This window comes from Flavonifractor sp. HCP28S3_F3 (assembly GCF_052065355.1).
Classification (GTDB): Bacteria; Bacillota; Clostridia; order Oscillospirales; family Oscillospiraceae; genus Flavonifractor.
On sequence record NZ_JBQHUF010000001.1, the window covers coordinates 111,721 to 167,344 of the forward strand.

At 59.7% G+C, this 55,624-nt stretch carries 54 protein-coding genes and 1 tRNA gene (2 of these 55 running past the window's edge); 18 read left to right on the forward strand and 37 right to left on the reverse strand.

What is annotated here, in order from left to right:
* The 3 genes from hisF to hisE form a co-directional block, all read left to right on the forward strand.
* Positions 1-115, forward strand: partial view of an imidazole glycerol phosphate synthase subunit HisF gene (gene hisF, locus ACTNB1_RS00585; RefSeq protein WP_441167347.1) — the 3' end only. The gene continues 641 nt to the left of window position 1, outside the view; only the last 115 of its 756 coding nucleotides appear in the window; its start codon lies off the left edge, out of view; it ends in the stop codon at positions 113-115.
* 87 nt (positions 116-202) lie between these two features.
* Complete coding sequence (locus ACTNB1_RS00590) at positions 203-451, forward strand: phosphoribosyl-AMP cyclohydrolase (RefSeq protein ID WP_441167727.1); 249 nt, start codon at positions 203-205, stop codon at positions 449-451.
* Positions 448-777, forward strand: a complete 330-nt coding sequence (hisE, locus tag ACTNB1_RS00595; RefSeq protein ID WP_441167348.1) for a phosphoribosyl-ATP diphosphatase — start codon at positions 448-450, stop codon at positions 775-777. The genes ACTNB1_RS00590 and hisE overlap by 4 nt, the downstream gene beginning before the upstream one ends.
* A gap of 34 nt (positions 778-811) precedes the next feature.
* Here the strand turns inward: hisE and ACTNB1_RS00600 are convergent, their stop codons facing one another.
* From ACTNB1_RS00600 to ACTNB1_RS00610, 3 genes are read right to left on the reverse strand one after another with little or no spacing between them, the layout of a single operon-like run.
* Complete coding sequence (locus ACTNB1_RS00600) at positions 812-1,345, reverse strand: peptidoglycan-binding domain-containing protein (RefSeq protein WP_441167349.1); 534 nt, start codon at positions 1,343-1,345, stop codon at positions 812-814.
* A gap of 14 nt (positions 1,346-1,359) precedes the next feature.
* On the reverse strand, positions 1,360-2,562 hold the full coding sequence (locus tag ACTNB1_RS00605; RefSeq protein ID WP_441167350.1) for a peptidoglycan-binding protein: 1,203 nt from the start codon (positions 2,560-2,562) through the stop codon (positions 1,360-1,362).
* Positions 2,563-2,574: 12 nt separating this feature from the next.
* Positions 2,575-2,964 carry a spore cortex-lytic protein gene (locus ACTNB1_RS00610; protein WP_441167351.1) on the reverse strand — a complete coding sequence of 130 codons (390 nt, stop codon included), beginning with the start codon at positions 2,962-2,964 and terminating at the stop codon, positions 2,575-2,577.
* A gap of 148 nt (positions 2,965-3,112) precedes the next feature.
* Here ACTNB1_RS00610 and ACTNB1_RS00615 point away from each other — a divergent pair, with 148 nt between their 5' ends.
* The 7 genes from ACTNB1_RS00615 (at position 3,113) to ACTNB1_RS00645 (ending at position 10,283) form a co-directional block, all read left to right on the forward strand.
* Positions 3,113-3,745: a redox-sensing transcriptional repressor Rex gene (locus tag ACTNB1_RS00615; protein ID WP_441167352.1), complete on the forward strand. Its 633-nt coding sequence runs from the start codon at positions 3,113-3,115 to the stop codon at positions 3,743-3,745.
* A complete protein-coding gene (locus ACTNB1_RS00620; protein ID WP_441167353.1) occupies positions 3,742-4,881 on the forward strand; it encodes a hypothetical protein in 1,140 nt (379 codons plus the stop codon). The genes ACTNB1_RS00615 and ACTNB1_RS00620 overlap by 4 nt, the downstream gene beginning before the upstream one ends.
* A gap of 159 nt (positions 4,882-5,040) precedes the next feature.
* The gene (locus tag ACTNB1_RS00625) at positions 5,041-5,478 is read left to right on the forward strand and encodes a MarR family winged helix-turn-helix transcriptional regulator (protein ID WP_441167354.1); all 438 of its coding nucleotides are present in this window, start codon (positions 5,041-5,043) and stop codon (positions 5,476-5,478) included.
* Between the two features lie 33 nt (positions 5,479-5,511).
* Complete coding sequence (locus ACTNB1_RS00630; RefSeq protein ID WP_441167355.1) at positions 5,512-7,251, forward strand: ABC transporter ATP-binding protein; 1,740 nt, start codon at positions 5,512-5,514, stop codon at positions 7,249-7,251.
* The gene (locus tag ACTNB1_RS00635; RefSeq protein WP_441167356.1) at positions 7,244-9,130 is read left to right on the forward strand and encodes an ABC transporter ATP-binding protein; all 1,887 of its coding nucleotides are present in this window, start codon (positions 7,244-7,246) and stop codon (positions 9,128-9,130) included. Before ACTNB1_RS00630 ends, ACTNB1_RS00635 begins: the two co-directional genes overlap by 8 nt.
* A 124-nt stretch (positions 9,131-9,254) precedes the next feature.
* Positions 9,255-9,398 carry a hypothetical protein gene (locus tag ACTNB1_RS00640; protein WP_441167357.1) on the forward strand — a complete coding sequence of 48 codons (144 nt, stop codon included), beginning with the start codon at positions 9,255-9,257 and terminating at the stop codon, positions 9,396-9,398.
* Between the two features lie 114 nt (positions 9,399-9,512).
* Positions 9,513-10,283, forward strand: coding sequence for a 4Fe-4S binding protein (locus ACTNB1_RS00645; RefSeq protein ID WP_441167358.1), 771 nt, complete (start codon positions 9,513-9,515; stop codon positions 10,281-10,283).
* A gap of 4 nt (positions 10,284-10,287) precedes the next feature.
* Here the strand turns inward: ACTNB1_RS00645 and ACTNB1_RS00650 are convergent, their stop codons facing one another.
* From ACTNB1_RS00650 to ACTNB1_RS00665, 4 genes are all read right to left on the reverse strand, one after another.
* The gene (locus ACTNB1_RS00650) at positions 10,288-11,694 is read right to left on the reverse strand and encodes an MATE family efflux transporter (protein WP_441167359.1); all 1,407 of its coding nucleotides are present in this window, start codon (positions 11,692-11,694) and stop codon (positions 10,288-10,290) included.
* A 126-nt stretch (positions 11,695-11,820) separates the two neighbouring features.
* The gene (locus ACTNB1_RS00655; protein ID WP_441167360.1) at positions 11,821-13,884 is read right to left on the reverse strand and encodes a sensor histidine kinase; all 2,064 of its coding nucleotides are present in this window, start codon (positions 13,882-13,884) and stop codon (positions 11,821-11,823) included.
* Positions 13,859-14,557, reverse strand: coding sequence for a response regulator transcription factor (locus ACTNB1_RS00660; RefSeq protein WP_441167361.1), 699 nt, complete (start codon positions 14,555-14,557; stop codon positions 13,859-13,861). Before ACTNB1_RS00660 ends, ACTNB1_RS00655 begins: the two co-directional genes overlap by 26 nt.
* Before the next feature lie 126 nt (positions 14,558-14,683).
* Positions 14,684-14,757: transfer RNA gene (locus ACTNB1_RS00665), tRNA-Gly, on the reverse strand.
* A gap of 167 nt (positions 14,758-14,924) precedes the next feature.
* On the opposite strand from ACTNB1_RS00665, the gene ACTNB1_RS00670 reads away from it, so the two are divergent.
* A complete protein-coding gene (locus ACTNB1_RS00670; protein ID WP_441167362.1) occupies positions 14,925-15,560 on the forward strand; it encodes a TetR/AcrR family transcriptional regulator in 636 nt (211 codons plus the stop codon).
* Positions 15,561-15,610: 50 nt separating this feature from the next.
* Here ACTNB1_RS00670 and ACTNB1_RS00675 read toward each other — a convergent pair whose 3' ends face one another.
* From ACTNB1_RS00675 to ACTNB1_RS00710, 8 genes are all read right to left on the reverse strand, one after another.
* Positions 15,611-18,151: an AAA family ATPase gene (locus ACTNB1_RS00675; protein ID WP_441167363.1), complete on the reverse strand. Its 2,541-nt coding sequence runs from the start codon at positions 18,149-18,151 to the stop codon at positions 15,611-15,613.
* 96 nt (positions 18,152-18,247) lie between these two features.
* Positions 18,248-18,970 carry a CvpA family protein gene (locus tag ACTNB1_RS00680; RefSeq protein WP_441167364.1) on the reverse strand — a complete coding sequence of 241 codons (723 nt, stop codon included), beginning with the start codon at positions 18,968-18,970 and terminating at the stop codon, positions 18,248-18,250.
* A gap of 18 nt (positions 18,971-18,988) precedes the next feature.
* Complete coding sequence (locus tag ACTNB1_RS00685; RefSeq protein ID WP_441167365.1) at positions 18,989-20,179, reverse strand: DUF5711 family protein; 1,191 nt, start codon at positions 20,177-20,179, stop codon at positions 18,989-18,991.
* A gap of 33 nt (positions 20,180-20,212) precedes the next feature.
* A complete protein-coding gene (truA, locus tag ACTNB1_RS00690) occupies positions 20,213-20,962 on the reverse strand; it encodes a tRNA pseudouridine(38-40) synthase TruA (protein WP_441167366.1) in 750 nt (249 codons plus the stop codon).
* A 28-nt stretch (positions 20,963-20,990) separates the two neighbouring features.
* Complete coding sequence (locus ACTNB1_RS00695; RefSeq protein ID WP_441167367.1) at positions 20,991-21,803, reverse strand: energy-coupling factor transporter transmembrane component T family protein; 813 nt, start codon at positions 21,801-21,803, stop codon at positions 20,991-20,993.
* On the reverse strand, positions 21,803-22,666 hold the full coding sequence (locus tag ACTNB1_RS00700; RefSeq protein WP_441167368.1) for an energy-coupling factor transporter ATPase: 864 nt from the start codon (positions 22,664-22,666) through the stop codon (positions 21,803-21,805). Before ACTNB1_RS00700 ends, ACTNB1_RS00695 begins: the two co-directional genes overlap by 1 nt.
* A 35-nt stretch (positions 22,667-22,701) precedes the next feature.
* Positions 22,702-23,565 carry an energy-coupling factor transporter ATPase gene (locus tag ACTNB1_RS00705; RefSeq protein ID WP_441167369.1) on the reverse strand — a complete coding sequence of 288 codons (864 nt, stop codon included), beginning with the start codon at positions 23,563-23,565 and terminating at the stop codon, positions 22,702-22,704.
* A 14-nt stretch (positions 23,566-23,579) separates the two neighbouring features.
* Positions 23,580-24,443 carry a class I SAM-dependent methyltransferase gene (locus tag ACTNB1_RS00710; RefSeq protein ID WP_441167370.1) on the reverse strand — a complete coding sequence of 288 codons (864 nt, stop codon included), beginning with the start codon at positions 24,441-24,443 and terminating at the stop codon, positions 23,580-23,582.
* A gap of 172 nt (positions 24,444-24,615) precedes the next feature.
* Here ACTNB1_RS00710 and ACTNB1_RS00715 point away from each other — a divergent pair, with 172 nt between their 5' ends.
* Entirely contained in the window at positions 24,616-25,314 is a 699-nt protein-coding gene (locus tag ACTNB1_RS00715) for a hypothetical protein (protein ID WP_441167371.1), read from the forward strand.
* A 112-nt stretch (positions 25,315-25,426) separates the two neighbouring features.
* Entirely contained in the window at positions 25,427-25,807 is a 381-nt protein-coding gene (locus ACTNB1_RS00720) for a hypothetical protein (protein WP_441167372.1), read from the forward strand.
* A gap of 134 nt (positions 25,808-25,941) precedes the next feature.
* On the opposite strand, the gene purD is transcribed toward ACTNB1_RS00720, so the two are convergent.
* From purD to ACTNB1_RS00780, 12 genes are all read right to left on the reverse strand, one after another.
* Positions 25,942-27,198 carry a phosphoribosylamine--glycine ligase gene (gene purD / locus ACTNB1_RS00725; protein ID WP_441167373.1) on the reverse strand — a complete coding sequence of 419 codons (1,257 nt, stop codon included), beginning with the start codon at positions 27,196-27,198 and terminating at the stop codon, positions 25,942-25,944.
* A gap of 10 nt (positions 27,199-27,208) precedes the next feature.
* Complete coding sequence (locus tag ACTNB1_RS00730; RefSeq protein WP_441167374.1) at positions 27,209-27,982, reverse strand: TraX family protein; 774 nt, start codon at positions 27,980-27,982, stop codon at positions 27,209-27,211.
* 1 nt (position 27,983) lies between these two features.
* A complete protein-coding gene (locus ACTNB1_RS00735; RefSeq protein ID WP_441167375.1) occupies positions 27,984-29,156 on the reverse strand; it encodes a phosphoribosylaminoimidazolecarboxamide formyltransferase in 1,173 nt (390 codons plus the stop codon).
* A 17-nt stretch (positions 29,157-29,173) separates the two neighbouring features.
* A complete protein-coding gene (locus ACTNB1_RS00740) occupies positions 29,174-29,881 on the reverse strand; it encodes an IMP cyclohydrolase (protein WP_441167376.1) in 708 nt (235 codons plus the stop codon).
* A 13-nt stretch (positions 29,882-29,894) separates the two neighbouring features.
* The gene (locus ACTNB1_RS00745; protein ID WP_441167377.1) at positions 29,895-30,095 is read right to left on the reverse strand and encodes a hypothetical protein; all 201 of its coding nucleotides are present in this window, start codon (positions 30,093-30,095) and stop codon (positions 29,895-29,897) included.
* The gene (gene purN, locus ACTNB1_RS00750; protein WP_441167378.1) at positions 30,095-30,727 is read right to left on the reverse strand and encodes a phosphoribosylglycinamide formyltransferase; all 633 of its coding nucleotides are present in this window, start codon (positions 30,725-30,727) and stop codon (positions 30,095-30,097) included. Before purN ends, ACTNB1_RS00745 begins: the two co-directional genes overlap by 1 nt.
* A complete protein-coding gene (gene purM, locus ACTNB1_RS00755; RefSeq protein ID WP_441167379.1) occupies positions 30,724-31,767 on the reverse strand; it encodes a phosphoribosylformylglycinamidine cyclo-ligase in 1,044 nt (347 codons plus the stop codon). Before purM ends, purN begins: the two co-directional genes overlap by 4 nt.
* A gap of 5 nt (positions 31,768-31,772) precedes the next feature.
* The gene (locus ACTNB1_RS00760; RefSeq protein ID WP_441167380.1) at positions 31,773-33,194 is read right to left on the reverse strand and encodes an amidophosphoribosyltransferase; all 1,422 of its coding nucleotides are present in this window, start codon (positions 33,192-33,194) and stop codon (positions 31,773-31,775) included.
* 3 nt (positions 33,195-33,197) lie between these two features.
* Positions 33,198-33,917 (reverse strand): phosphoribosylaminoimidazolesuccinocarboxamide synthase, encoded by a 720-nt coding sequence (gene purC, locus ACTNB1_RS00765; protein ID WP_441167381.1) that lies wholly within the window; start codon positions 33,915-33,917, stop codon positions 33,198-33,200.
* Position 33,918: 1 nt separating this feature from the next.
* Positions 33,919-34,413: a 5-(carboxyamino)imidazole ribonucleotide mutase gene (gene purE / locus ACTNB1_RS00770; RefSeq protein ID WP_441167382.1), complete on the reverse strand. Its 495-nt coding sequence runs from the start codon at positions 34,411-34,413 to the stop codon at positions 33,919-33,921.
* A gap of 293 nt (positions 34,414-34,706) precedes the next feature.
* Positions 34,707-35,405: an ATP-binding protein gene (locus ACTNB1_RS00775; protein WP_441167383.1), complete on the reverse strand. Its 699-nt coding sequence runs from the start codon at positions 35,403-35,405 to the stop codon at positions 34,707-34,709.
* Between the two features lie 122 nt (positions 35,406-35,527).
* Positions 35,528-35,776 (reverse strand): IreB family regulatory phosphoprotein, encoded by a 249-nt coding sequence (locus tag ACTNB1_RS00780; RefSeq protein ID WP_087341123.1) that lies wholly within the window; start codon positions 35,774-35,776, stop codon positions 35,528-35,530.
* A gap of 223 nt (positions 35,777-35,999) precedes the next feature.
* Here ACTNB1_RS00780 and ACTNB1_RS00785 point away from each other — a divergent pair, with 223 nt between their 5' ends.
* Positions 36,000-36,473 carry an RNA polymerase sigma factor gene (locus ACTNB1_RS00785; protein WP_441167384.1) on the forward strand — a complete coding sequence of 158 codons (474 nt, stop codon included), beginning with the start codon at positions 36,000-36,002 and terminating at the stop codon, positions 36,471-36,473.
* The gene (locus ACTNB1_RS00790; protein WP_441167385.1) at positions 36,470-37,939 is read left to right on the forward strand and encodes a serpin family protein; all 1,470 of its coding nucleotides are present in this window, start codon (positions 36,470-36,472) and stop codon (positions 37,937-37,939) included. Before ACTNB1_RS00785 ends, ACTNB1_RS00790 begins: the two co-directional genes overlap by 4 nt.
* A gap of 49 nt (positions 37,940-37,988) precedes the next feature.
* On the opposite strand, the gene pheT is transcribed toward ACTNB1_RS00790, so the two are convergent.
* Both pheT and pheS read right to left on the reverse strand, forming a co-directional pair.
* Complete coding sequence (gene pheT / locus ACTNB1_RS00795) at positions 37,989-40,679, reverse strand: phenylalanine--tRNA ligase subunit beta (protein ID WP_441167386.1); 2,691 nt, start codon at positions 40,677-40,679, stop codon at positions 37,989-37,991.
* A gap of 18 nt (positions 40,680-40,697) precedes the next feature.
* A complete protein-coding gene (gene pheS / locus ACTNB1_RS00800; protein ID WP_441167387.1) occupies positions 40,698-41,723 on the reverse strand; it encodes a phenylalanine--tRNA ligase subunit alpha in 1,026 nt (341 codons plus the stop codon).
* A gap of 371 nt (positions 41,724-42,094) precedes the next feature.
* On the opposite strand from pheS, the gene ACTNB1_RS00805 reads away from it, so the two are divergent.
* Both ACTNB1_RS00805 and ACTNB1_RS00810 read left to right on the forward strand, forming a co-directional pair.
* Positions 42,095-43,624 carry an NAD(P)H-hydrate dehydratase gene (locus ACTNB1_RS00805; RefSeq protein WP_441167388.1) on the forward strand — a complete coding sequence of 510 codons (1,530 nt, stop codon included), beginning with the start codon at positions 42,095-42,097 and terminating at the stop codon, positions 43,622-43,624.
* A 14-nt stretch (positions 43,625-43,638) separates the two neighbouring features.
* A complete protein-coding gene (locus ACTNB1_RS00810; protein ID WP_441167389.1) occupies positions 43,639-44,253 on the forward strand; it encodes a hypothetical protein in 615 nt (204 codons plus the stop codon).
* Here ACTNB1_RS00810 and ACTNB1_RS00815 read toward each other — a convergent pair.
* The 8 genes from ACTNB1_RS00815 to ACTNB1_RS00850 form a co-directional block, all read right to left on the reverse strand.
* Positions 44,250-45,593, reverse strand: coding sequence for an MATE family efflux transporter (locus ACTNB1_RS00815; RefSeq protein ID WP_441167390.1), 1,344 nt, complete (start codon positions 45,591-45,593; stop codon positions 44,250-44,252). The two genes, ACTNB1_RS00810 and ACTNB1_RS00815, sit on opposite strands and share 4 nt — an antisense overlap.
* A gap of 96 nt (positions 45,594-45,689) precedes the next feature.
* A complete protein-coding gene (locus ACTNB1_RS00820; RefSeq protein WP_441167391.1) occupies positions 45,690-46,250 on the reverse strand; it encodes an N-acetyltransferase family protein in 561 nt (186 codons plus the stop codon).
* On the reverse strand, positions 46,243-47,559 hold the full coding sequence (locus tag ACTNB1_RS00825; protein ID WP_441167392.1) for a 2-hydroxyglutaryl-CoA dehydratase: 1,317 nt from the start codon (positions 47,557-47,559) through the stop codon (positions 46,243-46,245). Before ACTNB1_RS00825 ends, ACTNB1_RS00820 begins: the two co-directional genes overlap by 8 nt.
* 42 nt (positions 47,560-47,601) lie before the next feature.
* Positions 47,602-50,568: an acyl-CoA dehydratase activase gene (locus ACTNB1_RS00830; RefSeq protein ID WP_441167393.1), complete on the reverse strand. Its 2,967-nt coding sequence runs from the start codon at positions 50,566-50,568 to the stop codon at positions 47,602-47,604.
* A gap of 166 nt (positions 50,569-50,734) precedes the next feature.
* The gene (gene malQ, locus ACTNB1_RS00835) at positions 50,735-52,213 is read right to left on the reverse strand and encodes a 4-alpha-glucanotransferase (RefSeq protein WP_441167394.1); all 1,479 of its coding nucleotides are present in this window, start codon (positions 52,211-52,213) and stop codon (positions 50,735-50,737) included.
* 85 nt (positions 52,214-52,298) lie between these two features.
* On the reverse strand, positions 52,299-52,814 hold the full coding sequence (locus ACTNB1_RS00840; RefSeq protein ID WP_441167395.1) for a DUF4358 domain-containing protein: 516 nt from the start codon (positions 52,812-52,814) through the stop codon (positions 52,299-52,301).
* Positions 52,811-55,297, reverse strand: a complete 2,487-nt coding sequence (locus ACTNB1_RS00845; RefSeq protein ID WP_441167396.1) for an ATP-dependent Clp protease ATP-binding subunit — start codon at positions 55,295-55,297, stop codon at positions 52,811-52,813. Before ACTNB1_RS00845 ends, ACTNB1_RS00840 begins: the two co-directional genes overlap by 4 nt.
* Positions 55,290-55,481: a hypothetical protein gene (locus tag ACTNB1_RS00850; RefSeq protein ID WP_441167397.1), complete on the reverse strand. Its 192-nt coding sequence runs from the start codon at positions 55,479-55,481 to the stop codon at positions 55,290-55,292. The genes ACTNB1_RS00845 and ACTNB1_RS00850 overlap by 8 nt, the downstream gene beginning before the upstream one ends.
* Before the next feature lie 141 nt (positions 55,482-55,622).
* On the opposite strand from ACTNB1_RS00850, the gene ACTNB1_RS00855 reads away from it, so the two are divergent.
* Positions 55,623-55,624, forward strand: a 2-nt sliver of a protein-coding gene (locus ACTNB1_RS00855) for a DUF362 domain-containing protein (protein ID WP_441167398.1). Its footprint extends 169 nt past the window's final position; just 2 of its 171 coding nucleotides fall inside the window; only part of the start codon is in view: it crosses the right edge, with 2 bases visible at positions 55,623-55,624; its stop codon lies beyond the right edge, outside the window.

Consider the following 55,624-nt stretch of genomic DNA (forward strand, 5'->3'; position numbering starts at 1 on the left):
GTTTGAGCAGACCAATTGCGACGCCGCCCTGGCGGCCTCCCTGTTCCACTTCGGGGAGCTGACAGTACCCCAGGTGAAGGACTATCTCCGCGGCCAGAATATCCCCGTGAGGTGAACCATGGACTTTGATTTGAATTTGTTGTTCCAGAAATCCGACCTGATCCCCGTCATCATCTAGGACGCGGAGACCAGGGACATTTTGATGCTGGGCTTCACCAATCAGGAGGCGGTGGAGCTGACCCTGAAGACCAAGACCGCCTGGTTCTGGTCCCGCAGCCGTCAGAAGCTGTGGAACAAGGGGGAGAGCTCGGGCCACTTCCTCCACGTGAAGAAGGTGGTCACTGATTGCGACACCGATACCCTGCTGTATCTCTGTGTGCCGGAGGGCCCCACCTGCCACACCGGGGCCAAAAGCTGCTTTTTTAATGATATTTGGGAGGAAACCACATGAACGATACCGTATTGCAGGACCTGTACCAGGTCGTGCTGAACCGTAAAAGTGATCCCCAGGAGGGTTCCTATACCTGCTACCTGTTCGATAAGGGACTGGACAAGATTTTGAAGAAGGTGGGGGAGGAGTGCTCCGAGACCATCATCGCCGCCAAGAACGGCAAGCAGGAGGAGACCGTGGGGGAAATTTCCGATCTGATTTACCACCTGATGGTGATGATGGCCGACCAGAATATCCCCCTGGACGCGGTGCTGGCTGAGCTGGAGCGCCGCAGCCACAAAATTGGCAACCTGAAGAAAATGAAGACTGTAGACCACGAGACCTAAAAAAGAGGCGCTGCTATAACAGCGCCTCTTTTCTTTATGCCTGGCCGTAAGTAACAAACATAGTGTACAGCCGGCTGATGGTGTTCCAGCTGTCCTGATCCAGAATACCGGTCTCGGGACGGCCGTCCAGCCGCTGGATCCAGCGGATATTGTGTTGGGTGGCGGCATCATTGTAGCCGGAAACGGGGCTGGACTCCACTCCGTCCAGCAGCCGGGCAAGCCCCCGGAACATGGACTGCACCAGGTAGAGATGAATGCTGTCCTGACCGGGCTGGACGGAGAAATCACAGTTGGGATAGCCCCGGCAGGGGATAGGTCCATTCAGCCGGGCCTTTGCCTGGAGGTAGAGCGCAGCGATGGCATCCCAGGTGGCCTGATTTACCTGTCCTGTTACAGGAGGGAAAAGCTCCCGCTGGAACAGCATGACAGCCTCCAGAGTACGCTCTCCGAAAATTCCATCTGGAGTAAGCCGGGGGAGAAAATCATATACGAAGGACAGCTCCCGCAGCATCGTCTGTAGACTGCGGACGCTCTGCCCGATGAGACGGATCTCTTGGGATGGGATCATGTGGATGCTCCTCTCTAATCAGCCGACCCCAACGTCAGGGGCTGGCCGGGGTACTGAGTCAGGCCGGTGGCCTGGCTCTCAGGCAGATCGGGCCGGAACTGCTCTGGGATCACATTGGTGTAGGTGCTGACGGTGTCTACGATACCGGCATACAGCCGGTAGAGAGCGGCCCAGGTCTGAGGTCCCATGATGCCGTCCTGGGTCAGACCGCTCATCCGCTGCACGGCGATGACGGCGTTTTTAGTAGCCGGACCGTAAATACCGTCTATGGCCACGGTCGGAATGTTGTTGTAGAACTCTGCTACCACGGAGAGCACATATTGAATGACTTTTACCGATTCGCCCCGGTCTCCCTCCCGCAGCACGTTGGGGAAGGGCTGGCTTCCGCTGCCAGGGTAATAGGTCTGCCCCTGGCTGATGAGCTCCGCCAAATCCAGCACACCCACATAGAGGAAGACCATTTTATACCAGGTGGAGTTACCTACGATGCCATCGGGGGTCAGGTCAAAGATTTCCTGGAATTTCTTGACCGCCGCCTCAGTGGAGGGACCAAAGATGCCATCCACCGGGTAGACTTTGGGAATAGCGGGGTAATCCCGGGAGATGCGGTTGAGCATGACCTGGATACGCTGTACTGCTTCTCCGCTGTCGTACCGGCGGATGGGATAGCCTGGATAGGAGTAGCGGATACCCTGTACCGGAGCATTGGTCACCAGCTCAATATTGTCACCGTAATAGTAGCGCAGGATGGACATATAGTCTGCCCCCTCCTCCGCCATGGCCTGACTGCCCCACTGAGATAAGCCGTCACAGGTGACGGTAGTACCGTTGCAGAATTTAGCGGCCAGCGGCTCTACAAAACCGATGCGCCGTATGTAGGAGTTGAACATTTCGTCCACCAACTGGCTGATGTTCTCAAAAATATTGCGGCCTTTAATAAACTTTTGATCATAGGCGGTGGAGGATGTGATATTGAAGGGGTAGCCCCGGCTGGGGTAGAATTCGGTATATACCCGGTTTAGGGCAAAAGAAATGATGGCCAGGATATTGGCCTGAAGAGCGGCGGTTTCCCAGGTGGGATAGATCTCACTGGAGGCCACGTTCTTTACATACTCAGGGAAGGAAACGGTGACATTTTCCGCACTGGAGCCGGGCGGTCCCAGATGAACGGTGATATATTGTGGCACGTAAGGCGTGACAGGAAGTGATTCGGGCATATGCTCCCCTCCTTACAGGTTTTGGGGCGGGATGTTCACCGGCGATTCCGGCAGCAGTGTTGCGGTGTTCTCCGGCAGTGGGATCAGCTCAAGCTCCTGGAGGGTCTGGGTACCGGGGAAAATCTGTACGTTTTCCACTACCAGAAGCTCGTATCCAGGAGACTCCGCCCAAATATCGCATACGGAGAAGGGATCCGTCGTCCCGGGAGATTCGCTGGCTGAGGCGTTGGGAGTGGATACCTGTACCGGCGCGGTGCGGCCGTTGGCGTCGGTTACCCGCACCGCCAGCAGAATGTGCCGCCCCTCATGTCCCCGCTGGGTAAAGGCTACAGTGGCACCGCCTACGGGGATTTGAGCCCGGGAGGTGTAGACACGGGTCAGAATGGTTCCGTAAGATTCCAAATGACATTCCTCCTTTTACGGTATCCTATGCGAGGCTGGGGTCGTCCGTTCCTGTGGAATTGTCCGGAGACGTTGACATTACGGTTTGTTTCGAGTAAACTGAATAGGAACGACTGGCAGTTATACTCTGGAAAGAGTGTGATTTGATATGAAAAAGCAAAAGGTATCCAGTGCGGTGATCCGCCGTCTGCCCAGATATTACCGGCACCTGAATGATCTGTATCTGGCGGGCGTGGAGCGCATTTCCTCCAACGCTCTGGGCAATTCCCTGGGGCTCACCGCCTCCCAGATCCGGCAGGATCTCTCCTGCTTCGGCGAGTTTGGGCAGCAGGGCTACGGCTATAATGTGGGAACCCTGCGGGACGAGGTGGCCGATATTCTGGGCATGAACCGCGGGCATACTGCGGTGATCCTGGGCGTAGGTAACCTGGGCCGGGCACTGATGGAGAATTTCCACTTTGACCGTTCCGGTGTGATGCTGGCCGCAGCCTTTGATGTGGCGCCGGATGTGGTGGGACGGGAGGTATCCAAGGTCCCGGTCTATCATGTGGACCAGTTGGAGGACTATCTGTCCCGTCAGCCCGCCAGCATCGGCGTGCTTACCGTTCCCGGCCGGGTGGCCCCCGGTATCGCCAATCGGCTGGTGCGTTCCGGTGTCAAGGGAATCTGGAATTTTACCAACATTGAGCTCTCTCTGGACGCTCCGGATGTGGTGGTGGAAGACGTCCACTTTGCAGACAGCCTGCTGGCACTGAGTTATATGATTTCGGAGGCGCCATGAAGAAACCCGCAGTTATCCTGCTTACAGCAGCCATTCTGGTGAGCGGCGCGGCAGTTTATGCAGCCAATACCTTGGATGGGGATTCCCTGATATCGAAAAGCTACATTACCAATACCTTTCTGCCGGATGTGGAAAAGCAGGTGTCTCAGCGGATCGAGGAAAAGACGGAGGACACCTATCAGTCTGCCCTTACTGATCTGAACCAGAAGCACAGCACCTATTTGGCCCTGGCTGGCGGTGAGCAGAGCTATGCATCTTCCTTTACTGATTTGCGCTTTAAAAAGGGCGATGTCGTGACCCTCACTGCGGGCTCCGGCGGGATGCTGCTGGCAGGCAGTGCCAGCCTGTCCTATACGGGCGGTGCGGTGGTGGATGTGACGGCAGGGCAGACGGTTGCCTCTGGCGGCAGTCTGAGTCAGCGGCACCGCTACCTGGCGGGGGAGAATACCACAGCCAGTATCACTATCACTTCCGACACAGCGGTTCTGGATGTAGAGGGGTACTATTCCACAATGCTCAGCACCAGTGTGGACTATAACGCGCTGGCTGATGCTCTGTTTGAAATGGGGCTGTTCCAGGGCAGTGGTACCGCTTATGGCAGCGGCTATGACCTGGAGGTGCCCTCCACTCGGATCATGGGTGTGGTGATGTTCCTCCGCCTGATTGGCGAGGAGCAGGCAGCCCTGTCCAGCACAGCTGTAAACCCCTTTGCGGATACGCCTGCCTGGTGTGACCGCTATGTGGCGTACGCCTTTGAAAAAGGCTATACCAACGGTGTGGGGGAGAATGCCGCCGGGCAGCTTTTGTTTGCACCTGATCGGCAGATCTCTGCAAATGAGTACATGACCCTGATCCTTCGGGCTCTGGGCTATACGGACAGCGGAACCGCTCCCGATTTCACCTGGGATACCGCTGTGAGCAAGAGCGTATCCTACGGGGTACTTACCAGTGGAGAGCAGGCAATGCTGTCTCAGAGCAGTTTTCTGCGAGCCCAAGTAGTATATCTGTCCTATTTCTCTCTGAATGCCTCTATGAAAAATGGGGGTGTCCTGTTGGATCGAACGGTAGCCAGCAGCGGCTTGGGACGGAGTGAATTTGAACGAATCATGTCTGGGGTGAAGGTACCCCGCCTGTAAAAATCAAAGACCGCCGCCATGGGAGCTCCCATGGCGGCGGTCTTTTTCTCTGTCAGAATGTACAGGCAGGAAAAGACCGAGTTTTGTGGATGTTGTGCATTGACAACAGTTAGCAATGCAACTAAAATAATCAGTATTGCAAGGAAAGGAGGTGGTCGGATGCATCAGGAGCAGCACGTGGGATATGAGATTAAGGCTCTGGCCAACCTTCTGCGGCGCAAGGTATTGGAGACCACCACAGGAACGCCGGAGGGCGACGAATTCACTGAGATGCAGGCGAAAATATTAGGCTTTCTGTGCCACAACCGTGACCAGGAAGTATGCCAGAAAGACATTGAGGAAGCGTTTTATATTCGCAGGTCTACCGCATCCCGTCTGCTGAAACGCCTGGAGGCGGAGGGATTTATCGTGCGCCAGTCCGTATCCCGGGATGCCAGACTCAAGCAGGTGAGCACTACGCCCAAAGCGGATGCGTTGTTTCAGGAGATCAACAAACGGATCTCCCACGTGGAGGAGACTTTGACGCGGGGACTATCTCAACAGGAAGTAGAGCAGTTTCTGGTCACAGTAGAGAAACTGAAACAGAATCTGATGTAAGTGCAGACCAACAGCGATCCAAGGAGGAAACCTATGAAGAAGAAACGAGGATTGACAAGCTGTATCCAGGAATTCTGGAAGGACACCATCCTGACACCTATTTTCGTCATCGGCGAAGTGGCGTTTGATGTGCTGATCCCCATGATGACCGGCAAACTGCTGGACGAAGGCGTAAAAGCGGGCAGCATGGAGCATATCATCCGCTATGGTGTATTGGTGGTGGTCATGGCCTTGATGGCTCTGTTGCTGGGCGCATTGTCCGGCCGGTTTGCCGCCAGGGCATCCACCGGCTTCTCCCGCAATCTGCGCCGGGAGATGTACCGGAATGTACAGAAGTTTTCGTTTTCCAACATTGATAAATTCTCTACCGGCGGCATTATCACCCGCCTGACCACCGACGTAACCAATGTTCAGATGGCATTTATGATGGTCATCCGCATTGCGGTGCGCTGCCCCATTATGCTGATCTGCGCCTGGGGCCTCACGTTTACCATCAATCCCAAACTGGCGCTGATTTTCCTGGTGGTCATCCCCATTTTGGCTGTGGGAATCCTGATCATTATGAAGTCGGCCCATCCCCTCTTCGAGCGGGTGTTTAAGAAGTACGACTGGCTGAACAATGTGGTACAGGAAAACCTGCTGGGCATTCGTGTGGTGAAGTCCTTTGTGCGGGAGGACCACGAGAAGGAGAAGTTCGGCAAGGTATCCAACGAGATCTACATGGACTTTTCCAAAGCTGAAAAGATCGTGGCCTTCAACATGCCTTTGATGCAGATCTGTGTCTATGCCTGTATGCTCACCGTTTCCTGGCTGGGCGCAAACCTGGTGGTGGGCGGCGAACTGACCACCGGCCAGCTCACCAGTATGTTCAGCTATATCATGATGATCCTCATGAGCCTGATGATGCTGTCCATGGTGCTGGTGATGATCATCATTTCCCGGGCTTCCGCCGAGCGTATCATCGAATTGCTCAACGAAGAGAGCGACCTGAAGAACGGCCCCAAACCTATCTTTGAGGTGAAAGACGGCTCTGTGGTGTTCGAGAACGTCAGCTTCAGCTATGCCAAGGATCCTACAAAGGAATGTCTGAAGGATGTGAATCTCACCATCAACTCCGGCGAGACGGTAGGCATCCTGGGTGGTACCGGTACCTCCAAAACCACTCTGGTCCAGCTCATCCCCCGCCTGTATGATGCCACCGAAGGCCGTGTGCTGGTTGGCGGCGTGGATGTGAAGGATTATGATATGGAGGCCCTCCGTGAGCAGGTGGCCATGGTGCTCCAGAAGAACGTGCTGTTCTCCGGTACTATTAAGGAGAACCTGCGCTGGGGCAATAAGGAGGCTACTGATGAAGAGATGGTCCGGGTGTGTAAGCTGGCCCAGGCCGACCCCTTCATTCAGGAGTTCCCCGACAAGTATGATACCCACATCGAGCAGGGCGGCTCCAACGTGTCCGGCGGCCAGAAGCAGCGCCTGTGTATTGCCCGCGCTCTGCTGAAGAAGCCCAAGATCCTAATCCTGGACGACTCCACCTCCGCAGTGGATACCAAGACCGACGCCTTGATCCGCAAGGCCTTCCGTGAGGAGATCCCGGAGACCACCAAGTTCATCATTGCTCAGCGTATCTCCTCGATTGAGGACGCCGACAAGATCCTGGTGATGGACGGCGGAAAGATCGCCGCCATGGGCACCCATGAGGAGCTGCTCCAGAACTGTGACATTTACCGCGAAATCTATGAGTCTCAGACGAAGGGAGGCAGCGACGATGAATAAGAAAGGGAATATGCCTCCTGTCAAAAAATCTCACACGGTGCGCCGTCTGATGAGCTATGTGGGCCGGGGCTATGGCATAAAGTTTGTTCTGGTCCTGCTGTGCATTTTGGTCAGCGCGATCGCATCCGTGTCCGGATCTCTGTTCCTGGGCTCTCTGATCGACGACTATATTACACCTCTGCTGGCTATGGACAATCCGGTGTTTGATGGTTTGGTCCGCGCTCTGATTATGATGGGCTGTCTGTATCTCACCGGCGCACTGTGCGCCCTGGCGTATAACCGCCTGATGGTTACCATTTCCCAGGGTGTGCAGAAAAAGATCCGTGATGATCTGTTCGGCCACATGCAGTCCCTGCCCATCAAGTATTTTGACACCCATGCCCACGGCGACGTGATGAGTGTCTACACCAACGACGTGGACACCCTGCGTCAGATGTTCTCCCAGAGCATTCCCCAGGTCATTAACTCCACCATGATGATCGTGGTGGCCTTCATTGGTATGCTGTCCACCAATCTGCTGCTGACCGGTGTAGTCATCCTGTGCATCATCGTCATGCTGACGGTGACCCGCTTCCTGGCCGGGCGCAGTGGCCGCTACTTTGTCCGCCAGCAGGTGAAGCTGGGCGATCTGAACGGCTATATTGAAGAGATGATCAACGGCCAGAAGGTAGTTAAGGTTTTCTGCCACGAGCAGGAGGCCCAGGAGGGTTTTGATCGCGTAAATGACGCTCTGTGTGCCAGCGCCGACAAAGCCAACAAGTACGCCAACATCCTCATGCCCATCCTCATCAATATCGGCAATATTCAGTACGTGATCATCGCTATGGCCGGCGGTGCTCTGGCTCTCAGCGGTGTGGGTTCCGGCATCACTCTGGGTGTCATCGCCACCTTCCTTCAGCTGTCCAAGAGCCTGACCAACCCCATCAGCCAGATCTCTCAGCAGCTCAACTCGGTAGTTATGGCCCTGGCCGGCGCTCAGCGGATCTTTGATCTGATGGATGAGCCCGCCGAGGAGGACCACGGCAAGGTGACCCTGGTGAACGTCTCCTTTGATAAGGAAGGCAACATCCATGAGACTGAACAGCGCACCAATATCTGGGCCTGGAAGGTGCCCCAGGATGACGGCAGCTATGACTATGTGCGCCTCACCGGCGACGTGCGCTTTGACGACGTGGACTTCGCCTACGAGGAGGGCAAGACCATCCTCCACGACATTACCCTGTTCGCCAAACCTGGCCAGAAGCTGGCCTTCGTGGGTGCCACCGGTGCGGGTAAGACCACCATCACCAACCTGATCAACCGGTTCTATGATATCGCAGACGGCAAGATCCGGTATGATGGCATCTCCATCAATGACATTCACAAGCCCGACCTCCGGCGCTCTCTGGGTATTGTGCTTCAGGATACCAACCTGTTCACCGGTACTGTCCGGGAGAACATCCGCTACGGCAACCTGAACGCCACCGATGAGGAGGTAGAGGCCGCTGCCGCCCTGGCCAATGCAGACGACTTCATCCGCCGCCTGCCCCAGGGGTATGACACTATGCTGACTGGCAACGGTGCAAACCTGTCTCAGGGCCAGCGGCAGCTCATCGCCATTGCCCGAGCTGCTGTGGCCGATCCCCCGGTGATGATCCTGGACGAGGCAACCTCTTCCATTGATACCCGCACCGAGGCCATTGTCCAGCGAGGCATGGACGCTCTGATGAGCGGCCGTACTGTGTTCGTCATCGCCCACCGGCTGTCTACTGTCCGCAACTCCGACGCCATCATGGTACTGGACCACGGCCGTATCGTGGAGCGGGGCAGCCACGAGGATCTGATTGCCCAGCACGGCCTGTACTATCAGCTGTACACCGGCGCATTTGAATTGGAATAAAAATTTGCCCATAATCTACACCCCTCTGCCTGCCTGGCATAGTATGGAATGAGACCGGGCCGGACGGCGGGAAGCCCCCGCTGCCAGCCCCAGGTTTCCATCTTTTAACCAGGAGGTACTTCTTATGGGGTGCAATAACGGCTGTGGCTTTGGTGGCGGTAGCTGCCTGTGGATCATCCTGATCATCATCCTGCTGTGCTGCTGCTGCGGCGGCGGTGCCAGCGAGAACAACGGCGGTGGCTGTGGCTGCGGCAATAGCTGCTGCTGATTCCACTGTACCATAGCCGCAAGGCGGCATAGTAAGGAGCGCCCCAGGGGCAGGCCCCGGCGGCGCTCTTTTTAAAAGTGATATAACAAAAGATTAAAATAAGGAGATGGAGACATGAACGGAAACGTAAAGGTAACAGCGGCTTTCTTCAGCCCCACCGGCGGTACCAGTTCTTATGTGCGGGAGACAGCGCAGGCCATGGCACCTGCTCCGGAGGAGTGGGATCTGACCCGCCCGGAGGTGCGACGGCAGGAGCGCCGTTTTGGGCCCGACGAGGTGCTGGTGCTGGGTGTGCCGGTCTATTACGGCCGGGTCCCCGAGGTGGCAGACCTGGTGAGCGGCCTGACCGGGTCGGATACCCCGGTGGTGCTGCTGGCGGTGTATGGCAACCGGGCCATAGATGATGCTCTGGTGGAACTGGCCGACCTGTGTGCCGCCCGGGGATTCCGACCGGTGGCAGCGGGGGAGTTTATCGCGCCCCACACTTTCTCGGCTAAGATCGGGACAGGCCGCCCCAACGAGTCTGACCGGGAAACCGCCCGGGAGCTGGGCCGCCGGGCTATGGAAAAACTGGAACAGCCGGATTGGCAGCCGGCTGAACTCCCCGGAAATCGCCCCTACCGGGAGTTCCAGCGGGCGCCCTTCTATCCGGAGGGGGAGGAATCCTGCGTGAACTGCGGGGCCTGCGTTCGCGCCTGCCCGGTGGAAGCCATTTCCATTTCCAATCCCAAACAGACCGATGCGGAGCGGTGCCTGCGCTGCCTGGCCTGCGTCAAGGCCTGTCCCACCGGCAGCCGGGCGGTACGTGGCATGGCTTTTGACGCTACCAGACAGAAGCTGGAGCAGCTTCTCCAGCAGCCCCGCCAGCCTAAGCTGTACCTCTGAGCGGTCAGAGTGGCTCGCTCTGGACAGGCTGGAGCAGCTTATCCTGAGCGGGCATCCGCTTCATTTCCCAGCGGGTGAGCAGGAAAGCTACGACCAGAGCCGCACTGTCGGCGATGGGTCCGGCGTACATAACACCGTCAATCCCCCAGAACAGGGGGAAGAGCAGGATCAGGGGGATCAGAAAGATCACCTGCCGGGTCAGGGAAATGAGGATACCCTTTTTGGCTTTGCCGATAGAGGTAAAGAAGTTGGAGGTAATGGGCTGGACTGCGTTGACGAAGGTCATGAGCATAAAAATGCGGAAATAGCGTTCTGAGAACTGGAAATACAGCTCGGTGCCCGAGGAGTCGAAGATACCGGCGATCTGCCGGGGGAAAAGCTGGAAGCAGAGAAAAGCCACACAGCAGATGAGGGTGGCTACGATAATGGCCTTCCGGTAGGCCTCCCGCACCCGGCTGTATTTTCCTGCGCCGTAATTATAGCTGAAAATAGGCTGACAGCCCTGAGAGATACCGATGGTGAAGCCTAACACCAGAATATTGACCTTGGAAATGACGCCTACGCAGGCCAGGGGGATATCGGACCCATACTGGGACTGGGCGCCGTAATAGGTCAGGGTGTTGTTGAGCACCACCTGTACCAGCAGCATGGCGATCTGGTTAAAGAACGGTGCCATACCCAGGGCGAAAATGGACTTCAGCAGCCGAGGCTGGGGCTTCAGATCCGTCCTGGTGAGGGGAACGGTACGCAGTCTGGTACGGATCAGATAGCCCAGTACCAGCACCAAAGACAGCGCCTGCCCAATCACGGTGGCCAGGGCGCCGCCTGCTACCCCCATGTCCAGAGGGAAAATGAAAATGGGGTCCAGAATCGTATTGAGGATGGCGCCGGACAGGGTGCAGAGCATGGAGTAGGCCGGACTGCCGTTGGCACGGATCATGGTGCTGGCTCCGGTGGTGAAGGTGACCATGGGCAGGCCGAAGGCGATGATGCCGGTATAAGTCATGGCGTAAGGAAATACGTCAGGAGTGGCGGCAAAAAAGGTAAGCAGGGGCGCCCGGAGGAAGTAGGCAGCCAGTCCCAGGCAAAGTCCCATCAATGCCAGCACCACCAATCCGGTGCCCGCTACCTGCCGGGCTGCATCCCGCCGTCCGGCGCCCAGGTTCAAATTGAAGTTGGCCGCTGTACCGATGCCCATGAGCAGGGCGATGGCAGTGGAGGCCGTAACGAACGGAAAGGCAACGGTGGTGGCCGCGTTGCCCAGGTATCCCACACCTTGGCCGATGAAGATCTGGTCTACGATGTTGTACAGGGAGGTCACCAGAAATGCGATGACCGAGGGAATGGCAAATTTGGGCAGCAGCTTGCCGATAGGGGCGGTGCCCAGAGGATTGGTGCGTGTGGCTTCCATTTTCTTCTCCTCGCTTCTGTAAACTTGCAGTTTCATTTTAATATAGGAATGTTGATATGTCAACAAAGCTGTAAAAAGCAAAAAGCGGGACCGTCCATTTTTGGACGGTCCCGCTTTTACTGTTGCTTATTCTGCTGGCAATTCGGCCTGCCGGCGCTTATCGGTCAGGGGGAAGGAGACCTGTACGGTAAACAGATCGGCCTCGGTACGCAGAAGGAAGCTGCCACCGCAGGCCTCGGTGAAGGTGCGGGCGATGGACAGTCCCAGTCCGCTGCCGCCGTCGGTACGACTGGCGTCTCCGCGGACAAACCGCTCCGTCAGATCCACATCCTGAGGCAGTTCGTCCCGGGAAATGTTCCGCAGAGCCGCAATGGCCCGGCCATCTTCCACGGTCAGATCCAGATAAATCCGGGAGCCGTCCAGGGCATATTTCAGGGCGTTGCCGATGAGGTTCTGGAACACACGGTACAGCCGGTCCCCGTCGGCTTCGATCCACACCGGTTCCTCGGGCAGCCGGGACCGCAGAGAGGCGGAGGCGGCCTCGATCTCTTCGTTCATATCTGCCATAGTCTGCCGCAGCAGCTTGGCGTAGTCCAGAGGCTCCACCGCAACTGACAAATTCCCGGCGGCGGCCTTGCTGACCTCAAATACGTCCCGAACCATGGTCTGCAGCCGCTGGGACTTCTCCGCCAGGATGCGGATATAGTCCTGCACATGCTCGGGAAGTCCTTCCTCCTGCTGGAGCAGCTCCACATAGCTGACAATAGAGGTAAGGGGGGTCTTCAGGTCGTGGGATACGTTGGCGATCAGTTCGATCTTTGTCCGCTCACTCTTCATTTGCTCGCTTAGGGCGGTGCGCAGTCCGTCCTCCATATGGGCCAGGCTGATGGCAGCTTCCCGCAGGTCGGAATCTACCGGCAGAGCCAGCGCCCCGGTAGGCTGGCCCGCTCCGGCGGTCTGGATGTGGGTAAGCAGCTTGTCCATGTCCGCCGTGGTCCGGCGGTTGCGCCCCATCAGTCGGATCTGACCGGCTACCAGCGCAATCCCAATCAGGCAGAGCAGTGCCAGTACCAAAGGCCATATGCTGTAGAAGAAATAGCGATCGTAAAGATAGGGGATCCGAAGTGCGACGATGAGCACGAAGGGGAGGGACAGGGCGAACTGGAGCACGGTCCGCCGGTCCATCCGCTGTTGGACAGGCCAGCTCAGCTCCTTGCGGCGGAACAGCCGCATGCAGGCGGCACAGAAACTGTGAGTACGTAGTTGGCCAAAGTTGTACCGCAGATCATTGAGGTAAAAATAGGTCCACCACAGGGCAGGCAGCAAGGCCAGGCACCAGAACAGCCCGTTGTAATTGCTTTGTATAAACAAATTGAGGCAGGCCACCACGGAGCAGATCCACAGCCAGGCCAGGGGCAGCAGCAGAACCAGTTTGATCTCCAGCCAGATGTGGCCGGTGAACCAGGCGATGGCCTGGTCGGCTCGCCGTTTATATCTACGCCAGAGAATATACCAGATCAGCAGGGCAGCTCCTGCCACAGGAGGCACCAGCAGCAGCCAGATCAGGAAGGTGCGCACCGTGGCCATGTCCCGAACCACACCATAAGGACCATAGCCTACGCTGTAGTCCACCGGATGTTCCACCGCCGCCAGATATACTGCTATTCCAGTATAGAGCGATTTGGCGGAAGTCCGGCCTACTTCATAGCCCGGCACATCCCAGCCCCACTCCGTCCCTCGATACACGCCGTCGCCGTAGACGTCCAGCTCCTCCCCGTCTTTCCAGATGGAGGCGGTCCCCCTGTTAAAGGTGAGCAGAAAGTTGTAGCCCTCAGGCAAGCCATCCGGGGAAGATAGGTCGGCGTTGCTGTTGGAAGCCAGCAGCACACCGTTTTTTTCTACCCGGTACAGCAGATTCAGATCACTTTCCGCCATGGGAACGCTGTAAAACGCCTGTTCATCGGCGGCGTAGCTGAGCAGGGAGTAGAGGTCTCCACTGATCATGCTGCGGAAGGTGGCTGTCTCCTGGTAATCTGTGCGGAAGGCGTCGACCAGGTTGACCCTCACGCTGGAACTGGTATTGGTAGCCAGGAACAGCCAGGCCGCTGCGCTGTACAGCAGCAGGCTGATGCTTAGCACGAAAGCCAGAAAGGTCAGGACTGGCTTAATGCTTCTCGATTTTGTATCCAATTCCCCACACCACCTTTAAATATTCCGGTTCCTTTGGATTGAGTTCGATCTTTTCCCGAATGCGTCGGATGTGGACCATCACGGTATTTTCCGTGGCATAGGGCTCCTCGCCCCATACCCGGCGGTAGATTTCCTCAGCAGGGAAGATTCGCCCTACATTGCGCATCAGCAGGTCTACGATCTTCAGTTCGGTGGCGGTGAGCCGCACCGGCTCTCCGTCCACAAACAGTGTCCGATCCTCCACTTGATAGCGCAGCCGCCCGTTGACGACCTCCTGGGCCTGACTGACGGCGTTTACATCCCCAAGCTGTGTGTACCGCCGCAAATGGCTGCGTACCCGGGCCACCAGTTCCTGGGGATTGAAGGGCTTGGCGATGTAGTCGTCCGCCCCCATGGAGAGCCCCAGCACCTTGTCGGTATCCTCGCTCTTGGCGCTGAGGATCAGAATGGGCAGGTTGCGCTTTTCACGGATCTTCAGAACCGCTGACAGACCGTCCAGCCTGGGCATCATCACGTCCATAAGGATGAGGCGCAGGCTGGGCTCCAGAGCCAGATCCAGCGCCTCCATGCCGTTGTAGGCCTTTAGGACCCGGTAGCCCTCTTTCTCCAGCAGAATCGCAATGGCTTTGACGATCTCGGCGTCGTCATCCACCACCAGAATGCACTCGTTCATTGGAACTCCCTCCAGTTGCCTCTAAGATACCCGAATACTCTTTCAAAGAATGTGGGGAATATCTTTCAAAATTCTTAAAATAGAAAGGATAAAAAAAGACGACTTGCAAAAACAAGTCGTCTTTTTTGGAGCAGGTAAGGAGAATCGAACTCCCATATTCAGCTTGGGAAGCTGACGTTCTACCACTGAACTATACCTGCATCGGGTTAACTGACTAAAATAGTATAGCATGGATCAGTTGGGTTTGCAAGTGTTTTTTAGGTAGGGGAAAAGGGCAGGAGGATTCCCTTGCAAATTTGCTGAAAACATGATAATATGATAACTAAACCGATGGTTTGATTTTTGAATTGGAAAGGCTGGAATTACGATGAGCAAGAAGCAGGCGCTGACGGAATTTCATCGCGGCTCCATCCTGGCGGCCGCCGAGCGGCTGTTTGCGGAGAAGGGTACGGAGCGTACCACGATGGACGACATTGCCCGGGAGGCGGAGTACAGCAAGGCTACGCTGTATGTGTACTTCCAGAGCAAGGAGGAGATCATCAACGCCATTTTGCTCAGTGGTATCGTCCTGCTGAAGCGGAAGCTTCATGAGGCCATTGAGAGCCATCAGGATTGGTTCCAGGCTTATGATGCGGTGTGCCGGGTGATCGTGCGCTTTTATGACGACAACCCCACCGCCTATGATGCAGCCACGGGTGTGATGCCGCTGTCCCAGGCATCGGAGGAGATCCAGAAGGGCCAGGCGGATATTATTCGGGTTACCGGTGAGATCGACGAAGAGATGGCCGCCTTCCTGATGCGGGGCGTGGAAGAGGGCGTTGTGCGTACTAAGCTTCCTCCCATGGAGACGGTGCTGCTCTTCTGGTCCGCTTTGTCTGGCATTATCCATACGGCAGAGTACCGTGCGGACTTCCTCCAGCGTACCCTGGGCCTGAGCCGTGAGGACTATCTGGTTCACGGTGCCCGGCTGCTGTTGGATGCGCTGGTAAAGACCGGCCAGTAACAGAACATAAATAAATCGGGGCCGACCTGAAAGGTCGGCCCCGATTTTTATCATTCCGCTGTGATGATAGCTTTTTCACCGTCGGAGGTGGCGTGTATGGCGGAGATGGGGTGGAGGTAGCTGTCGATGAGCTTGGTGGCGATGTCGTCCTCCAGATCCTTCTGGATCTGACGGCGCAGGTTGCGGGCGCCGTAGGTCTGGGAATAGGACTTGCGCACCAGATGGTCAAGCAGCGCCTCGTCCCAGGTGAAGGTGATGCCCTTTTCCTTCAGGGTATCCCGCAGCTCACCCAGCATAATGGCGGCGATAGCCTTGAAATTGTCTTCGGTGAGTTTGTTGAAGTAGACGATCTCGTCCACCCGGTTGATAAACTCGGGCCGGAGGAAGCCCTCCAGGGCTTTCATAGCACGCTCCTTGCCCTGCTGATCAGCGGTGCGGCCGAAGCCTACGCTGCCGGCGGAGGTACGAGCGTCGCTGCCTGCGTTGGAGGTCATGACAATGACGGTGTTCTCAAAGTTGACGTTGCGGCCCTGGGCGTCGGTGATATGGCCGTCGTCCAGAATCTGCAGCAGGATGTTCAGCACGTCGGGATGGGCTTTCTCGATCTCGTCGAAGAGAATGACGCAGTAGGGTTTACGCCGCACCTTCTCGGTGAGCTGACCGGCTTCGTCATAGCCCACATAGCCCGGCGGGGAGCCGATGATGCGGCTGACGGCGAACTTCTCCATAAACTCCGACATATCCAGCCGGATGAGAGACTCGGGGGAGTGGAACATATCCATAGCCAGCCGCTTGACCAGCTCGGTCTTGCCCACACCGGTGGAGCCCACAAAGATGAAGGATACCGGCTTGCGCTTGGAGGCGATGCCCACCCGACCGCGGCGCACGGCGGCAGCCACGGCGTGGACTGCCTCGTCCTGGCCGATGAGGTGCTCCTTCAGCCGGTCTTCCAGCTTGGCCAGACGCTCATACTCCGCCTCCTGAATCTGAGTAGCGGGGATTTTGGTCCACAGTTCAATGACCCGGGCCAGATGAGCCACCGTCAGAGGCGGTGCGCTCTGGGCGTCCAGCTTGTTCAGCTCGTCCTGAAGCTGCATCTCCCGGCTCTTGATGGCGGCCAGCCGCTCATAATCCCGGTTACCGCCCTGATCAGCCAGCAGCCGCTCCCGCTCCTGGGACAGGTTGTCCAGTTCCCGGCGGAAGTTAGCCTGCCGCCGCTCGTTGGCGCTCAGTGCCTCGGTGGTGGCGGGGTTGCCCATGAGGGAGTCGTGCTCGGCGGTGAGCTTATTGAGCTCCCGCCGGATCTCGCTCTGGCGGCCCTCGTTGTTCTTCAGGGCGGTCTGACGCTTGTAATCCCGGTCGTTGGCCTCCACCATCAGGTTCTCCCGCTCCTGACCCAGGGACTCCAGCTCCTTCTTGACCTCAACCTCACGGGCCAGGGTCTTGTTGTGGAGGTTCACATCGGAGCAGGCCTCGTCGATCAGGTCGATGGCCTTGTCGGGGAGGTAGCGGTCGGTAATGTACCGCTCGCTCATGGTCACTGCCAACCGGCAGATTTCAGGGGAGATGGAGACGAAGTGGTACTTCTCATAGTAGGGGGCAATGCCCTGGATGATCTTTACACTGTCTTCGATGGAGGGCTCCTCCACGATCACCGGCTGGAACCGGCGCTCCAGGGCGGAGTCCTTCTCGATGTATTTGCGGTACTCGGTGAGGGTGGTGGCGCCGATAACCTGGATCTCGCCCCGGCTGAGGGCGGGCTTGAGGATGTTGGCGGCGTTCATAGAGCCCTCCGCATCCCCGGCGCCTACGATGTTATGGACCTCGTCGATGACCAGGATGATATTGCCCAGCTTCTTGATCTCCTCGATAAGGCCCTTCATCCGGCTCTCAAACTGACCCCGGAACTGGGTACCAGCCACCAGGGCGGTGAGGTCCAGCAGGTAGACCTCCTTGTCCAGAAGCTTGTAGGGCACATCCCGCTGGTAGATCTTCTGGGCCAGACCCTCGGCGATGGCGGTCTTGCCTACGCCGGGCTCGCCGATGAGGCAGGGGTTGTTCTTCTGGCGGCGGTTGAGGATCTGGATGGTACGCTGGATCTCCTCATCCCGGCCGATGATGTTGTCCAGCTTGCCGTCGGCGGCTTTCTGGGTCAGGGAGATGCAGTAGTTCTCCAAAAACTTCCGCTTAATGGGTTTGTCGCCCTTTTTCTCCTTGTCGTTCCGCTCCTGGCGGCCGGGATCACGCTCCGGCTGGGCCTGGGGATTCTGGGCGGACCCAAACAGCTTGTTCAGGAAGGGGAAGGTAGCGGTCTTGCCCTCGTCCTCCTCATCCTGATCGGCGTCGTCACTGGGGATCAGGCCCTCCATGCCTTCAGCTCCGCCGAAGGCGGACATCATCTCATTGGTCAGACCCTCCAGATCCTCGTCGCTGATGCCCATTTTCTGCATCATATCCTCCACGGGCTTAATGCCCAGTTCTTTGGCGCATTTCAGGCAGAGACCCTCACTCTTGGTGGTGCCTCCCTCTAGCTTCTGGATAAAGATCACCGCTACATTTTTATGGCAGCGGGAACAAAGTGTAGGTTGCATTTGTGTTCAGCTCCTTTTGGGGGACAGGCTCCCCCGGAGGATTGATTCTAACCCGAAATTATGAACTGGGTATGAATCTTTCCGATTTCGTTGCCCTTACAGGATACTGTTCAGCAGGGCAAAGGGGTTGGCAGACATAAAAAACTTCAGCAGATAGGTCTTTTCCACTGCGTCCTGAGGCAGAATGCCGCCGAAAAACTGGAGCAGCCAGGCGGCAACGAACAGGATGATGATACCCTGGATCACCCCAAACAGAGCGCCCAGGCTCTTGTTGAGAAAGTGCAGGCCGGGCAGCCGGGCCACCAGGTCCAGCGCGTGGCTGATGAGCTTCCAGGCCAGCAAAATGAGGACAAAAGCCAGCAGAAAAATGATCAGGTAGGCCGCTGATTCCGCAATGGCCGCCGCCACCTGAGCAGCGGCGCTGGCTGCCACTTCGGTCATGCCGTCCTCTACCGCCTGATTTACACTGTTGACCAGGGTCTCATAAAAGCCCATGTCCCGCAGCGCGTTGAGCACGTCCTGGAGGGGAAGTGTGTCGGGGGTGACCTCTCCGGAACTGGGGTCAGTCAGGTCGGTCTGGACCTGGCTGTTCTGGATCTGTTCATTGAGCTGTTCCTCGATGGCAGCGGCAAACCGGGGTTCCAGTGCGTCGGCCACCATAGGGGAGAGGGTGCGGGCCAGGAAACCGGCTCCTACAAAGGCCACCAGTACGGCCAGCAGGCCGCACAGGGAGAGTATAAGCCCTCTGTGGGCTCCGAGAGCGGCGAATATGATCAAAATGGCAATGATGATAAGGTCAAGAATCAGAAAAGCTGTCATGGGGTTCCTCCGAGATCACTAGGGCACGTAGATTCTGGCGGTGGTACTGTCAATGAGCATGGTGCTGCCGTCGGATTGCTGGAGCACCTTCTGGGCGCCTTGGGTGCCCTCTAGTGTGTTGTAGATCTCCAGGTCCTGGTTGTAAATATCCAGCCGGTCGGCAGTCAGCAGGGAGACATAGCGGCCTGCGGCGGAGAGGGAGAGTACCTGCTCCTCTGTGGGCAGGGAGGCGCGGGTACTTCCGTCAGCGGAGACCACCCGCAGCTCGGCGGAGGTACCAGCCCGGTATTTGCCCAGCAGCAGTACCGCGGTGCCGTCTCCCTCCAGAGAGAAGTTTTTCAGATAAAGTCCACTGTAATCGCAGCTGCCGGCCAGGGTGCCGTCAGGGGCCACGATGGAGAGTGTGGTTTCGCCCAACGCCCAGATCCCGCTGCTGTTCCACCGCAGGGAGAGGATCACGTCACTGCCCACGGAGCAGGTCCAGTCGGGATCTGCCTCTTCCTCTGTCCGGTCCAGGCTGTACAGATCCACCCGGCTCTGGAAGGTGTCGCCGTCCAGACCCATGGTGAGCAGAGCTACCGACTTGCTGTCCGGGGCAAGAGCGGCATCCATCACGAAACGGCTGGACAGGTTGAACCGGATCTGGGGAGAGAAGGAACTGTCATACACCGTGACGATTCCCTTATAGCCGCTCTCCTGAGTGACCGTTACCAGCCAGCCCTGACTGTTGAGATCGGCGGAGATAAACTCCTGACCTTCCTCCAGCGTCAGGGAAAAGGCCTGCGTCCGGTTTTGATAAACGAACAGGTCCTTGCCGCCGATATCATAGACCAGAGCACTATTGCCAGCTACCCGAACCGTCGGGTCCTTCATGGAGACGGTCTGATTCACATAGAGCTGAGCGTTGCCTGAGTAGAGGCGGATGTTGGTGGCCGAGCACACCAGCAGGTCACCGTCCAGTACGGCAAAGCAGCTGGCGTCCTTGCCCTCAAAGGAAAAGGACTCACTCTGACCGCTCTCGTTGCGGGACAGGTTCCGATAGGTGAACCAGCGCTTGATGGAGTCGAAATTCAATTTGTCATAATTGGCCACCAGCACCACCGCGCCCAGCACCAGTGCCAAGGTGACCAGAAAGGTCAGAAAGCGGACAAACAGATTGGGCCGCTTTTTGGGGGGCGGGGATGTCCGTCCCCGGTTCATCTCGTCCATTGTATGCTCCTCACCGGGAATTATGCGGACGGCTTACAGCACGTCCTCGTTGTACCACAATTTGGTCATGTACAGCCCGCCGGCGGGGACCGTGGGACCCGCCGCAGTCCGGTTGCGGCCCTCCAGAATGGCGGGAACGTCGTCGGGAGAGAACTTCCCATCGGCGGCGTAGACGCAGGTACCTACCATGGCCCGCACCATGTTGTACAGGAAGCCGTCGGCACACACCTTGCATTCGATGATGTCGCCGCTGCGGCTGATGTTAAAGTAGTGTACCGTCCGCACGGTAGTGCGGGTCTCGGTACCTACCGACCGGACGGCGGCAAAGTCGTGGGTACCCACAAAGTGGGAAGCCGCCCGCTGCATGACCGCCTCATCCAGCCGCTTAGGGTAGAACCAAGCGCGGTTGACATAAAACGCATTGCGGATGTGGGAATTATAGATACGGTAGGTGTACTCCTTTTTCAGGCAGGAGCCAATGGCGTTGAACTCCTCCGGCACCTCGGTGGCCTTCACCACCACGATATCGTCGGGCAGCCGGGTGTTCACTGCCAGGGGCAGCCGGTCGCAGGGGATGCGGGAGGTGGTGCGGAAGTTAGCCACATAAGTCTCCGCGTGGACCCCTGCGTCGGTGCGGCCCGCCCCGGTGCACTTGACCGGGTGGCCCACCACAGTGGCCAGGGCCTTCTCCAGAGTCTCCGCCACGGAAACGGCGTTCTTCTGCACCTGCCAGCCGTGGTAGGCGGTGCCCACATACATCAATTTTAACGCAATATTTCTCATAAAGCCTTAAAGTCCAGTTATGTTTTTCTTAAAAACCGTAGTGACCCAGTACGCCGATGACCACGCACAGGAGCACGGACAGGAACAGAGCGGTGATATCGGTCCCCTTCAGCTTCAGCTGGCGCATGCGGGTACGGCCCTCGCCGCCGTGGTAGCAGCGGCACTCCATTGCCACCGCCAGCTCGTCTGCCCGGCGGAAGGCGGAGATGAACAGAGGCACCAGCAGGGGTACCAGAGCCTTGGCTTTCTGGATCAGGTTGCCCGAGTCAAAGTCAGCGCCCCGGGCCTTCTGGGCGGACATGATCTTGTCGGTCTCCTCAATCAGGGTGGGGATGAACCGCAGGGCGATGGACATCATCATGGACAGCTCATGGACGGGCACCTTGATGACCTTCAGCGGATTCATCAGCCGCTCCAGCGCGTCGGTGAGCTGGATGGGGGAGGTGGTGTAGGTCAGCAGGAAGGTGCAGGTGATGAGCATGGCGATGCGCAGCACCATGGCGCAGGCGGCCCACACGCCCTCAGGATAGATGGTGAACACCCAGAAGGAGACCAGAGGCTCTCCCTGGCCGGGGGTATAGAACAGGTTGAGCATGCCGGTGATGATGACGATGATGAGAATGGGCTTCATGCCCCGCAGGATGCTTTTCAGACCAATTTTGGAAATGGCGATCAGGGCCGCCAACACCACCAGCATGATGGCGTAGGTCACCAGCCACTTGGCCAGAAACAGGGCCACGATATAGGCGATAGTTCCGATGATCTTGGCCCGGGGATCCAGCCGGTGGATGATGGTGGTGCCGGGGAAGTACTGGCCCAGCGTAATGTCTTTCAGCGCCATTACACATTCCCCCTTCCCAGCTTGGCCAAAATGGCATCTCTGGCCTGCTGAATGGTGTACACTGAGGGATCGATGTCCACACCCATACCCTTCAGCCGGTGGAACACACGGGTCATGGCGGGAACGCCCAGGCCCATCTTTTCCAGCTCGTCCCCGTGGGCAAAGACCTCCCGGGGGGTGCCGGAGAAGGGAATTTTTGCGTCATTGACCACCACAATGCGATCCACCGTCCGTGCCATCTCCTCCATGGAGTGGGAGACGATGATGATGGTAGCGTTTTTGGCCTGGTGATAGTCGTGAATATTGCCCAGAATGGACTCCACGCCCACCGGGTCCAGTCCGGCGGTGGGCTCGTCCAAAATGAGCACCGAGGGCTCCATGGCGATGACGCCGGCGATGGCCACCCGGCGCTTCTGGCCGCCGGAGAGTTCAAAGGGGGACTTCTCCAAGACCTCGTCCTTCAAGCCCACGAACTGGGCAGCCTGCCGCACCCGACGGTCGATCTCCCCCTCGTCCAGCCCCATGTTCCGGGGACCGAAGGAGATATCCTTGTATACTGTCTCCTCAAAGAGCTGGTACTCCGGGTACTGGAACACCAGACCCACCTGGAAGCGGGTCTGACGGGTGCGCTCCTTGCTCTCCCAGATGTCCTTGCCCTCGAACAGGACCTGTCCCGAGGTGGGCTTGAGCAGGCCGTTGAGATGCTGGATCAGGGTAGATTTACCAGAGCCGGTGTGGCCGATGATGCCCAGGTACTCTCCGCGGTAGGCGGTAAAGTCCACGTCCACCAGGGCGCCGTGCTCAAAGGGGGTACCGGCGGAGTAGATGTGGCTCAGCCGCCGGGTCTCAATAATCGGTTCCAAATGGCTTCATTCCTTTATCATAGGGTACATGCCCCTTAAGCCGGGGTCACGTCCTTGGTCAGCAGCTTGGCCAGAACAGCGGCGCACTCTTCATCGCTGAGGGCGTCCAGCGGCACGTCAAGCCCTGCTTTGCGCAGCTCCCATAAAAGCTCGGTGGTCTCGGGCACCGTCAGACCCACTGCCTTCAGCTCCTCCACCCGCTGGAATACCTCCTTGGGTGCGCCGTCGGCGATGACCTTGCCTTTGGCCATGACCACCAAACGGTCGGCCTGGGCGGCCTCGTCCATATGGTGGGTGATGAGCACCACCGTCACGCCGGAGGTGCGGTTGAGCTCCTTGATGGTCTTCAATACCTCCGCCCGGCCGATGGGGTCCAGCATGGCGGTGGGCTCGTCCAGCACGATGCACCGGGGCCGCATGGCGATGACGCCGGCGATAGCCACCCGCTGCTTCTGGCCGCCGGAGAGCAGATGAGGGGCGTGCTCCCGATACTCGTACATCCCGACGGCTTTCAGGGCGTCGTCCACCCGGCGGCGGATCTCCTCCGGAGGTACCCCCAGATTCTCTGGGGCAAAGGCTACGTCTTCTTCCACCACATTGGCTACGATCTGGTTGTCCGGGTTCTGGAACACCATACCCACCGCGCGGCGGATGTCCAGCAGCTTCTCCTCGTCCATGGTGTCGATCCCGTCCACGTATACCTTTCCGCCGGTGGGCAGGAGGATGGCGTTGAGATGCTTGGCCAGCGTGGACTTACCTGAGCCATTGTGGCCCAGAACCGCCACAAAGGACCCGGCTTCGATCTCCAGATCCACTCCATCCAGCACCACGGGGGCGGGGATGGTCTCCTCCTGATAGGAGAAACGCAGATCCTGGGTTTTCAGAATGGTATCACTCATATGATAAATACTCCTTATTCGGCGACCCAACGACCGGTGGCGCCGCAGGGCAGCGCCAGTCCGGTGGCGGTCACCGGCAGACCAAGCTCCTGGCTATCGGTATGTCCGCCGTGATGCCGGGCCACCAGGGTCTCCAGCAGGTAGGTGAGCACCGAGGGGGCCAGGCCGGTGGTGTAGGAATTGATAAGGAAGAACAGGGGCTGATCACTGAGCACCTGGGTCACCAGCTCCACGAAGGGGAACAGGTTCTCCTCCAGCTTCCAGATCTCCCCGGAAGGTCCCCGGCCGTAGGACGGAGGATCCATGATGACCGCATCATACCGGCGTCCCCGGCGGATCTCCCGCTCCACAAACTTGCCGCAGTCGTCCACGATCCAGCGGATAGGGGCATCCTCCAGGCCGGAGCTCTTGGCGTTCTCCCTGGCCCAGCTCACCATGCCCCGGGCTGCGTCCACATGGCAGACGCTGGCTCCCGCCGCGGCGCAGGCCACGGTGGCGCCGCCGGTGTAGGCGAACAGATTCAGCACGTTAATGGGACGCCCGGCGGAGCGGATGCGCTCCATGGCAAAATCCCAGTTGGCGGCCTGCTCGGGGAACAGGCCGGTGTGTTTGAAATTCATGGGCTTGATGTTGAAGGTGAGCCCCCTGTAGCCCAGGGTCCACCGCTCGGGCAGGTCCTTTTTTACCCACTGGCCGCCGCCGGTGGAGGAGCGCTGGTACCGGGCGTCATGCTTCCGCCAGCCGGGATGCCGCCCCTCAGGCCGCCAAATGGCCTGGGGATCGGGCCGCACCAGGGTATATTTTCCCCAGCGCTCCAGCCTCTCTCCGCCGCCGCAGTCCAGCAGTTCATAGTCTTTCCATCCGTCTGAGATCCACATGTTTTTCAACCCCACCGTACTTCTTGTCATAATCATCCCATTATATCATTTGCCATTGATGCAGTCAATGTGAAGAAAGAATTGTGTTATGACGAAAACTGTGATAAAATAAACCCCAAAGAACGCCCTCCCGGCATTTGGGGAGAAAAACGAGAGAAATGGGGTTCCCACTATGAGCGACACAGAGCTTCAGTTCCGCACAGCGACTTTCGGCGGCTTTCAGAAGCAGGATGTGCTGAATTATATTGAATCTGCCAACCAGGAGCACCGGGAGAAGCTGGACGGACTGACCCGGGAGCTGGAGGAGGCCCAAAAGGCCCGGACCGCCCTGGAGGAGGAAAACGCCCAGGCCAAGGAGCAGGTCCAGGCCGGCGAAGAGACGGTCCGGCAGCTGGAGAGCCAGCTGGAGGAGGCTCGGAACGAGGCGGAGGATTTGAAGAGCCGCCTTGGCGATGCAGAGGCTGAGCTGGCGCAGCTGCGGGCGGCCCTGGCGGAGGCGGAGGGCAAGTTGGCCCAGGCGGAGCCTGCGGCCAAGGCCTATGAGAAGGTGAAGGACCGCACCGCCGGCATCGAGCTGGAGGCCCACTGCCGGGCCCAGGCGGTGCAGGCCGAGGCGGAGGAACGGGTGGAGAAGACCCGTCAGGATCTGGAGCAGTGGCTGGACAAGGTGCGCAAGAGCTATGAGGAACTGCGCACCGATATGGACGCCACCATCTCCCACACCAGCGGAGAGCTGGAGCGGGTGCGCACCACTCTGGAGGAGATCACCAACCGCTTCTGCGCTCAGGACGAGCGGCTGGAGAAGATGGTGCAGTCCTGCATCGGGGAGCATAAGGCTCCCGATCCCCTGCCTCTGGAGGACAAGAAGTAAAAGGCCTGGAGGTAAACATAAGAAAAGCACAGTAATGTGGATGGTTCGTCATAGTGTGTAAACGCGTTCTCTGTTTGACCGAGGGATTACAACTCGGAGGGAGATGACTGCGATGAAAAAGAAACAGTTGATGATCGGTGCAGTCAGTGTGGTTGCAATACTCTTTGCTGCGGTTTTGCTTATGTTGAGAAATAATATCAATCTAAGCATAGGAACTTGCATTGCAGCTGAGAATGGAAGCTATCTAATTGTGCTGGATCATTCGCCTGTTGTTATGCACCAGCGACCAGGAAAAGAAAGTGTTTTCGCTGACCTCAATACCGGTGATAAGATTTTTATAGTACATGATGGTGTAGAGCAAAGCTATCCCGGGCAAACCGGACTGCATTTCTTATTGAAATTGTCTGACGGCAGTGAGCGCGATGTGCCGAGCGAAATTATGACAGAGTTGCAGGAACTGGGCTGGCTGAAGCAATCGGGTGAACAGGCATAAGCGCTAATAACGGAAGCGGGATGCAAGTTTTTGTATAAGTAAGCAAAACGGAATTTAGAAGTTATATTTCTAAATAAAAAGTTATCCCGGATTGTCAAAACGGCAATCCGGGATAACTTTTTATTTATTACGTTTTATACCCGCCCGATGTCGGTGCGGAAATGCATATCTGTAAAGGAAATATATTTGGCGGAGGCGTATGCTTCCTGGATGGCAGCCTCCAGGTCGGGCCCGGTGGCGGTGACGCCCAACACCCGGCCGCCGTTGGTCAGGACGCTTCCGTCCGCTCCCAGCTTGGTACCGGCGTGGAACACAGTGGCGGTCCGCCCTGCCTCCTCCAGGCCTGTAATGGGGTATCCCTTCGCATAGCTGCCGGGGTAGCCGCCGCTGGCCAGTACCAGACAGCAGGAGGCCCCCTCCTTCCAGCGGACATCCACCTGGTCCAGGGTGCCATTCCGGCAGGCCAGGAACAGGTCCATCAGGTCGCTGTCCAGCAGGGAGAGCACCGCCTGGCACTCCGGATCACCGAAGCGGGCGTTGTACTCTACCACCTTGGGACCGTCAGGGGTGAGCATCAGGCCGAAATAGATCACTCCGTGGAAGGGGCGGCCCTCCGCCTTGAGGGCGGCAACGGTGGGCAGGAAGATCTCTTCCATACAGCGCTGGGCGATCTCGGGGGTGTAGTTGGGAGAGGGGGAGATGGCGCCCATGCCGCCGGTGTTGGGGCCCTGGTTGCCGTCATAGGCCCGCTTGTGATCCTGGGAAGAGGGCATGGGAAGGATGTGTTCCCCGTCGCAGAAGGCCAGTACCGTCACCTCCGGACCGGTCATGCACTCCTCAATGACCACCTTGGCTCCGGCCTCGCCGAACTTGTGGTCGCCCATCATGGCCCGGACGGCCTCCTTGGCTTCCTCCACAGTCTGGGCCACCACTACGCCCTTGCCCAGTGCCAGGCCGTCAGCCTTCACCACGATGGGAGCGCCCTGTTCCTCTACATAGGCCAAAGCCTGGTCCATGTCGGTGAAGGTCTTGTGTTTGGCAGTGGGGATGTGATACTTCTCCATCAGGGTCTTGGAGAAGCTCTTGCTGGCCTCGATGATGGCGGCGGCGGCGTTGGGCCCGAAAGCGGGGATGCCCGCCTTGTCCAGCTCGTCCACCATGCCCAGGGCCAGAGGATCGTCAGGGGCCACCACCACAAAGTCCATGTGGTTGTTCACCGCCCAGTCCACCATGGCCTTCACATCGGTGGCGGCAATGGGCACGCACTGGGCCAGGGCGGCGATGCCGCCGTTGCCCGGGGCGCAGTAGAGGTGGTCCACCTTATTGCTCTTGGACAGAGCCCAGGCGATGGCGTGCTCCCGCCCGCCGCCGCCCACGATCAGTACATTCATGCAAAGCACCTCATTTCAGCGCCAAGCTCAGGGCCCACAGCCCCAGCAGGTGCGCCGGATAGAATACATAGAAGAACCACTTGCTCTGGATGCCCAGCTGGCCCCGGTATCCAGCCAGAAACAGGAGAGATGCGGAAGCGCATAGCCAGCAGAGTGCCTGGGCGGGCATGCTGGAGGCCAGATAGCTCAGAATCAGGGAGGACGACAGCCAGGGCAGGGAGAGCAATCCCACAAAAGGTTGATAGACCAGGTAGATCAGGGCAATGCCGATTCCCAGACAGGCCAGTAAGCGCTTTCTATCTTCACCCTGAAGATAGAGGGAAAAGACCAGCAGCACGGCGGGGAAGCCGTAGTCGCAGTTGAGAACCAAAGCCAGTACGCAGGCTGCCAGCAGAGGCAGCGAAGCCGCAGCTGCGCCGCGTCCGCCGCGGATTGCCCGCTCAAAGCCCCAAATCGCTCCGGCAGCCAGGAAGAAAGTGAGGATCACGTTGCCGCCCCAGGTACCGGTGGCTAGGGTGAAAGGGATCTGGGAGATCAGAGCAAACAGACCCAGCCGGAACAAGTACCGGGAGAAAAAACGGGTCCGGCGACAGCCCTCCGCCACGAAGTAGGCGAAAATGGGGAAGGCCAGCCGTCCGATCAGCCTGGGCAGCAGATCCGCCCAGTCAGGCAGGCCCATGTCGGACAGAATGGTGGGAAAGACCACGCCTATGTGGTCTACCAGCATAAACAGCGCAGCCAGGTATTTGAGGGCGGCGGCGCTGAGACCGTAGCGCCCTGCCATCTTAATGGTGGAACAGCCGCATGCCGGTAAAGGCCATGACCATGCCGTACTTGTTGCAGGTGGCGATCACATGGTCGTCCCGGATGGAGCCGCCGGGCTGAACGATATACTGCACACCGGACTTATGAGCCCGCTCCACATTGTCACCGAAGGGGAAAAAGGCGTCGGAGCCCACGGTGAGGCCGGACTGGGTGGCGATCCAGGCCTTCTTTTCCTCCGCGGTAAGCACCTCGGGCTTGACCTTGAAGGTGTTCTGCCACACGCCCTCAGCCAGCACGTCCTCGTACTCGTCGGAGAGGTAGACGTCGATGGCGTTGTCCCGGTCAGGGCGGCGGATGCCGTCCACGAACTGGAGGCCCAGCACCTTGGGATGCTGGCGCAGCAGCCAGTTGTCCGCCTTGTTGCCCGCCAGACGGGTGCAGTGGATGCGGCTCTGCTGGCCGGCGCCCACGCCGATGGCCTGGCCGTCCTTCACGTAGCAGACGGAGTTGGACTGGGTGTACTTCAGAGTGATGAGGGCCAGGATCATGTCCCGCTTGGCGTTCTCGGGCAGATCCTTGTTGTCGGTGACAATGTTGTTCAGCAGGTCGGCGTTGATGGCGTAGTTGTTGCGGCCCTGCTCGAAGGTGATGCCAAACACGTCCTTGTGCTCGATGGCCTTGGGGACGTAGTTGGGGTCGATCTGCACCACGTTGTAGCCGCCCTTGCGCTTGGTTTTCAGCACCTCCAGGGCCTCGTCGGTGTAGCCGGGGGCGATGACGCCGTCGGACACCTCCAGAGCCAGGTAGCGGGCGGTCTGGACGTCGCAGACATCGGACAGAGCGGCCCAGTCGCCGTAAGAGCACAGCCGGTCGGCACCACGGGCCCGGATGTAGGCGCAGGCGATGGGGGAGAGCTCCATATTTTCGGCAAAGTAGATCTTCTTCTCCACCTCGGTGAGGGGAGTACCCACGGCGGCGCCGGCGGGGGAGACGTGCTTGAAGGAGGCGGCAGCGGGCAGGCCGGTGGCTTCCTTCAGCTCCTTCACCAGCTGCCAGGAGTTAAGGGCGTCCAGAAAGTTGATATATCCCGGCTTGCCGTTGAGCACCTGGATGGGCAGCTCACCGGACTCCATGAAGATGCGAGCGGGCTTCTGGTTGGGGTTGCAGCCGTATTTCAGTTCCAGTTCGGTCATGGTTTCTTCATTCCCCCTTATGCGTGCTTATTGATGATGACGCTCTCCCAGCTGCCGGTCATCAGGTCGACGTACCGCACGAACAGGGAGACCTTGTTTTCCTCATTCAGGCTGGCCCACATCAGATCCGCCAGCTCCTGAGGTGTTTTGGCGGTGATGGCCACCTGCTCCGGCTCACCCTCAAAGGAGGGCAGGGGATTGCCGTCCCCCATGTAGGTGTGGATGAAGTGACCCTGGCCAGCCAGAGGCTTTTCATAGGCGAAGAAGTACCGGCGGCAGGAGTTGGGGTCTCCGTCAGCGCTCTTCAGAATGGACAGGGTGTAGTCCCCGTCCTTTTTCAGCAGACCGGAAATGCGGGGCGTGTAGTTGGGGCCGTCCGGCTCAAAGGTACGGGTGTGGAGAGACTGGGCAAAGGTCTTGCCTGCTGCCAGCCCCTCCCGGATGGTGTCGGTCTGGTCGCCGTTGGTGACGATGGTGGAGGCGCCGAACACCCGGACAGGATTGTAGATAATGAGGGAGGGATCGGTCATCTTGGAGGGGTCGTGAGCCTGGGTACGGATGCCGTCGGGGGTCTCTACAAAGACCCGGTTCCGGGAATTCTCGCTGCGACCCATGATGAAGTAGGCGATGACCGCCTTGGTGTCGTCGGCAGATCGGCCTAGCACGATGCCCCGGCCGGGGTAGGGATTGGCGCGCAGCAGCGCGGAGAGATCCAGGTTTTTCATGATAAGACTCCTTTTATTTGGGTTCCTCGTGGGAGCTGTGATCGGGAGTTACCAGCCAGCGGATGAATTGAATCAGATAAGTGACAGCGGGGATGAGCAGAATACACCCACCCACAAAGCACAGGAACGCCCCCAGTACTGAGCCCATCAGGAGACCGCCCAGAAACAGGAAGCCGCCGCTGAGAATCAGGGAGAGGAAGCGCAGATCATTCATCAGTTTTCCTCCTTAATTTGGACGATCCGCCCCTCCACTGAGAGGCGGCCCTGACAGAACAGGGAGACGGCCTTAGGCAGGATGATCCACTCGGCCTGCTCCATCACCCGGCGCTGGAGAATCTCCGGCGTGTCGCCGGGGAGGATATCCACCGCCTTTTGGAGGATGATGGGCCCGCCGTCCGGCTCCTCATTGACAAAGTGGACGGTTGCGCCGGTGACCTTCACGCCGTAGGCCAGGGCCTTTTCATGGACGTGGAGCCCATAATAGCCCGCCCCGCAGAAGGAAGGAATGAGGGCGGGGTGGACATTGAGGATGGCGTTGGGGTAGGCCTGCACCATCTCTTCAGTGAGAATGTGCATAAAGCCTGCCAATACCACCAGGCCGATGTCAAGCTCTTTCAGCTTGGCCACCAGAGCCTGGGTCATCTCTCGATTGGAGGCGAAATCTTTTCGGGCAACCACGTAGCCGGGAATACCGGCTTTTTCGGCCCGCTCCAGGGCGTAAGCGTCGGCTTTGGAGGAGATGACGGCGGCCAGCTGTCCGCCGCCCAACTCACCCCGGTCCCGGGCGCCGATGAGGGCCTGGAGATTGGTCCCGCCGCCGGAGACCAGTACAGCGATCCGCGTCATACCAGCTCCACCCCGGCGTCGCCGCTGACCACGGAGCCGATGACATAGGCCCGCTCTTCGGCGCGGCACAGGAGTTCCTTGGCCTGACCCACTTCCTCTTTGGGAATGGCCAGGATCATGCCCACGCCCATATTGAAGGTATTGTACATATCCCGCATGGGGATATTGCCCTGCTTGGCGATGAGGTGGAAGATGGGGGGGACAGGGAAGGAGGCGGTTTCGATCTGAGCGGTGAGGCCCTCCTTCATCATCCGGGGCACATTCTCATAGAGACCGCCGCCGGTAATGTGGCTGATGGCCTTGATGTGCACGCCGTTGTTCAGCAGGCACTGAATGGTTTTGACATAGATGCGGGTGGGAGTGAGCAGGGTCTCGCCCAGGCTCTTGCCACCCAGCTCCTCCATGGGGAAGGTCAGATCGGCGTGCTCCACGTCAAAGACCTTGCGCACCAGGGAAAAGCCGTTGGAGTGGACGCCGCTGGAGCCCAGGCCGATGAGCACGTCGCCTACAGCCAGGTCCTTGCCGTCGATGATCTTCTCCTCGTCTACAATACCCACGGAGAAGCCGGCCACATCATAGTCATCCTCGGGCATCATGCCGGGATGCTCGGCAGTCTCGCCGCCAACCAGGGCACAGCCGGCCTGGCGGCAGCCCTCTGTGATACCGGAGACGATATCGGCGATACGGGCAGGGTTATTCTTGCCGCAGGCAATGTAGTCCAGGAAAAACAGGGGAGAGGCGCCCCCGCAGATGATATCGTTGACGCACATGGCCACGCAGTCGATGCCGATGGTGTCGTGCTTGTTCATCAGCTGAGCCAGGCGCAGCTTGGTGCCCACGCCGTCGGTGCCGGATACCAGCACCGGCTTCTTCATACCGGACACGTTAGGGGCGAACAGGCCGCCGAAGCCGCCAAGGGTGCCCATGACGCCGGGAATATAGGTGGACTCCACCATGGGCTTGATGCGCTCCACAGATTCATAGCCGGCAGTGACGTCCACACCGGCGGCGGCGTAGGATTCGGAGTGAGAGTTTTTCATGTCGGTCATTCCTTTCCGGTCCAGCAATAGGTGCAGATCTTGTCGCGGTCGATGCCGATGGCCTCCAGCAGGCCGTCCAGAGACTGATAGCCCAAGGAATCAAAGCCCAGCTTTTCACAGATGGCCTTGAGCATGCACTGGCCCCGCTGGGTGGAGGAATCGGCATATTCATCCAGATGCTGCTGTCCCTCGTCTCCCTCCAGCTCCTGGATGGTGCGCCGGGCCAGCAGCTCCATGTCGGAGTTGCTGCGGGAGAAGTTGAGGTACTTGCAGCCGTACATGATGGGGGGGCAGGCCGAACGCATATGGACCTCTTCCGCCCCGGATTCATAGAGAAATTCCACCGTCTCCCGCAGTTGAGTGCCCCGGACGATGGAGTCGTCCACAAACAGGAGCTTCTTGCCCTCAATGAGCTCGGGAACGGGGATCTGCTTCATTTTAGCTACCTGGTTCCGGGCCTCCTGATTGGCGGGCATGAAAGAGCGGGGCCAGGTGGGGGTGTACTTGACGAAAGGCCGGGCAAAGGGTTTGCCGCTGCGGTTGGCAAAGCCGATGGCGTGGGGAAGACCGGAATCAGGCACCCCGGCCACATAGTCCACCTTGGGCAGCTGTCCCTTCTGGATCTCGTCCCGGGCCATGATCTCTCCGTTGCGGTAGCGCATGACCTCTACATTGACACCCTCGTAATTGGAGTTGGGGTAGCCGTAGTAGGTCCACAAGAAGGCACAGATGCGCATTTTGTCTCCGGCAGGGGCCAAAGTATTCCAGCCCTCGGCATCGACCTGCACGACTTCGCCGGGACCCAGCTCATAGGCGTCGGTGTAGCCCAGCTTGTGGTAGGCGAAGGACTCAAAGGAGACGCAGCAGCCCTCCTCATTCTGGCCAATGAGCACGGGAAGGCGGCCCAGCTTGTCCCGGGCGGCGATGATCGCGTCGGGGGTGAGGATAAGCATGGTGCAGGAGCCGTCGATCTCCTCCTGGGCGTGGCGGATACCGCTGACCAGGTCCTCCTTTTGATTGATGAGAGCGGCGGTCAGTTCAGTGGAGTTGACCTTGCCGGAGCTCATAGCCATAAACTGGTGGCCCCGCTCAGAGAAGTACCGCTCCACCAGCTGATCGGAGTTGGTGATGATGCCGACGGTAATGATGGCGTACAGCCCTAAGTGGGAACGTACCAGCAGCGGCTGAGGGTCGGTGTCGCTGATGCAGCCGATGCCGGCGCAGCCGTGGAAATCCCGCAGATCCTTGTCAAACTTGGTACGGAAAGGAGTATTTTCAATGTTGTGGATCTGCCGCTGAAAGCCTGCCTCAGCGTCATAGACGGCCATGCCGCCCCGCTTGGTGCCCAGATGGGAGTGGTAGTCGGTGCCGAAAAACAGATCCATCACACAGTCGCGTTTTGAGATAGTGCCGAAGAAACCGCCCATAGATTATTTGTCCCCCATAAGACGGCGCATGACCTCTTCATAGGCCTCCTCAGCACCGCCCAGATCCCGGCGGAAGCGGTCCTTGTCCAGCTTCTCATGGGTCTTCTCATCCCACAGACGGCAGGTGTCGGGGGAGATCTCGTCAGCCAGCACGATGGTGCCGTCGGAGGTCTTGCCGAACTCCAGCTTGAAGTCCACCAGGTCAATGCCGATCTCCTTCATAAAGCCCTTCAGAAGGTCGTTGACAGCGAAGGCGTACTTCTTGATCAGCTCGATCTCGTCCTTGGTAGCCAGCTTCAGAGCCAGGGCATGGTAGTCGTTGATGAGGGGATCGCCCAGATCGTCGTTCTTGTAGGAGAACTCAATCGTGGGCTCGTCAAACACGATGCCCTCCTCCACGCCGTAGCGCTTGGCGAAGGAGCCGGCGGAGATGTTGCGGATGATGACCTCCAGGGGGACGATAGACACCTTCTTCACCGCGGTCTCACGGTCGCTGAGCTCCTCCACATAGTGGGTGGGGACGCCCTTCTCCTCCAGGCGGCGCATCAGGTTGTTGGTCATGCGGTTGTTGATGGCGCCCTTGCCGGTGATGGTGCCCTTCTTCAGACCATTGAAGGCGGTGGCGTCATCCTTATAGGAGACGATGACCACTTCGGGGTCGTTGCTGGCGAATACCTTCTTGGCCTTGCCCTCGTACAGCTGTTCCTTCTTCTCGTAAGACATCTTAAAACTCCTCCATTCGGATTTTTTCATCTTTTTTCGCAACTTCTACTGCCATATCAGCTTTGAATTGGGCCAGCTTGTCTACCAGATCCGGATCAGACAGGGCCAGCATCTGGGCGGCCAGAATGGCGGCGTTGTCAGCGCCGTCCACCGCCACACAGGCCACGGGGATACCCTTGGGCATCTGCACCATGGACAGCAGAGAGTCCAGGCCTCCCATCATAGAGGTCTTGATGGGCACGCCGATGACGGGCAGGGTGGTGTAGGCAGCCAGTACGCCTGCCAGATGTGCGGCCTTGCCGGCGGCGGCGATGATGACCCCGAACCCATTTTCCGCGGCGTGGGCGGCCAGCTCCTCGGCGGCGGCGGGAGTGCGGTGGGCGGAGATGATCCGCACCTCGGTGGGGATGCCGAAGGACTTGAGACGGCTGATGCAGGGACGCATGGTGTCCAGATCGGAATCAGAACCCATGACCACAGCGACCTTTTTACTCATAGGACCCTCCTGTATAACAAAAAATTTTTCAGGGAAAGAAAAAATAAATCAGGGCATCCGGTGCACGGATGCCCTGATTTTGGTTACTCCCTGATGGAGGACAGGTTGGTGCCGTGGATGAGCCAGATTCCTGCACGTCGAACCAGCACCGGTGCCATCCCCGTACCTCCTCGTGTTAAATATAGTAAAACTATATCGGATTTTCACCTTGTTTGCAAGGGTCGGAGAGAATTTTGTCTGCTTGTACAACTTTTTACAAAAAATACGCCTGTGCCCTTGTGAAAGAAGGTAACTTAGGCCAGACTGCCGTCGGGGGCGATCACCGCAACCTGGAGGGGGATATCCTTGCCGCTGGCAGACAAAGCGTTCTGCACAGCCCGCAGGATGCCGCCGCAGCAGGGTACGGTCATCCGGGCCACGGTTACACTCTTTACATCGTTTTGGGCCAGAATGGCGGTCAGCTTTTCGCTGTAATCTCCGTCGTCCAGCTTGGGGCAGCCGATGAGGGTCACCTTCCCACGGATGAAGTGCTGATGGAAATTGCCGTAGGCGTAGGCGGTGCAGTCGGCGGCGATGAGCAGATGGCAGCCGTCGAAGTAGGGGGCGTTCACCGGAGCTAGCTTGATCTGCACCGGCCACTGGCGCAGCTGGCTGGGGACAGCACTGTCGGAGACGGGGGCCTCCTCCCGACAGATGGAACGGCTCATGCTGCCCGGGCAGCCGCAGGGGAGGGGAGCGGCGGAAGCCTTCTCTTTGGCGGCCTTGGCGGCCAGCACCGCCGCGTGGTCATAGGCGGGAGCCTCCCGCTCCTCAAAGCTGATAGCTCCGGTGGGGCAGGCGGGCAGGCAGTCACCCAACCCGTCGCAGTAGTCCTCCCGGGTGAGGACAGCCTTGCCCTCCACCATCTCGATGGCTCCCTCGTGGCAGGCGGCAGCACACAGGCCGCAGCCGTTGCACAGGCTCTGATCTATTTTAATGATTTTGCGCTTCATCAGGAAAACTCCTTTTTTCTGTTTGATGGAAACAGCATAGCAGAAAAGAAGGCTTCTGTATGTTGCTGCTGCAACATATGGGATAAAAAACGGACCGCCTGAATAGGCGGTCCGTGTGGCACTCAGTCGCGGAGATACTGCTTCACCAGCTCTTGGAGCAGCTCGTCCCGATCCAGCTTACGGATCAGGGCACGGGCGTTGTTGTAATTGGTGATATAGGTGGGGTCCTCTGAGAGGATGTATCCCACGATCTGGTTGATGGGGTTGTAACCCTTCTCCTGCAGAGACTGATAGACCGAGGACAGGATCTGCTTGATCTCCGGGTCCTTGTCGTTTTGCAGGCTGAATTTACGGGTGTAATCCATCTCCATGCCTGATACACCTCCCTGTATCAATCTGTTTCCCATTGTAGCCGAAAATTTTCACGATGTAAAGAGAAAGACCAAAATTTTATGATTCTTTAAGAAGTAGCTGCAACCCTTTGCCGCCTGCCATGGTATGATAGATGACAGAGGTCCCTGCCGTCTCTGCCCCGGGGCATGGGCGGATACGAGGCGGGGGACCCGCTGGATGCCCAAAAGAGAGGTGAGGCACATGACAGAAGAGAGGACCGCCCGCGCCCAGATTGCGCGCTGGGGGGATATGGTGTGGCGGCTGGCTCTGGCCCGAACCCGGCATATCCAGGACAGTGAGGATGTGTTCCAGGAGGTGTTTGCCCGCTTCTTCCGCCATGAGGGATTGCTGGAGAACGATGAACACCGGAAGGCCTGGCTCATCCGCTGTACGCTGAACTGTACGAACACCCTATTATCTGCCCGCTGGCGGAGCTGGCTGCCTCTGGAGGAGGCAGTGACCCAAACTATGGAGCCGGAGGACCGGGCGGTGTACCGGGCAGTGCTGGAGCTGCCGAAGAAATACCGCACCGCCATCCACCTCCACTACTATGAGGGCTATTCTGTCTCTGAGATCGCCTCCCTTACCGGTGCGAAGGAGGGGACAGTGAAAAGCTGGCTGTCCCGCGGCCGGGAGAAGCTGGCCCAGGCCCTGAAAGGAGAAGATCTTCCATGATGGATCATTATAAACGAGCAAACGATGCTCTCCACCCCACGCCCGAGGCGGTGGAGCGGGCAGTGGGCAGTGGGACTTTGCGGAAAAAGCGCAAGCCTATGAAGGCCCTGGTGCCCGCGGTGGCGGCGGCGGTGGCGGTTGCCCTGCTCATTACTGGAATCCCCGGCACAGGCGGCAATAATAGCGGTCCTCTGGCTGGCAGAGCCTACGCCATCGCTCTGCCCACGTACCCCGACCTGCCCCAATATCCTGCCGAGCCTGCCTTTGCCACCGAGGCGGCCTGGGAACGGTATCAGGAAGAGTACGACGCCTATTGGAACGCCTGGCGGGACTACCGGGACGAGGTGCCGGCGCTGTACAAGACACCGGAGCTGGAGGAGGCTTTGGCGGCTTTCACCGGGGAGAGCACAGCTCTGGCCCTGGCGGGTGAGGACAACCGGATCTATTCCCCTGTGTCCCTGTGGTTTGCTCTGGCCATGCTGGCTGAGACCACCGGAGGAGAGACCCGGCAGCAGGTGCTGGACGCCCTTGGAGCCTCCGACCTGGAACAGCTCCGGGATTGGGCGGACATTTTGTGGCATACCCTTTACCAGGATGACGGCACTGCAACCACCCTGCTGGGCAACTCTATCTGGCTCAATGAGAACGTGACCTTCCACCAGGATGTGCTGGAAAACCTGGCGGAGCACTACTACGCCAGTTCCTACCAGGTGCCCATGGGCACCGACGAGGCAGACCAGGCCCTGGCCGACTGGGTGGCGGAGCAGACGAAGGGTTTGATCGGCTCTGACGGCAAGGTGCTGGAAACCACGACGGATACCCTGAACGTGCTGGCCTCCACCCTTTATTATCAGGCGGGATGGAGCGACGAGTTCAACGACAGGCTGACGGAGGAGGACATCTTCACCGCAGCCGACGGCACCGAGACTCAGGTGGACTTCATGCATACTACCCGGGATGCCACCTTCCTGCGGCAGGACGGTTACCAGGCCGCATCCCTGGGTACCAAAGGGGGCACCATGACCTTCGTTCTGCCGGACGAGGGGGTCAGTCCCGCCGACCTGCTGGCGGACCCGGATTTTCTCACCCAGCTCACCCAGTCCGAAAATGAAATTTACGGGGAGGTCCAGTGGTCGGTGCCCAAGTTCGATGTGGATTCCACCCTTAATCTGAAACCCACCCTGGAGGGGTTGGGAATCACTAACGTCTTTGATGCCGATGCATCCGACTTTACCCCCCTCACCGACATTGAGCCGGTGTGGCTGGACCAGGCCAAGCAGATCGCCCGGGTGAAGGTGGACGAGAAGGGGGTGGAGGCCGCCGCTGTCACACTGATGGCGGATAACGCCGGTGCTGCTCCGCCGGAGGATTCCAAAATCTGTGTCATGGACCTGGATCGTCCCTTCCTCTTTATCATCCGGGACGGAAGCGCCATCCTCTTTGTAGGCGTGGTGGAACAGGTATAATGGAACAAAAAAGCCCCGTCGGCCGACGGGGCTTTTTTCTATGGTTTTGTTACCGCAGGATGGCGCCCAGCTGGCTGGCCAGAGCCTCCAGCACCTTCTTCACGTCGGCGTCAGCCTCCTCACCGGTGAGGGAGCGGTCGTCGGCACGGAGTACCAGGTTGAAGGCCACGGACTTCTTGCCCTCATCCACGCCCTTGCCGCGGTAGATGTCAAACAGGGACACCTGCTTGATCAGCTTGCCGCCGGCAGAGCGGATGCAGTCCTCCAGCTGGCCCACGGTGACCTTCTCCTCGCACACCACGGCGATATCCCGGGTGACAGAGGGGAACTTGGGCAGGGGGACATACTCAGGATCGGCGCCCTTGGCGCAGCGCAGCTGCTCCAGCTCCAGCTCGGCGCAGTAGAACTCGGTGTCCACACCGTAATTCTGTGCTACCAGGGGATGGATCTGACCCAGCACGCCGATGCGGCGGTCACCGACGTATACATCGGCTACCCGGCCGGGGTGATAGGAGGGGTTGGGTACGCAGGGGACCTCAAAGCGGACATCCTCTGCCCGGAGGTCCTTCAGAATGGCCTCCACTGCGCCCTTCAGGGTGTAGAAGTCCATATCGCTGCCGTAGGCGCCCATGGACAGCACCTTGTTCTCCACAGCCAGGCCATCGTCGCCGCCGGGCAGGTAGGTGCGGCCTACCTCGTACAGACGCACGTTCTGATTGCGGTAGTTGTAGTTGCGGGTCAGGATCTCCAGCATGGAGGGCAGTACAGTGGTGCGCATGATGGAGGTGTCCTCACCCAGGGGGTTGAGGATCTTGAAGGACTGGCGGCGGGGGTCGTCGGCAGCCCAGCGGATCTTGTCGTAGCAGGTGGGGGAGATGAAGGAGTAGGTGATGATCTCGTCATAACCCATGGCCCGGCACATGCTGCCCAGCTGCCGCTCCAGCAGCTCCTCTTCGCCGTAACCGCCAAGGGTGGTCTGACCGCGCATGAGGGTGGTGGGGATGTTGTTGTAGCCGTGGAACCGGGCCACTTCCTCCGCCAGGTCGGCCATGCCGATGACGTCGCCGCGCCAGGAGGGCACGGTGACCTGATCGCCCTCCACCTGGAAGTCCAGCTTCTTCAGGATGGCCACCATCTCATCCTCGGCCACATCGGTGCCCAGCAGGCCGTTGATGCGCTCAGGCTCCAGCTTGAGGACACGGGGCTGGGGCACGTAGTTGAGGATATCGATGGTGCCGTCCACCACATCACCGGCGCCCAACAGCTCCACCAGTTCGCAGGCACGTTCCACGGCGGGCAGGGTGTTCATGGGGTCCAGGCCCTTCTCAAACTTGGCGGAAGCCTCAGTGCGCATGCCCAGGGCCAGAGCGCCCTTGCGGATGCAGGTGCCGTCGAAGCAGGCAGACTCGAACACCACGTCGGTGGTGTCGGCCACGATCTCGCTGTTCTCGCCGCCCATGATGCCAGCCAAGCCAACGGCACGGTGTTCGTCGGCGATGACCAGGTGGTTGGCGTTGAGGGTGTGCTCCTTGCCGTCCAGGGTGGTGAGCTTCTCACCCTCCTCGGCACGGCGGACGATGATCTTGCCGCCCTTTACATAGCGGTAGTCAAAGGCGTGCATGGGCTGGCCGTACTCCAGCATGACGTAGTTGGTGATATCCACAATGTTGTTGATGGGACGCACACCCATGGCGCGCAGCCGCTCCCGCATCCACTTGGGGGAGGGGGCGATCTTCACGTTGCGCACCATCCGGGCGGTGTAACGGGGGCACAGGTCGGCTGCGGGAGTCTCTACGTCCAGCAGCTCCACCAGGCTGCCGTCCGCGCCGCCCTTTACCACCGGCTGGTGGAGGGAGAGGGGAGCGTCAAAGGTAGCGGCGGCTTCCCGGGCCAGGCCGATGACGGACAGGCAGTCGGGCCGGTTGGGGGTGATCTCAAACTCCACCACGTGGTCGTCCATGCCGATGACGGGTTTGATGTCGTCGCCGGGATTGCAGTCCTCGTGAAGGATGAAGATGCCGTCGGGGATGCAGTGGGGGAACTCAGCCTGCTGGGCGTGGAGATCCTCCAGGGTGCAGATGGAATCAGTTTTGGTGTTGTAGGCTACCATGTCCCCCTCGTGCAGGTTGGGGCAGATGGTGTCGGGAGCTGCGGTGGACCCGCCCAGGTCCAGGCAGGTGTGGAAGGTGAAGTCGGGCTGCATGGTACACTCCAGCACCCTGGCGGCCACCACGGGCCCGTAGATCTTGTGGCCGGGCTGCACATCCGCGGGGATGGAGGGCTTTTCCTTGTCCAGCGGCTTGTAGTCGTTCAGCAGGGCGGCGGGGACGATGGCGGCGTAGGGAAAATCCCGCTCATCCAGGCCCAGCTCGTACAGACCGCACATCATGCCGTTGGACACCACGCCCCGCAGCTTGCCCTTTTCGATTTTCTTGCCGCCGGGGAGGGTGGACTTGTGGAGGGCTACAGGTACCAGGTCACCCACATGGACGTTCCAGGCGCCGGTGACGATCTGTACCGGCTCCTCCTTGCCCACCTCCACCTGGCAGATCCACATGTGATCGGAATCGGGGTGACGTTCCATGGCGGTAACCTTGCCCACCACTACGTTGGAGATCTCCTCACCCAGGTCGTGGGTCAGCTCCACCTTGGAGCCGGAGAGGGTCATAGCCTCGGCAAATTCCTTGTCGGAGGCAGTCACAGTGACAAATTCATTCAGCCATTTTCTGCTCAGATTCATTGTTCCTACACTCCTTTCTTAGAATTGCTCCAGGAACCGCACGTCGTTCTCGAAGATCAGTCGCAGGTCGGCGATCTTGAACCGGCGCATGGCGGTGCGCTCCAGGCCGATGCCGAAGGCCCAGCCGGAGTACACGTTGGGGTCGATGCCGCTCATCTCCAGAACCCGGGGATGGATCATGCCCGCGCCCAGCAGCTCGATCCAGCCCTCGCCCTTACAGGTGGGGCAGCCTACGCCGCCGCACTTGTGGCACTGCACGTCCATCTCGCAGGAGGGCTCGGTGAAGGGGAAGTGGTGGGGACGGAACCGAGTCTTGGTGCCCTTGCCGTAGAGCTGCTCCACGACGGTGTTCAGGGTGCCCTTCAGGTCGGCCATGGTCACACCCTTGTCGATGACCATACCCTCCACCTGGTGGAACATGGGGGAGTGGGTGGCGTCCACCTCATCCTTGCGGTACACCCGGCCGGGGGCGATGATGCGGATGGGCAGCTCCATGGAGTCCATGGCCCGGACCTGCATGGGAGAGGTCTGGGAGCGGAGCATCACCCGGCTGTCCTCGTCAAAATAGAAGGTGTCGCTCCAGTCGCGGGAGGGGTGACCCTCCTCGGCGTTGAGACGGTCAAAGTTCAGCTCAGCCAGCTCCACCTCGGGGCCGTCCAGCACGGTGAAGCCCATGCCGATGAAGATCTCCTTGATCTCGTCCAGAGCGATATACATGGGGTGCCGGTGACCCTCTTTCACCGGCTTGCCGGGGACGGTGATATCCAGAGCCTCGGCCTCCAGACGGTCCTCCAGAGCCTTGGCCTCCAGCTCCTTGCCCCGGGTCTCCAGCGCGCTCTCCAGGGCGGCGCGGACCTCGTTGGCCAGCTGACCCATGACGGGCCGCTCCTCAGCGGACAGCTTGCCCATCTGCTTGAGCACCGCGGTGAGCTCGCCCTTTTTGCCCAGATACTTGACCCGCAGAGCGTCCAGCTCCTGGGCGTTCTGGGCACTTTCCATGGCGTCCAGCGCTTCCCGGCGGATCTGTTCCAATGTTTCCTTCATATAGTACAGCTCCTTTTGCTTTTTTGACATGAAAAAAGCCCTTCATCCCAACACCTGGGACGAAAGGCAAACCTTCCGCGGTACCACCCGCAATTCCCGCCTCTGGCGGGCACTCTCAGCCCCGATAACGTGGGGCCACGCCGTCCCTGTCTCCAGGGCCGCTCCAGGACGAACCGAGGGGGCCGAACCCTGCATCCGCTTTCAGCCGGTGACGGACGCTCTCTGACGGGTCGGGAACCGATCTTTTTCCCTTCTTCGCATGTAAACCTATATATATCACAGTTTTCCCCAAAGCGCAAGATAAAAATTGACGGGACGGGGACAGACGCATATAATGAGAGCCGAACAACAGCTTTGGGAGCGTGAACAGCATGCGGATCGTGACAGCGGAGCAGAGCCGGGAGATGGACCGGATTGCCATAGAGGAAAAGGGTATTCCCTCCACCGACCTGATGGAACGGGCGGCGGCTGCTCTGGCCGATGAAGTAATGGCCCTGATGAAAGACACCCCGGGCCGGGTGGTGTGCTTCTGCGGGCCGGGCAATAACGGCGGCGACGGGGTGGCCTGTGCCCGGCTGCTGCTGGAAGCCGGCTTTGAGGTGCGCTGTATTCTGGTGGGGGACCACGAGAAAATGACCATGGACACCCGGGCCATGGAGGTCAAGCTGGCGGCTGCGGGCGGGAAGCTGGAGCCCTTCCAGCCTGACGATGCCGGTTTCGCCGCCTGGTGTCTGGAATGCGGAGTCATGGTGGATGCCATCTTTGGTACCGGGCTCCGCCGACCGGTGGAGGGGGACGCCCTGACCGCCATTCATATGATGAACACCTGCGAGATCCCGGTGGTGTCCGCCGACATCCCCAGCGGGGTGGAGACCGACACCGGCCGGGTACTGGGTGCGGCGGTGGAGGCAGCGGCCACCGTTACCTTCACCTTGCCCAAGGTGGGGCATTATGTGGGCAAGGGCGGCCTGCATACCGGAAAGCTGGTGGTAGCTGATATCGGTATCCCGGCGGACCTGGTGAACGGGGCGGACTGCCCGGTGTGCAGCGTGGAGGAGGAGAATATCCACTTCCCCCGCCGTCCCCGGGACGCACATAAGGGAGATTTCGGAAAATGCTATATCCTGGGGGGCAGTGTGGGCTATACCGGAGCTCCGGTGCTGGCGGCCCAGGCGGCGGTGCGTTCCGGTGCCGGACTGGTGACGGTGGGTGTGCCTTCTCCTGTCTGGCCCATCGCGGCGGCCAAGCTGGACGAGGCTATGCCCTGTCCGCTGCCCGCCGGAAAAGAGGGACAGCTTTCTCTGGATGCCGGAGAAGCGGTCCACGGCCGGTTGGATGGCTGCGGCGTCTGCCTGATCGGGCCTGGCCTGGGTCGGGGAAACAGTGTCTCCGCTGTAGTGCGCCATCTGCTCCGTGAGATCCATATTCCGGTGGTGCTGGACGCTGACGGCATAAACGCCCTGGAGGGACATATAGATGTACTGGACGCCCGGAAGGGGCTGCACACCATCCTCACCCCTCACGACGGAGAGTTTGCCCGGCTGGGAGGAGACCTGTCCGACGGGGACCGGCTGGGGGCTGCCCGGAGCTTTGCCATGGAGCACGGCTGCTGTCTGGTGCTCAAGGGGCACAATACCATTACCGCCTTCCCTGACGGCACAGCCTACATCAACACCACCGGCAACCCCGGCATGGCCAAGGGAGGCAGCGGTGATGTGCTGTCCGGCATTATCCTGGCTCTGCTGGGTCAGGGAATGTCTGCCCGGCAGGCGGTGCCAACGGCAGTGTGGCTCCATGGTGCCGCCGGTGATCTGTGTGCCGCTGAGATCGGAGAGTACGGTATGACTCCCTCTGACCTGGTGTCCGCCCTGCCCCGGGTGATACGGGCGCATATGGAGTAAAGGGAGGGTGGTCTGTGGGCCGCTGTTTGGGTGTGTGTGTACTGACGATGACCCTTTGTCTGACCCTGACCTGCTGCGGCGGGGAGGGAGGAAGTCGGGCGGAGCAGCTGGCCCTGGACATCCGGGGAGAATATCTGGCTATGGCGGGGTGCACCGCTTCTATGGAGGTAATTGCCGACTACGGCCAGCGGGTGTATGAATACGGGATCGACCTGAACTGGCAGCGGGAGGGGGAGAGCGTGCTCACCCTCACCGCGCCGGAAAACGTGGCGGGGATCACCGCCCGCATGGCGGAGGGTGAGACAGCACTGGAGTACGACGGGGTCCGGGTGGAGACCGGTCCACTGGACGATACCGGCCTGAGCCCGGTGTCGGCGGTGCCCCTGCTGCTGGATTATATCCAGAGCGGTTATATGGCCGAGTGCGGGATGGAACAGGAAGAGGAGACAGAGGTACTGCGGGTGGTGTGCCGGGATCCGGAGGCCCAGCCAGGTACCGGTCGGGAATGCTCCCTGTGGTTCCAGCCGGACACTCATGCCCTCCTCCGGGGTGAGCTGTCCCAGGACGGCTATACCGTGATCCAATGTGTGTTTTCTTCCTTCCAAATTACCCCCGGTGTGGAAAACTAGGACTCCATTCCATCCAGCTTCCGGCGGAGAATATTCCGGCACAGGATCAGGGCGGCAGCGCAGGAGATCAGCTCCGCCACAGGGAAGGCCAGCCACACCAGGACCGGGCGGATGGCGCCCAGGACCAGGGCGGCGGGGAGGAGAAGCACCACCTGCCGCAGCAGGGAGATGGCCAGACTGGAGTTGGCCGCGCCAAGCGCCTGGAGGGCGGAGCAGAGAATGATGGAGACACCGGCGTATAGGAAGGACAGGGCGATCATCCGCAGGGCGGGAATGCCCTCCGCCAGTACGGCAGCGTCGGCGTCAAAAATACCAAGCAGAGGACCGGAAAGGGTCATCATCACCACCGTACCCACAGCCATGATACCCAGTGTCAGGGCCAGGGCAAAGCGGATGGTGCCGGTGATCCTTTCCTTTTTTCTGGCTCCGTAGTTGAAGCTGATGATGGGCACGATGGCATTGTTCATGCCATAGAGGGGCATGAACAGGAAGGACTGGAGCTTGAAATAGGCGCCCAGGATGAATACCCCGGCGGAGGTAAACAAGGGAAGGATCAGATTCATACCCATGCTCATTACTGTTGTAAGAGCCTGCATCAGCGCCGCCGGAATACCCACCCGGAGCATGTCCGCCAGGATGGAGGCATTGGGCCGAAAGCCCCGGAAGGACAGGGTGACGGAGGGCGTGCGGCGGACCATGATCAGACCAACCACCATACCCACCAACTGGCCCAATACGGTGGCGATGGCGGCTCCTGCCACCTCCAGCCGGGGGAAGGGGCCAATACCGAAGATAAGCAGGGGATCCAGCACCAGGTTGATGACCGCACCGATGCCCTGGATGATCATGGGTCCAATGGTGTTTCCGGTGGCCTGAAGGGTGCGCTCTCCCGCAAACTGCATGCACATGCCCAGGGAGACACCGGTGACGATGGCCAGGTATTGGCTGCCGTAAGTCACAACCTGGGGCACGTCGGAGAAGAGGCTCAGGAATGGCCGGGCAAAGCTGACCCCCAGGATCAGAAATACCAGCCAGCAGACCAGGTAAAGGAAGTAGCCGTTGGAGGTTACCTGTTCCGCTTCCTCTCTGCGGCCCTCTCCCAGACGCCGGGAGAGCAGGGCGTTGAAGCCCACGCCTACCCCTACGCATATGGCGATCATCAGGGTCTGTACCGGATAGACCAGGGACAGGGCCACAAAGCTGTCTCCGCTGAGTTTGGCGACGAACATGCTGTCCACCAGGTTATATAGTCCCTGAATCAGCATGGACAGCATCATGGGCCAGGACATGTTGAGCAGCAGCCGGCGCACCGGCATTACCGCCATTTTGTTTTCGTTCAATGGGATCCCTCCTGAATAACATAAAACGGGTATCGGAGTACGCATAAGCGCGCCCCGATACCCGTTTTTTCCTGCGGCGTGGCAGCCCGCAGGGGGTCAAAATAGTTGTGTATAGCGCAGGTCGTGACAGATCATATCATGGGGGAAGGGCACCAGCTGGACGGTGCCGTCCCAAGAAAAACCGTGGCGCTCGTAAAACCGCCGGGCACCCTGGTTTTCCTGCAGCACAAACAGCGTGCAGCCGGGATAGCCCGCAGCCTTCAGCCGCCGGAGTGCCTCCTCCAGCAGCAGAGAACCAAATCCGGAACCCGTTCGGGTGGGCTCGGTGTAAAAGGAGATCACTTCACCCCATCCAGGGTAATTGCCGGAATCTATGACCAGATCCGCGCTCTGTCGGGGGCTGGCCCCTGAGCGGATAGGCCCATAGGTGCAGCAGGCCACCGGTTGGTCATTTTCGTAAAGCAGTAAACCGTTACAGCGTTTGGTTTCGCAGTCTTCGCGGAAAAATGGGACCCAATGATCCTCGGTGATTACGTCCCTCAGATAGTCATCGGGCACAAAACCAGGGTAGGTTGTCCGCCAGCCCCGGCAGTGGATAGCGCTCATGGCGGCGAAGTGCTCCTCCGTGCAGGCATCCACGAAGCGGAGCTCAGACATGAACAGGCTCCTTTTCCTGGGTAGTCTGGGTCTGGGTCTGGGCCTCCTGCTTGGCGAGACCCCGGGCGTTGGCCAGCATCAGCTTGATGCGGTTCTCCTGGTTGATCTTGGTGGCGCCGGGGTCGTAGTCGATGGCCACGATATTGGAGTAGGGGTAATCGTCCTTCAGCTTGCGGATCATGCCCTTGCCCACAATGTGGTTGGGCAGACAGCCAAAGGGCTGGGTACAGACGATGTTGGGGGTGCCGGAGTGGATAAGCTCCAGCATCTCGGCGGTGAGCAGCCAGCCCTCGCCCATCTTATTGCCCTCGCCCAGGTAACCCTTAATGAGCTGCCGCAGATCCTCAAAGGTGCCGGGAGCCCGGAAGCCGCCCTTCTTCATGGCGGCGATCATGGCCTTCTGACACTTCTCCACGTAACCCTTCAGCACCTGGCAGGCCTTTTTCTTCACCCACTTACCGCCGTAGATGTTTACATCCACCTCGCGGTTATAGATCTTGAAGATGATGAAGTCGGTGAGGCCGGGTACCACCGGTTCGGCTCCCTCAGACAGGAGGAACTGCTCCAGATTGTTGTTGCCCAAGGGGGAGTACTTGATGTAGATCTCGCCTACCACACCCACTCTGACCTTGGGCTCTCCGGCTACAGGAATGGCCTTGAAGGCGGCAATGATGTGGTCAAAGTTGGCTACCATGCTCTTGAAGGACAGGCCCTTACCGGCGCTCATTTCAGAGAGTAGGTGATCCTCGATCTTCTGAATGGTCTCGTCAGTCTGGCCCTTGTTCACCTCGTAAGGCCGCACCTGGTTGGCGGTCTGGACGATGATATCGCCGTACATCATGGCAAATACGGCCTTGCGCAGGGTGCCCAGACCCAGCTTGAAGCCGGGATTGTGCTCCAGACCGGACAGGTTCAGGGAGATGACGGGCACGTATTCCAGCCCGGCCTTCACCAGAGCTTTGCGCAGCAGGTGGATGTAGTTGGAGGCCCGGCAGCCGCCACCGGTCTGGGTGATAAGCAGAGCCACCTTATGGGGGTCGTACTTGCCGCTCTTCACCGCGTTGATGAGCTGACCGATGACCAGCAGGGCGGGGTAGCAGGTGTCGTTGTGGACGTACTTCAGGCCCTCATCCACGATGTTGCGGTGGTTGGTGGTGAGCATTTCCACCTTGTAGCCCTCGGTCTCGATGATCCGGGCCATCAGCCCGAAGTGGACAGGGAGCATGGTGGGGAAGAGGATGGTGTATTCCTTCTTCATCTCCTGGGTAAACAGGAGCCGCCCGGTTTTATCGTAAACTAATTCTGCCATAGAACGTGGTTCCTTTCGGTATGGTTGGCACTTGAGCGGCCGTTATGGAAGTTTTCTTTGGTCACTTTCTTTTTCAAAAGAAAGTGACCGGGCTTCCATCGCGGCCATAAGAGAGCGTATCCGGATGGTAACGGCGCCCAGGTTGCTGATGTCGTCGATCTTCAGCTGGGTGTACAGCTTACCGCCCTTTTCCAGAATGTCCCGCAGTTCGTCGGTGGTGATGGCGTCGGTGCCGCAACCGAAGCTGACCAGCTGCACCACCTGCATGTCAGGCTGGGTGCAGACGTAGCGGGCGGCGTTGTACATACGGGACTGGAAGGTCCACTGGTTGAGCACCTTTCGGGGGGCATAGCCTTCCAGATAGCTGAGGGCGTCCTCGGTGACCAGCACGAAGCCGAAGGAGGTGATCAGGTCGTTGATGCCGTGATTGATCTCCGGGTCGATGTGGTAGGGCCGGCCGCAGGCCACGATGATGGGCATGTGGTGCTCCCGGGCGTACTCGATGTACTTCTTCCCGGTCTCCCGTACATCGTGGACGTAGGCGTCGTATGCCTCATAGGCTGCCTTCACCGCCCGCTCAGTCTCCCGCTTGGGAATGGAGAATTCCGCCTGCATCAGATGGGCGATGCGCTTGCCAAAGTCCTTGTGCCGCCACAGGCCCACGTAGGGATCCAGATACTTGACCTGCTTGAGGGCAGGCACGTTGGCGGCCAGCAGCTCGGGGTAGTAGGCCACCACCGGGCAGTTGTAGTGGTTGTCGCCGATGCCCTCGTCGTTGTTATAGGACATGCAGGGATACCAGATGGCATCCACGCCCTCGTCTACCAGCGCCTCCACATGGCCGTGGAGCAGCTTGGCGGGGTAACATACCGTGTCGGAGGGAATGGTGTGCTGGCCTTTCAGGTAGAGCTTCCGGGAGGACTCGGGAGAGAGGACAACCTCAAAGTTAAGGCGGGTAAAGAACTCGAACCAGAAGGGCAGGTTCTCGTACATATTCAGCCCGAAGGGAATGCCCATTTTGCCGCGGACACCGCTGCCGGAGCCCTTGCCCTCCAGGGCACGGAGCTTTTTGTACTTGTAGACCATCAGGTCGGGGTTCTCCACCTTGGCCTTGCCCAGGGGGCGGGAGCACCGGTTGCCGGAGACGAACCGCCGCCCGCCGTCAAAGGTGTTGACAGTGAGGGAGCAGTGGTTGGTGCACAGGTTGCAGGTGGTGGGTTTGGCGGTGTGGGAGAAGGTCTTCAGATCCTCCGCTGTCAGGATGGTGCTCTTTTCCCGGTGCAGGTCCCGGGCAAACAGGGCCGCGCCGAAGGCACCCATGATGCCTGCGATGGTGGGCCGGGTCACGTTGCGGCCCAGCTCCAGCTCAAAGGCCCGGAGCACCGCGTCGTTGTGGAAGGTGCCGCCCTGGACCACGATGTGCTGGCCCAGGTCGTCGGCGTTGGCGGCGCGGATGACCTTGTACACCGCGTTTTTCACAATGGAGATGGACAGACCGGCGGAGATATCCTCCACGCTGGCGCCGTCCTTCTGGGCCTGCTTCACGCTGGAGTTCATGAACACGGTGCAGCGGGAGCCCAGATTTACCGGATGCCGGGCAAACAGGCCCAGCTTGGCGAAGTCGGCAATGGAGTAGCCCAGAGCCTTGGCGAAGGTCTCGATAAAGGAGCCGCAACCGGAGGAGCAGGCCTCGTTGAGCATGATGGAGTCCACCGCGCCGTTGCGGATCTTGAAGCACTTCATGTCCTGGCCGCCGATGTCGATGATGAAGTCCACGTCGGGGTTGAAATGGGCGGCGGCCTTGTAGTGGGCCACCGTCTCCACCAGACCGGCGTCGCAGTTGAAGGCGTTCTTGATAAGTTCCTCGCCGTAACCGGTAACCGCCGCGCCCCGGATGGTGATGCGGTCGCCGCACAGCTGATAAATCTCCTTCAGCTGGTCCAGCACGATGGCTACCGGATTACCCAGGTTGGAGTGGTAGTAGGTGTACAGCAGTCCGCCGTCGGCGGTGATAAGGGCCATCTTGGTGGTGGTGGAGCCGGCGTCAATGCCCAGCCAGGCGTCCCCGGTGTAGGTGTGGATATCCGCCTCCGGGGGGTGCATGGCGTTGTGCCGGGCGGTAAAGGCCTCATAGTCGGCCTTGCTCTCAAAGAGGGGAGGCATGGTGTCTACCAGGCCCACATTGTCCACACTGCGCTCCAGCCGGTCCAGTACGTCGTCAAAGAGCTGCTCACCGTAGTCAGAGGCGCACAGAGCGGCGCCGATGCCGGCAAAGCAGTCGCCGTCCTCGGGGAAAATAGCGTGCTCGCTGTCCAGCTTCAGGGTCTCGATAAACCGCTGACGCAGGCCCATGAGGAAGTGGAGGGGGCCGCCCAGGAAGACGATCTTGCCCTTGAGCTCCCGGCCCTGGGTCAGACCGGCCACCGTCTGATCCACCACCGCCTGGAAGATGGAGGCGGCCACGTCCTCTTTCCGGCCGCCCTGGTTCAGGATGGGCTGGATATCGCTCTTGGCGAACACGCCGCAGCGGGAGGCGATGGGATAGATCTTCTCATGCTTCAGGCTCAGCGCATCCAGCTCGGTGACGGTGACGTTCATCAGGGTGGCCATCTGGTCGATGAAGGCGCCGGTACCGCCGGCGCAGGAGCCGTTCATCCGCTCCTCCAGAGCGCCGCCGAAGAAGATGATCTTGGCGTCTTCGCCGCCCAGCTCGATCACCGCGTCGGTGTCCGGTATGTACTGGTTGACGGCGGCGGCGGTGGCGTACACCTCCTGCACGAAGTCGATGTCCGCCGCTTTGGCCACGCCCAGGCCGGCGGAGCCGGTGATGACCATGCGCACCTGCTGGCCCGCCAGCTTGTCGGAGATGGAACGCAGGGTCTCCGCCGCCCGCTCCCGGGCCTTGGAGTAGTGCCGCTCATAGGAGCGGAACAGCAGCTTATTCTGTTCATCCAGCACCACGACCTTAACGGTGGTGGAGCCGATATCAATACCGATCCGAAGGCTCATAAGTTCACCTGTTTACCTTTTAATAAGAATTTCGCACCCATCATAATATAACAAAATTCTCAATTTTACAAGTGCTAAGGCGTGATATGCAGGAAATTCCACCGGAAAAGGGGAGATACAGCATTTGCCGCATCTCCCCAGGGGTGATTTTTGTACGAATTGACGGTCAGCGGCGATAGGTGCGAGTGATCTTGGCCAGCTTCCCGGAAACGGAGGGGTTAAGGGCTTCCGCCCGTACCCGCCAGGACCAGTTGTGGGGTCCCATGGAGCCGGGCGTGTTGATACGGGCGTCCCCACCCAGGCCCAGCAGATCCTGCAGAGGGGCGATAGCCAGCCGGCTGGGGGACATCCAGGCGCCGCACACCGCGCCCCAGCCGAAGCCCTCGTCCTCCCGCAGCCGCAGGTAGTCGAAGGCATAGTCACGCTCGGCGGGGCTGGCCTCGCTGAACAGCCACTGGACAAAGGTGGGAGTGTCGTGGGTGCCGGTGTAGATGATGCTGTCCTTGGGACAGTTGTGGGGCAGGTAGGAGCTCTCGCCCACCGGATCGAAGGCAAATACCAGCACCTTCATACCGGGCAGACCGCTCTGTTCGATGAACTCCAGAGCGTCGGCCTCCAGGGCACCCAGGTCCTCGGCAATGAGGGCCAGACCGGACACGCTCTTCAGGGCGTCCAGCAGATCAAAGCCGGGGCCCTTCTCCCAATGGCCCGGCCGGGCGTCGGGGGCGTCGGCGGGGATAGACCAGTAGGTGTGGAAGGCCCGGAAGTGGTCGATGCGCACCACGTCGTACAGCCGGGCCATCTGAGCGCCCCGCCGCTTCCACCAGGCAAAGCCGGTCTTCTTGTGATAGTCCCAGTCGTAGAGGGGATTGCCCCAGTGCTGGCCCAGCTCGGTGAAGGCATCGGGGGGTACGCCAGCCACCGCAGAGGGCGTCATGTCCTCCTCCAGCTGGAACAGCTCCGGCTCGCTCCATACCTCGGCGCTGTCAGGGGAGACGTAGATGGGCATGTCTCCGATGATGGAGATGCCCTTGGAGTTGGCGTAGGCCTTGATGGCGGTCCACTGCCGGAAGAAGAGCAGCTGAAGGAAGGCCTGGTACCGGCACTCTTCTGCCAGTTCGGTCCGGTAGCGCTCCATGGCTTCCGGCTTGCGCAGACGGGCCTCGTCGGGCCAGTCGGCCAGGACCTTGCCGCCGAAATGGGCCCGGAGGGCCAGAAACAGGGCGTAGTCAGGCAGCCAGTCCGCCTCGTCGGCCAGGAATTTGTCCAGCAGGGGGGCGTACCGCTCCCGGCCGCGGTCCCAGGCTTTGCGGAACAGAGGCTCACGGTTCTGATGGAGCCAGGCATAGTCTACCCGGTCCGGATTGTTCCAGCGGGCGGAATCCAGTTCCTCCCGAGTGAGCAGCCCCTCCTCCTGGAGCAGGTCCAGGTCCAGCAGCAGGGGGTTGCCGGCGAAGGAGGAGGCGGACATGTATGGAGAATCTCCGCCGCCCGGGGGTACCAGGGGCAGGATCTGCCAGAATTTCTGCTTCCCGTCTGCCAGGAAATTGATAAATTGCAGGGCAGACTTGCCCAGGGTCCCGATGCCGTAGGGACCGGGCAGAGAAAAGACGGGAAGGAGGATACCACTGGCTCTTGCTTGCATAAACAGGCCTCCCAGATAAAGGATAAAGAACTGTTACATTATACTCTTTTTACTGACGGACCGCAAGAGTAAGAGGGGAAGGGCGTCAGCCCTCCCCCTCAATGATCGCGGTACGGATGCGGTCAAAGACCCCGTCCTGATCCTCACACATTACCATCAGAATGGTCCCGTCAGAGAGGGTCTCCAGCCGGGCGGCCTGGGCGATCTCGTACTGATCGGGAAGATACTGCTGGAAATTTTGCCTCTGCTGGTCGATAAAGGCGGACAAGCCGTCCTCTACCTGCGCTTCCCGCCCATCTGCGGGATAGACAGCGGCAATGCCGTAGGCTTTCACATTCATCAGGGAGACAGACAGGGCGCAGGCGGCACAGTCCTCTGGGGCCAGCCTCAGAACGTCAAACAGGGCCTGGCCCGTCTCCTCCTCAGCGGAGGTGACGATGGGCAGGGCGTCATTAAGGTCCTGGTCTCTGGCGTTCTCGATGGCGGTGCGGTAGAGCTGGGTGCGTTCCTCGGGGGACAGGTCTTTGCCGGCAGTACTGACGCAGCCGGCCAGCAGGGCCAAAGCTAAAGCCAGGGGAGCGATACGGGACAATGCGTTCATACAGTTTCCTCCTTTGTGGCGGTAAGGGCATGCTGAAAGTGGAGGGCCAGCTTTCCGTCCTCACAGCAGATCAGGGCGGTGTCCCCCTCTTTCAGATTGCCGCTGAGCAGCCCTTCAGCGGCGGGGTCCTCCACACCGGCCCGGATGGTGCGGCGGAGGGGCCGGGCTCCGTAGCTGGGGTCAAAGCCCTGCTTGGCCAGCACATCCAGGGCCTCATCCGTCCAGGACAGGGTGACCCCCAAAGCTGCCAGCCGTCCGCCTACCTGTTCCAGCATCCGCCGGGCGATGGCTCGGATCTCCCCCCGGCCCAGCTGGGTAAAGACGATAGTCTCGTCCAGCCGGTTGAGAAATTCCGGACGGAACACCTTTTTCAGATCCTCAGTCACCAGGGCTTTCAGCTCTTCCGGCGAGCGGGTCTGCCCATCGGAGGGACCGGCAGCGGCAAAGCCCAACCGTCCGCCCCGGGCGGTAATGCGCTGGGCGCCCACGTTGGAGGTGAGCACCACGATGGCGTTTTTGAAGTCGGCCTTCCGGCCCTGGGCGTCGGTGACCACGCCGTCCTCCATCATCTGCAGCAGAATGCCCCAGATATCCGGATGGGCCTTTTCGATCTCATCAAAAAGCACCACACAGTAGGGTCTGCGGCGCACCTTTTCGGTGAGCTGGCCCCCTTCTTCGTAGCCCACATATCCCGGCGGGGAGCCGATGAGCCGGGAGACAGCGTGCTTTTCCATATATTCCGACATGTCGAAGCGGAGCATGGCCTCCTCGCTGCCGAACATGGCCTGAGCCAGCGCCTTGCACAGCTCCGTCTTGCCCACGCCGGTGGGGCCCAAAAAGAGAAAGCAGCCGGTGGGGCGGCCTGGCTCCTTCAGGCCCACACGGCCTCGGCGCACCGCCCGAGCCACCGCCTTGACCGCGTCCTCCTGGCCTACAACTCTCCGGTGGAGGTCCTCCTCCAGCTGGAGCAGGCGCTCGCTCTCCGCCTGGGTTAGGGTGGTGACTGGAACGCCGGTCCACCCGGCCACCACCTCGGCGATGTCCTCCGCTGTCACCGAGCCGGTGTTCTGTCCCGAGCGCCACCGGGCCTTCTGCTGCTCCAGTTCCCGGCAGAAATCCTCCTCTGCGTCCCGGAGCATGGCGGCCTTCTCAAAGTCCTGGTCCCGGATGGCCTCCTCCTTCTCCCGTCGGGTGCGGGCGGTGCGCTCCTCCAAGGCCTGGAGGTCGGGGGGCGCGGCCAGCCGCTGGATGCGTACCCGGGAGGCGGCCTCGTCCATCAGATCGATGGCCTTATCGGGCAGGCGACGGTCCCCAATGTAGCGCACGGACAGGGAGATGGCGGCATCGATGGCCTCGTCGGTGATGGTCAGCTTGTGATGGGCCTCGTACCGGTCCCGCAGACCAAGCAGAATGGACCGGGCGGTGGAGCTGTCCGGCTCGCTCACCACAACCGGCTGGAAACGCCGCTCCAGGGCGGCGTCCTTTTCGATATATTTTCGGTACTCGTCGGTGGTGGTGGCACCGATGACCTGGAGCTCGCCCCGGCCCAGAGCGGGCTTGATGATGTTGGCGGCGTCGATGGCGCCTTCGGCGGAGCCGGCGCCCACAATGGTGTGGAGCTCGTCGATGAAGAGGATGATGTTGCCCACCCGGCGGACCTCCGCCAGGATGCTCTTCACCCGTTCCTCAAATTCGCCCCGGTACTTGGTGCCTGCCACCATGGAGGACAGGTCCAGAGACAGCAGCCGTTTGCCCTGTAAATCGTCGGGTACCTGGCCGGTAGCCATCCGCCAGGCCAGCCCCTCGGCCACGGCGGTTTTGCCCACACCGGGTTCTCCGATGAGAGCGGGGTTGTTTTTCTGCCTCCGGGCCAGGATCTGGATGGTACGCTGGATCTCCCGGTCCCGGCCGATCACCGGGTCCAGCATGCCTCCGGCGGCCAGCCGGGTCAGGTCCCGTCCAAACTGCTCCAGCAGCTTGGTGTCGCCGCCGTACTCCCGCTCTCTGGGTCGGCCGGTCCCGCGGAAAGGCGAGGAAGAGGAGGGATCGCCCCCCATGGCGGCGGTAACGTCGGCTCTCAGCCGCCGGGGCTCCACCCCCACGTTTGCCAGCACCCGTACTGCTACCCCATCCCCCTCCCGGAGAATACCAAGCAGCAGGTGCTCAGTGCCCACGAACTGGTGGCCCAGCCGGGCAGCCTCGGTGAGGGAGAGTTCGATGATCTTCTTACACCTGGGAGTAAGTCCCTGAGAGGGGGCGGTGCCCCCGTCTCCTGTGCCCACCAGGGAGGCGATGGCGGCTTTCAGGGTATCCGGGTCCAGCCCGGCGGACAGCAGTACCTTGGCTGCCACGCCGCTGCCCTCCCGGGCCAGTCCCAGCAGCAGATGCTCACTGCCCACATAGCCGTGCCCCAGCTCCGCCGCGCACTCCTGGGCAAGCCGCAGAGCGGTCTGGGCCCGCTGGGTGAATCTGGTTTCATTCATGGCCGGTCCTCGTCTCTTCCGGCCCCAAAACAGGAGCTTTTTCTGCCGTTTGACGGGCTTCATGCGCTGTTCCACGCCCTTTCGCTTTTGTTCTCCGGCGGTGCACGCCGCTGCGCGGTGCACCCTCCAGTTCCGGGGTCAGGCTCCCGGCGGCCTCCATATGAAACGGGGATGGATGATCCATAGATATATTCCCCTCCTTCGGAGTGTCATCTAGTTTTTCCCGCCGAGAAAAAATATACCCATCAGCGGTGCATTTTAGCATTGCATTTTTAAAAAGTTATGATACAATAACTGTAGTTTTAGAGTTTGGAGGTGTATTCCAAT

What these genes read in the sequence shown, in the direction of transcription:
- ACTNB1_RS00820 (WP_441167391.1), bottom strand. Translation starts at nt 46,250, where the DNA reads ATGTCTGAGCTCCGCTTCGTGGATGCCTGCACGGAGGAGCACTTCGCC.
- ACTNB1_RS00605 (WP_441167350.1), bottom strand. Translation starts at nt 2,562, where the DNA reads ATGCCCGAATCACTTCCTGTCACGCCTTACGTGCCACAATATATCACC.
- ACTNB1_RS00785 (WP_441167384.1), top strand. Translation starts at nt 36,000, where the DNA reads ATGACAGAAGAGAGGACCGCCCGCGCCCAGATTGCGCGCTGGGGGGAT.
- ACTNB1_RS00635 (WP_441167356.1), top strand. Translation starts at nt 7,244, where the DNA reads ATGAATAAGAAAGGGAATATGCCTCCTGTCAAAAAATCTCACACGGTG.
- ACTNB1_RS00790 (WP_441167385.1), top strand. Translation starts at nt 36,470, where the DNA reads ATGATGGATCATTATAAACGAGCAAACGATGCTCTCCACCCCACGCCC.
- purD (WP_441167373.1), bottom strand. Translation starts at nt 27,198, where the DNA reads ATGAATGTACTGATCGTGGGCGGCGGCGGGCGGGAGCACGCCATCGCC.
- ACTNB1_RS00620 (WP_441167353.1), top strand. Translation starts at nt 3,742, where the DNA reads ATGAAGAAACCCGCAGTTATCCTGCTTACAGCAGCCATTCTGGTGAGC.
- ACTNB1_RS00695 (WP_441167367.1), bottom strand. Translation starts at nt 21,803, where the DNA reads ATGGCGCTGAAAGACATTACGCTGGGCCAGTACTTCCCCGGCACCACC.
- pheT (WP_441167386.1), bottom strand. Translation starts at nt 40,679, where the DNA reads ATGAATCTGAGCAGAAAATGGCTGAATGAATTTGTCACTGTGACTGCC.
- hisE (WP_441167348.1), top strand. Translation starts at nt 448, where the DNA reads ATGAACGATACCGTATTGCAGGACCTGTACCAGGTCGTGCTGAACCGT.
- ACTNB1_RS00825 (WP_441167392.1), bottom strand. Translation starts at nt 47,559, where the DNA reads ATGGCAGAATTAGTTTACGATAAAACCGGGCGGCTCCTGTTTACCCAG.
- ACTNB1_RS00650 (WP_441167359.1), bottom strand. Translation starts at nt 11,694, where the DNA reads ATGGAAGCCACACGCACCAATCCTCTGGGCACCGCCCCTATCGGCAAG.
- ACTNB1_RS00850 (WP_441167397.1), bottom strand. Translation starts at nt 55,481, where the DNA reads ATGGATCATCCATCCCCGTTTCATATGGAGGCCGCCGGGAGCCTGACC.
- ACTNB1_RS00640 (WP_441167357.1), top strand. Translation starts at nt 9,255, where the DNA reads ATGGGGTGCAATAACGGCTGTGGCTTTGGTGGCGGTAGCTGCCTGTGG.
- ACTNB1_RS00680 (WP_441167364.1), bottom strand. Translation starts at nt 18,970, where the DNA reads ATGACAGCTTTTCTGATTCTTGACCTTATCATCATTGCCATTTTGATC.
- ACTNB1_RS00760 (WP_441167380.1), bottom strand. Translation starts at nt 33,194, where the DNA reads ATGGGCGGTTTCTTCGGCACTATCTCAAAACGCGACTGTGTGATGGAT.
- ACTNB1_RS00780 (WP_087341123.1), bottom strand. Translation starts at nt 35,776, where the DNA reads ATGGAGATGGATTACACCCGTAAATTCAGCCTGCAAAACGACAAGGAC.
- ACTNB1_RS00670 (WP_441167362.1), top strand. Translation starts at nt 14,925, where the DNA reads ATGAGCAAGAAGCAGGCGCTGACGGAATTTCATCGCGGCTCCATCCTG.
- ACTNB1_RS00730 (WP_441167374.1), bottom strand. Translation starts at nt 27,982, where the DNA reads ATGGCAGGGCGCTACGGTCTCAGCGCCGCCGCCCTCAAATACCTGGCT.
- ACTNB1_RS00735 (WP_441167375.1), bottom strand. Translation starts at nt 29,156, where the DNA reads ATGACCGAACTGGAACTGAAATACGGCTGCAACCCCAACCAGAAGCCC.
- ACTNB1_RS00625 (WP_441167354.1), top strand. Translation starts at nt 5,041, where the DNA reads ATGCATCAGGAGCAGCACGTGGGATATGAGATTAAGGCTCTGGCCAAC.
- ACTNB1_RS00615 (WP_441167352.1), top strand. Translation starts at nt 3,113, where the DNA reads ATGAAAAAGCAAAAGGTATCCAGTGCGGTGATCCGCCGTCTGCCCAGA.
- malQ (WP_441167394.1), bottom strand. Translation starts at nt 52,213, where the DNA reads ATGCAAGCAAGAGCCAGTGGTATCCTCCTTCCCGTCTTTTCTCTGCCC.
- purE (WP_441167382.1), bottom strand. Translation starts at nt 34,413, where the DNA reads ATGAGTAAAAAGGTCGCTGTGGTCATGGGTTCTGATTCCGATCTGGAC.
- ACTNB1_RS00715 (WP_441167371.1), top strand. Translation starts at nt 24,616, where the DNA reads ATGAGCGACACAGAGCTTCAGTTCCGCACAGCGACTTTCGGCGGCTTT.
- purN (WP_441167378.1), bottom strand. Translation starts at nt 30,727, where the DNA reads ATGACGCGGATCGCTGTACTGGTCTCCGGCGGCGGGACCAATCTCCAG.
- purM (WP_441167379.1), bottom strand. Translation starts at nt 31,767, where the DNA reads ATGAAAAACTCTCACTCCGAATCCTACGCCGCCGCCGGTGTGGACGTC.
- ACTNB1_RS00775 (WP_441167383.1), bottom strand. Translation starts at nt 35,405, where the DNA reads ATGAAGCGCAAAATCATTAAAATAGATCAGAGCCTGTGCAACGGCTGC.
- truA (WP_441167366.1), bottom strand. Translation starts at nt 20,962, where the DNA reads ATGAGAAATATTGCGTTAAAATTGATGTATGTGGGCACCGCCTACCAC.
- ACTNB1_RS00840 (WP_441167395.1), bottom strand. Translation starts at nt 52,814, where the DNA reads ATGAACGCATTGTCCCGTATCGCTCCCCTGGCTTTAGCTTTGGCCCTG.
- ACTNB1_RS00685 (WP_441167365.1), bottom strand. Translation starts at nt 20,179, where the DNA reads ATGGACGAGATGAACCGGGGACGGACATCCCCGCCCCCCAAAAAGCGG.
- ACTNB1_RS00805 (WP_441167388.1), top strand. Translation starts at nt 42,095, where the DNA reads ATGCGGATCGTGACAGCGGAGCAGAGCCGGGAGATGGACCGGATTGCC.
- ACTNB1_RS00740 (WP_441167376.1), bottom strand. Translation starts at nt 29,881, where the DNA reads ATGAAAAACCTGGATCTCTCCGCGCTGCTGCGCGCCAATCCCTACCCC.
- ACTNB1_RS00660 (WP_441167361.1), bottom strand. Translation starts at nt 14,557, where the DNA reads ATGAACGAGTGCATTCTGGTGGTGGATGACGACGCCGAGATCGTCAAA.
- ACTNB1_RS00745 (WP_441167377.1), bottom strand. Translation starts at nt 30,095, where the DNA reads ATGAATGATCTGCGCTTCCTCTCCCTGATTCTCAGCGGCGGCTTCCTG.
- ACTNB1_RS00675 (WP_441167363.1), bottom strand. Translation starts at nt 18,151, where the DNA reads ATGCAACCTACACTTTGTTCCCGCTGCCATAAAAATGTAGCGGTGATC.
- ACTNB1_RS00600 (WP_441167349.1), bottom strand. Translation starts at nt 1,345, where the DNA reads ATGATCCCATCCCAAGAGATCCGTCTCATCGGGCAGAGCGTCCGCAGT.
- ACTNB1_RS00705 (WP_441167369.1), bottom strand. Translation starts at nt 23,565, where the DNA reads ATGAGTGATACCATTCTGAAAACCCAGGATCTGCGTTTCTCCTATCAG.
- pheS (WP_441167387.1), bottom strand. Translation starts at nt 41,723, where the DNA reads ATGAAGGAAACATTGGAACAGATCCGCCGGGAAGCGCTGGACGCCATG.
- ACTNB1_RS00590 (WP_441167727.1), top strand. Translation starts at nt 203, where the DNA reads ATGCTGGGCTTCACCAATCAGGAGGCGGTGGAGCTGACCCTGAAGACC.
- ACTNB1_RS00710 (WP_441167370.1), bottom strand. Translation starts at nt 24,443, where the DNA reads ATGTGGATCTCAGACGGATGGAAAGACTATGAACTGCTGGACTGCGGC.
- ACTNB1_RS00845 (WP_441167396.1), bottom strand. Translation starts at nt 55,297, where the DNA reads ATGAATGAAACCAGATTCACCCAGCGGGCCCAGACCGCTCTGCGGCTT.
- ACTNB1_RS00720 (WP_441167372.1), top strand. Translation starts at nt 25,427, where the DNA reads ATGAAAAAGAAACAGTTGATGATCGGTGCAGTCAGTGTGGTTGCAATA.
- purC (WP_441167381.1), bottom strand. Translation starts at nt 33,917, where the DNA reads ATGTCTTACGAGAAGAAGGAACAGCTGTACGAGGGCAAGGCCAAGAAG.
- ACTNB1_RS00830 (WP_441167393.1), bottom strand. Translation starts at nt 50,568, where the DNA reads ATGAGCCTTCGGATCGGTATTGATATCGGCTCCACCACCGTTAAGGTC.
- ACTNB1_RS00645 (WP_441167358.1), top strand. Translation starts at nt 9,513, where the DNA reads ATGAACGGAAACGTAAAGGTAACAGCGGCTTTCTTCAGCCCCACCGGC.
- ACTNB1_RS00630 (WP_441167355.1), top strand. Translation starts at nt 5,512, where the DNA reads ATGAAGAAGAAACGAGGATTGACAAGCTGTATCCAGGAATTCTGGAAG.